Below are 50,597 nucleotides of genomic sequence, written 5' to 3' on the forward strand. Positions count from 1 at the left end.
GTCGAGGTTGCCGGTCGGCTCGTCGGCGAGCAGCACGTCGGGACTGGTGACGATGGCGCGGGCGATGGCGACGCGCTGCTGCTGGCCGCCCGAAAGCTCGGCGGGCGTATGATCCCACCAATCGGCGAGGCCGACCTTGTCGAGCGCGGCCATGCCCGCCTTGTGACGCGCCGCCTTGTCCTCGCCGCGATAGAGGAGCGGCAGCTCGACATTTTCGAGCGCGCTGGTGCGGGCGAGGAGATTGAAGCCCTGGAAGACGAAACCGAGATAGCGGCGGCGGAGCAGCGCCCGCTGGTGCCGATCGAGCCGTTCGACATGGAAACCCTTGAACAGGAACTGCCCGGTGGTCGGGATGTCGAGGCAGCCGAGGATGTTCATCGTCGTCGATTTGCCGGATCCGGACGCGCCCATGATGGCAGCGAAATCGCCGCGCTCGATATCGAGGTCGATGCCCTTCAACGCCTGGAAAGCAGTCGGACCGCTGCCGTAGGTCTTGGTGACCCCGCGAAGGGAGATCAGGGTATCGCTCATTCCTCGGCCGCCGCCAGCCTTCCCGTGATCACTTCCATGCCGGGCTTCAGGCCCTCGCCGCGCACCGCCGTGCGGCGGCCGTCGGAGGCGCCCGTAGTCACCTCGATCGGCTGCGGCTGGCCATTCTCGCCGACGACATAGACCGTCTGGCGGCTGCCCCGGCCGATCGTCACCTGCTCGTCGCCGCCGCCCCGGCCCCGTCGCCCGCGCCGAGGCACAAGCACGCTGGTGACGCCGCCGTTTTCACCGCGGGAGGCCCGCGCCGCGTCCCGCTCTGGCGAGAAGCGAAGCGCCGCATTGGGGACGAGCAGCTGCGCCCGTTCCTCGGAGGTGACGATGTCCGCGGTCGCCGTCATGCCGGGTCTCAGGGTGAGGTCGGGATTCTGCACCGACAGCACGGCGGTATAGGCGACGACACTTCCGGCCGAGGCGGCTGCCGACGCTTCCGCATTGGCGCCGAGGTCGACCCGAATGATCTCGGCCGGGAAGCGCCGGCCTGGGAAGGCATCGACCGTGAAGGTGGCGCGCTGGCCCGCCTTCACCTGGCCGACATCGGCTTCGTCGACCTTCACCTCCAGCTGCATCTGCGCCAGATCCTCGGCGATGGTGAAGAGGACCGGCGCTTGGAAGGAGGCGGCGACGGTCTGGCCCGGATCGATCTGTCGCGAGAGCACGACGCCGGTCACCGGCGAATAGATGGTCGCCTTGGAAAGGTTGGTCTGGGCCGAGGACAGCGCGGCCCGCGCCTGCGCGACCTGGGCATTGGCGGCACGAACCCCGGCTTGCGCCCGCTGATTCTCGGCGCGGCCGGTGTCGAGTTCGGTCTCAGAGGGCACCTTGCCGCCGGAGAGGCGATGAACCTCCTCCAGCCGGTTGAGGTTGGCGCGCGCCTGCACCGCCGAGGCCTGGGCCTGCGCGACCTGCGCCTGCGTCGAGGCGAGCGCCGCCTGGTTCTGGACGATGGTATCGCGAAGCCGCGAGGTGTCGAGGCGGGCGAGCGGCTGGCCCCGCACGACGCGGTCGTTATTTTCGACATAGACGTCGGTGACGAGGCCGGACTGCTCGGAGCCGACCTCGACCTTGTTGGTCGGCTGGAGATTGCCGGTCGCCGACACGGTGACGGTGAGGCCGCCGCGCTGCACTTCGGCCGTCGCGTAGCCCGCCTCGGCCCCGCCCGCGAAGAGGCGGACAATCAGAAGCAAGAGTATCACGACGCCGACGGCGGCGGCGATCCAGACGGGTCGCTTCCACGACGGCCGCTCCGTCTCCACGCCCAGGAGTTCGTCGAGACCGGCCGAAGAGGCGGCGCCGGTCGCGGCATCAGGCCTGGGGTGTGTCACCTCGTTCATGCGTCTGTTCCGATCTCAGGGGCGGCCAGCGGGTCCCATCCCCCGCCCAACGCCCCATAAAGCTGAATGAGGGCAAGCGCTTGCTCGGCCCGGCTGGAATCGATGCCGTCGCGGGCCGAGAGCAGCGAGCGCTCCGCCTCAAGCAAGGTCTGGAAGTCGGTGAGTCCGGCGCGATACTGGCTGCGGGCGAGGATGGCGGTATTGTTCGCGGCCTCCAGCGCGATGGCGAACTGCGCCTGCCGTTCCTGGGCGGCGTCGAGGGCGACGAGGCCGTTCTCGACATCCTCCAGCGCCACCAGCACCGACTGGCGATAGGTGGCGAGCGCCGCTTCCGCCGCCGCTTCCTGCGAGCGCACCTGGGACCGCAACCGTCCGCCCTCGAACAGGCTCTGGCTGAGCCTCCCGAAGATCCCGCCGGTGATGACGTCGACCAGCCCGCCGATCGAGAGGGCCGAGCTTCCGATGTTCCCGGTCAGCCGGAGGCCCGGATAAAGCTGCGCCTCCGCGACGCCGATCCGCGCCGTCTGAGCCGCCAGCGTGCGTTCAGCGGCACGCACGTCCGGGCGCTGGCGAAGCGTATCGGCTGGGATGCCCAGCGCGATGCTGTCGGGACCCGTAGGAATGGCTTCCGGTTCGGACAGGGTGGCCGTCAGCGTGCCCGGCGCCTGCCCAGTGAGCACAGCGAGCCGGAAGGTCGCGCTGGCGAAATCGCTTTCAATGCCGGGGATCGACGCGGCGGTCTGCGCCCGCTGTGCCTTCGCCTGCTCTTCGTCCAGCGAGGAGACAAGTCCCGCCTGGACGCGCCAGCCGGCGATCTCCAGATTCTCGTCGGCGATGGCGAGCGTGTCGCGCGCCGTCTCCAGGCGCTGCTGGGCGAGCCGCGCCTGGATATAGTTGGATGCGACCTCGCCGATGATCGCGACCTGGACGGCGGCGAGGTCGAATACCGCGCCGTCGGCATCCGCTTCGGCCGCCTCGACGCCGCGCCGGATCCCACCGAACAGGTCGACCTCCCAGGCGGCATCAGCGCCGAGAGAAAAACTGCTGCGGTCACCGCCGTCGCTATCGAAATCCTGCCCCGCTCCGGCCGATGCGCCGACGCTCGGCATCGCGCCGGCACGGGCCTGGACCACGCCCTCGCGCGCCTGACGCAGTCGCGCCGAGGCGACGGCCAGGTCGAGATTTTGCGATACCGCTTGCTGAACCAGTCGGTCGAGCACGGGATCGTTGAAGCGAGTCCACCAGCGGGCGAGCTCCTCGGGCGAACCGGGCGTGGCTTCCACCGAATAATAGCTTGCGGGGACATTCAGCGCCCCGGCGCCCGGCGCGTCATAATCCGGCCCAACCGTGGTGCAGGCTGAAAGCGGGACCGCGAGAAGCGCCGCGATGGATACAAGCTTATTCATCTCTGAGGCCATTCCGTTCGGGGCCATGAACTTCCGCTGAAGCGAGTTTTCTCCCGGATGAACGGATTGCACACTCTTGCCGGGTAGCGAAGCACGATTGCAGGACCTATCAGCATCCGGCCTCGAACATTTGGAAGGATCGCCCTGTGACGACTGGAATTGGAGGCTCGACCGCTATAGCCGAGCTGGAGGCGCTCGTGCCCTGGTCCGACATGGCGCCCTCCATCGGCGCCCTGGAGCGTGAGGGACGGCTCGAAAAGGCGCGGAGGCTTTTGGCCGACAGCGGCGCCGACGCGCTCCTGATCGGCGCGGGGGCAAGCCTGCGTTATTTCGCGGGCGTGCCGTGGGGCGCGAGCGAGCGGCTGGTGGCGATGCTGCTGCCGCTTGTCGGCGATCCCATCGTCATCTGCCCGCGTTTCGAGCTGGGAACGCTGGAGGCGGATCTCGCGGTCGAGGCGGACGTCCGCCTGTGGGAAGAAGATGAGAGTCCGTCGATGCTGCTGGCCGGCGCGCTGCGCGAACGCCGGGTCGCGACGCTGGCGGTCGATCCGGCCATGGCTTTCCTGTTCGTCGACCGCCTGCGCAAGGCCGCGCCGTCGGTCGAGCTGATCGACGGCTCCAGCGTCATAGACGGCTGCCGGATGCTGAAATCGCCGGCCGAGCTGGCGCTGATGGCGCAGGCCAAGGCAATGACCCTAGAAGTGCAGCGCCGCGCCGCCCGCATTCTCGACGAGGGGATCGCGGCCAGCGAAGTCCGCCGCTTCATCGACGAGGCGCACCGAGCGCTGGGGGCCTCCGGCAGCAGCTTCTGCATAGTCCAGTTCGGCCGCTCGACCGCTTTCCCGCACGGCCTTCCCGGCGAAAGCTACCTACACGAAGGCGACATGGTGCTGATCGACACGGGCTGCACGGTCGACGGCTATAATAGCGACATCACCCGCTCCTATGTGTTCGGCGAGGCGAGCGACGAGCAGCGCTCGATCTGGGCCTTGGAGCAGGAGGCGCAGGAAGCGGCCTTCGACGCGGCGCGGCCCGGCGTGGCGTGCGAGGAAGTCGATGCCGCCGCGAGGGCGGTGCTGGAGCGGGCGGGGCTCGGACCGGACTACCGGCTTCCCGGCCTGCCGCACCGCACCGGTCACGGCATCGGCCTGTCGATCCACGAGCCCTCCTATCTTGTGAGAGGCGACAAGACGCCCCTCGCCCCCGGAATGTGTTTCTCCAACGAGCCGATGATCGTCATGCCGGACCGCTTCGGCATCAGGCTGGAGGATCATTTCCACGTCACCGAGGAAGGCGCCGCCTGGTTCACCCACCCCTCGCCTTCGATCGACGCGCCGTTCGGGTGATCGCGGGGATGGAGATCGTCGCGGCGGACATCGGTGGCACCCATGCCCGCTTCGCCCTCGCCACCATTGGCGGGGACAAGGCGGTGCGGCTGGGGGAGCCTTTTACCGCGCGAACGGCTGAGCATGGCGGGCTGGAAAGCGCCTGGGCCTCCTTCGCCGCGCATCTCGGCCGCCCGCTTCCCACCGCCGCCAGTATCGCCGTGGCGGGGAATGCCCGGGAGGACGTGCTCTATCTCACCAACGGTGCCTGGGCGATCCGGCCGGCGGGGCTGGCAGCGGCGCTGGGACTGGAGCGGCTGCTCCTCCTCAACGATTTCGGTGCGGTGGCTCATGCCGTGGCTCAGCTCGGCGAGGACGCGCTCGCCCATCTGTGCGGGCCCGATATCCTGCTTCCGGACCAAGGCGTCATCACCGTCGTCGGGCCGGGCACCGGCCTCGGCGCGGCTCAGCTTCTGCGTGTCGACGGCCATCATCATGTCATCGAGACGGAAAGCGGCCATATCGGCTTCGCGCCGCTCGACGAGGTGGAAACGCGCATCCGCGAGCGCCTTGGCGAACGCTATGGCCGGGTTTCGGTCGAGCGGATCGTCTCCGGGCCGGCCCTCGACGACATCTACGCCGCTTTGGGCGGCACACCGCCCGCGGAGGACCGCGCGCTCTGGACGGCGGCCCTCGAGGGCACCGATCCGCTCGCCATGGAGGCTCTGGAGCGCTTCTGCCTCAGCCTCGGCTCCGTCGCTGGCGACCTGGCGCTCGCCCATGGAGCGGTCGGCGTGGTGATCGGCGGCGGCCTGGGACTGAGGCTACGAGCCCACCTCCCCCTCTCCGGCTTTCACGAGCGTTTCCTCGCCAAGGGCCGCTTCCGCCCCCGAATGGAGGCGATGCCCGTCAAACTCATCACGCACCCGCAGCCGGGCCTCCTCGGCGCCGCCGTGGCCTTCGCCGCGAAATATCAGGCGTAATCGAAACCGATGTCGGCGGCCGGAGCCGACTGGGTGATCCGGCCGACCGAGACATAGGTGACGCCCGTCCCCGCGATGGCGCGGATGGTGTCGAGGCGCACGCCGCCCGAGGCTTCGGTGGGGACGCGCCCCCTGACCAGTTCCACGGCCGCGCGCAGAAGGTCCGGCGTCATATTGTCGAGCAGCAGCCGGTCCGCGCCGGCCACGAGCGCCGGCTCGATCTGATCGAGCCGATCGACCTCGACCTGGATCGGCAGCGACAACCCCGCCGCCTTCGCCCTTCGCACCGCCTCGGCGACGCCGCCCGCGACGGCGATGTGGTTGTCCTTGATGAGCACGCCGTCGTCGAGGCGCATCCGGTGGTTCTCCGCGCCGCCCATGCGGGTCGCATATTTCTCCAGCGCCCGGAGCCTGGGGATGGTCTTGCGCGTGTCGAGGAGGATGCAGCCGGTGCCGGCGATCGCATCGACATAGGCGCGAGTCATGGTGGCGATGCCGGTCAGGTGCTGGATGGTATTGAGGGCGGAGCGTTCGGCGGTCAGCAGGGCCCGCGCATTGCCGAAAAGCCGCATCAGCGTCGTCCCGGCCGCCACCTGGGCGCCGTCCTCGACAGGTTGCTGAATATGAACCTCGGGATCGAGGGCGCGGAAGAACATCGCCGCGAGCGGAAGGCCGGCAACCGTGACGTCGTCGCGGCTCGCCATCACCGCCTCGAGCCGCGCCTCGGCGGGTATCGTGGCGGCGGAGGTGACGTCTCCGCCCTCGCCGAGATCCTCGGCGAGCGTTTGGCGGACGAAGGCGTCGAGATCGACGCCGCTCAGGAATGATTGCGACATGGCGGCGCCCTATCAGCTACAGGGAATCCGGCAAACGGGAACTTGGCTCACGGCTTTCCGTTGCCTTGGCATCGGCAAGGGGAGCAACCATGATAGACCTCGTCATCGATCAGCGACGCAAGGATCTCGGCGGATTCGAGGTCGGGCGCGTGCTGCCCTATGCGAAGCGGCGGATGGTGGGGCCCTTCGTCTTCTTCGATCATATGGGCCCGGTCGACATGGCGCCCGGCATCCCCCGCTCGGTCGACGTGCGCCCGCATCCGCATATCGGCCTTTCGACCATCACCTATCTTTTCGACGGCGAGATCATGCACCGCGACAGCCTCGCCACCGAGCAGGCGATCCGGCCGGGTGAGGTCAACTGGATGACGGCGGGCCGCGGCATCACCCACTCGGAGCGCTTCGAGAGGGCGAGGGCCGAGGGCGGCCATATGAACGGCATCCAGGCGTGGGTCGCGTTGCCGGAGGACCAGGAGGAGCGCGAGCCCGGCTTCTGGCACCATGGCGAGGGCGATCTGCCGGTGATCGAGGAGGACGGCCTCTGGGCGCGGCTGATCGCCGGAAGCGCCTTCGGCCTATCGGCGAAGGTCAAGACCCACTCGCCGATGTTCTATCTCCATTGCGAGATGGCGCCCGGCGCGAGGCTCGGCCTCGTCGACAATTATCCCGAGCGCGCCGCCTATGTCGCCGCCGGGGCGATCGAGGCGGAAGGGCAGCGCTTCAGCGAAGGGCAGATGCTGGTCTTCGCGCCCGGCCACCCGGTCGAAATCCGCGCCGACGGTCCCGCCAAGGTCATGCTGCTCGGCGGCGAGCCGATTGGTCCGCGCTTCATCGAATGGAACTTCGTCTCTTCCTCCAGGGACCGCATCGAGCAGGCCAAGGCCGACTGGCGGGCCGGGCGGATGAAGCTGCCCGATCTCGACAATCAGGAATTCATCCCGCTCCCCGAAGACCCACCTCCCCCGCCGAACCCGATGTCGTGACGAGCTGGTGTTTTCTGATCTTCCCTGCCGCCGTCCGAGGGAAGTCGGCGACAAATTCGAAGCTCCTCGGCACCTTGTAGGCGGCGAGGCGGGTGCGGCAAAAGGCGTGTAGCTCTGCATGCAGCTCTTCAGGCGCCGGCTTCGTTCCATCGGCGGGGAGGATGAAGGCGCGCGCGACTTCGCCCCATTTCGAGTCCGGCGCGGGCACCACGGCCGCCTCGGCGACGGCGGGATGCGCGGCGAGCACATTCTCGACCTCGATCGGATAGACATTCTCGCCGCCCGAGATGAACATCTCCTTCCGGCGGCCGGCGATGTAGGTGAAGCCATCGGCGTCGCGGCGGGCAAGGTCGCCCGAGCGGAGCCAGCCGTCGGCGGTGAAAGCCGCACGCGTCGCTTGCTCGTCGTTCCAGTAACCCGGCGTGATGCCGGGGCCCGAGAAGAGCAGGTCGCCGACGGTCCCGTCCGGCACGTCGCACCCTTCCTCGTCGACTATGCGGGCGGAGCAGAGAAGCTGCGGCCTGCCGACCGATCCGATCCGATCCCAGGCGTCGGCGGGATCCATCAGGAACGCGGTCGGCCCTGTTTCCGTCATGCCCATGCCGTTGCACACCCTGACGCCGAGCGACCGGTAACGCTCGACCACCGCGTCGGGGAGCGGCGCGCCGCCGCAGCCCCAGTGGCGGACATGATCGAGCGGCGTTGTGGCGAAGCGAGGATGGTCGAGCAGCGCCTGGTAAACGGTCGGCACCGCGAAGAAAGTATCGATCCGTCGCGCCTCCAGCAGTCGCACCACCGCCTCCTCCTCGAACCCTTCGAGGATGACGACGCGGCCACCCGCGAACAGGGTCGGCAGGCTGTGGAGATTGATGCCGGCGGTATGGAAGAGTGGCAGGAAGGTGAGCGTCGTGTCGGTGGATCGGATGTCGATGGCCGAGCCGATATTGACATGGTTCGCCAGGGCCATGCGGAAATTGTAGATGACGCCCTTCGGCCGTCCGGTCGTGCCGGACGTGTAGATCAGATACCAGATGCCGTCGGCCGGCCAGCGGGCGCGCAAGGATCTGGCCGGGGCCGCGTCGAGCAAGGTCTCATAATCGCCGTCCAACGCCAACGACGGCACCGCCAGCTCTCGGGCGACCCCTTCGTCCTCCCGCCCGACAAACAAGAGCCTGGGTGCGCAATCCTCGACCAACTGGTTGAGCTCCGAAGGCGGCATCCGCCAATTGAGCGGGACCAGTATCGCGCCCAATTTGGCGCAGCCGAGCAGCAGCTCGAAAAAGGCGATGCGGTTGCGGCAGACAATGGCGACGCGATCCCCCTCCGCCACGCCCCGGCTCGCCATCAGTGAAGCGGCCTGCCCGGCGCGCCGATCCAGCTTCGCATAAGTCAGGCAGCGCCCGGTCGCGATCTCCTCCAGCGCGACCTTGTCCGGCGTCAGCTCGGCCCGCTTGGCGATGAGATCGGGCAAATCGGCGAACATCAGCGCTTCCTCAGGCCCTCCGCCACCAGTCCGATGGCGATGTCGGCGACTTCGGCCGGCGAGAGGTCTTCTTCCCAGATGCCGTAGCGCATGCCGAGGAACACGCTCATGCCGATCAGCGCCCAGGCGCGCGGCTCGTCCTCGCCGGCCACGATCTCGCCCCGCGACGCGGCGGCGGCGAGGTTGCGGCGATAGCCTTCGACGAAGGTGCGGTAGTGCTCGCGATAGACATCCTCGGCGATGAACTGCGCTTCCTCGATGATGCGGTAAAGCTCGCGATGCTGGCGGACGAAGGCGATGAACGCGGTAAGGCCGATGCGCTCCGCCGCGATCCGGTCCGGCGCATCCTTGACCGCCTCGGCGACATGGGCGCGAGTGGCGCGGCTCATGTCCCGTACCAGGGCGCGAAACACCTCCTCCTTGCTTTCGAAATAGGTGTAGAAGGTGCCGAGGGCGACGCCGGCGCGGGCCGTGATGCCGGTGATCGCCGCTTCGTGATAGCCGCGCTCGCCAAATTCCCGCGCCGCCGCCTTCAGCAAGCGGCGGAGCGTCTTGCGCCCCCGTTCGGTCCGCGGCGTCCTGTCGGCGGGCGCGGTCTGGATCAGATCGGACATGGCCCCTCCCGCGCCGAACTTGAACCGACTCTCACCTTCGCGCAAGCCGGCTCATCGAGTATCAAAGTTGAACATTGACTCATGTTTCATATACGGGCAGAAGGACGCCCTGAAGGCAGGAGACTCCGAACAGGAGCGAGGGCGCCTGGGAGGGGAAATCGTTGCCGCACCATTTCGCACCGGACGGCGCTCGAATCGCCTATGACAATATCGGCACGGGGCGGCCTTTGCTGCTGCTCCACGGCCTGATGGCGCATCGCGGCTTCTTCGCCCGCCAGCATGAGTTGGCCGATGCCTTCCGCCTTATCTCCATCGACCTTCGGGGCCATGGCGAATCGCGCGCGGTGGGCGATGCGCCGACGATCGAGCAGCTGGCCGCGGACGTTTCCGGCCTCGCCCAGTCGCTCGACCTCCAGGACGCTATCGGCGTCGGTTGGTCCCTGGGAGCTTCCGTCCTCTGGCATGTGCTGACCGGTCCCGCGGCGCACCGCTTCGCGGGCTCCGTCGTCGTCGACATGACTCCGCGCGTGATGAACGACGCGCATTGGCGGCTCGGCCTTTCAAAGGAAGCGTGCGAGGCGAGGCGACAGGCGATCGAGACGGATTTCCCGACCTTCGCGACCGCGGCCGGCCAGGCCATCTTCGCACCGTCGAACGCGGACGAGCTTGCGGACAGCGTCCGCTGGGCCGGCGAGGAGTTCGCAAAGAACGATGCCGCCGCAATCAGCACGCTGTGGACATCCCTCGTCGACCAGGATTTCCGGAGTCGCCTCGCCCGCATCGCCCAGCCGACGCTCATCATCCACGGCGCCGAAAGCCACCTCTATGGCGCGGACACCGCCGATTATGTCGCGGCCGCGCTGCCCAACGCCCGTGCCATATCCTTCGACCGCTCCGGCCACAGCCCGCATTTCGAGCAGGCCGAGCTTTTCAACACCGCCGTTCGGGACTTCGCGGCCAGTCTGCCGCGCGTCCACGAACGCCCCAATGCAGCTTGAACAGGAGAGACGTCATGGCCCGCAAAACGCATTGTCTCGGCGCCCTCAGGATCGGCACCGCCTTCGCCGCCCTGACCGCCACCGCCCCGCTCGTCGCGCAAGTCGCCGACGCGCCGCCGGTCGAGGCGGCTGAAATTTCGGATGTCGACGAAGGCAACGCCATCGTCGTCACCGCTCGCCGCCGCGAGGAAAACCTCCTCGACGTGCCGATCGCCGTCACCGCCTATAGCGGCGAGCAGCTGGAGATGCAGGGCGCGCTCGACATCACCGACATCAGCGACACGACGCCCAACGTTACGCTCGAAGCCTCGCGGGGCACCAACTCGACCTTGACCGCCTTCATCCGCGGCGTCGGCCAGCAGGACCCGGTCGCCGGTTTCGAGGCGGGTGTCGGCATTTACCTCGACGACATCTATCTCAACCGCCCGCAAGCGGCGCTGCTCGACATTTACGACGTCGAACGGATCGAAGTGCTGCGCGGGCCGCAGGGCACGCTCTACGGCCGCAACACGATCGGCGGCGCCGTCAAATATGTGACCAGGCGCCTGCCGGACGAGCCCAGCGCCCGCATCCGCGCCACGCTCGGCACTTATAAGCACGCCGATCTCGTCGTCGGCCTCAGCACGCCGATCACCGACTCCTTCCGCGTCGGCGGGACCGTGGCTCGCCTCAGCCGCGATGGGTTCGGCGAGAACCTCACCACCGGCCTCGACAATTACAATCGCGACATCTGGGCCGGCCGCCTCGCCGCCGAGCTCGACGCCGGCGACGCGGTCGAGTTTCGAATCGCGGGCGACTATACCGAGGATCGCAGCGATCCGAGGGGCGGCCACCGGCTGATCCCAGGCCTCGTCTCCGGCACGCCGGTGCTCAAGGACGTGTTCGATTCGCGCGGCGGCCTGCTCGATCCGGAGCAGAAGGTGAAGGCGGGGGGCGTCAGCGCCCATCTCGATATCGAGATGTCGGATGCGTTGACTCTCCGCAGCATCAGCGCCTGGCGCGCCGATGAAAGCGGTTCTCCGATCGACTTCGATGCCCTCCCCGCCGTCGATCTCGACGTGCCCGCCGTTTACAAGAACGAGCAGCTCTCGCAGGAAATCCAGCTCGTCTACGACGACGGCACCCTCGCCGGCATCCTCGGCGGCTATTATCTCGACGCCAATGCCGAGACGATCTTCGACGTGCGGCTGCCGAACACCGTCACCGCCCTCACCTTCGGTGACGTCGATACCAAGACCTTCGCCGTCTTCGCCGACGCCACCTACGACCTCAGCGACCGACTCAGTGTCTCGCTCGGTGGCCGCTATACCTGGGACGAGCGCACGTCCGACATTCTCCGCCAGGTGTTCATCGGCGGCGGCTCGCCCTTCTTCGGCGGCGGCGGCACGCTGATCGCCCTTCAGTCCGACTTCACCGGCGCCGCCGATTTCGAGGAGTTCACGCCCCGCGCCTCGATCAGCTTCAAGCCGACGCCGGACCACAATCTCTACGCCAGCTACTCGAAAGGCTTCAAAGGCGGCGGCTTCGACCCGCGCGGCGTCAGCGTCGCGGCGCCCGACGCGGACGGGGACGGAGTCGTGGAGGACGAAGAGATTTTCGACTTCATGTCGTTCGAACCCGAGACGGTCGACAGCTACGAGATCGGCTGGAAGGCGAGCCTCCTCGACCGCCGCCTCAATATCAGCCTCGCCGCCTTCCACGCCGACTATAAGGACGTGCAGGTGCCGGGATCGGTCGGCACGGTGATCAACGGGCAGCAGACCTTCATCGGCGTCACCACCAATGCCGGCAAGGCGCGCTTCCAGGGGATCGAGTTCGAAGGCGCGGCCAGGCTGGCGGAGGACTTCGCGGCGGCCGGCGACTCCCTTGGCTTCAACTGGGCGCTCGGCTACATCAACGCCGACTACAAGCAGTTCATCGACGCGCGCGGCATCGACGTCGCCGACGAGCGGGAAATCCAGAACACGCCCGAATGGACGGCGAGCGGCACGCTCAACTACGGCACGCCGGTGGGCGCGGGCATGCTGAACTTCATCAGCACCCTCTCCTACCGCAGCAAGGTCCACCAGTTCGAGCTGCCGACACCGATGCTCGACCAGGCCGGCTACGCGCTCTGGGACGCCAGCATCGTCTGGACCTCCGACGACGACAAATGGTCGGTCGGCCTCCACGGCAAGAACCTGACGGACAAGGAATATATCGTCTCGGGCTACAACTTCCTGCGGCAGAATCCCGATACGGGCGAATTCATCCTCCCCGACGGATCGCCTGGCTTTAGCCCGACCCTGGGTGCCGAAGGCGTTCTCACCGCCTATTACGGGGCCCCGCGGCAGGTATATCTGACCGTCGGTCTGAACTTTTAAGAGGAAAGCATAATGGCGCGGAGCGGGACGATGATGGCGGCGAACGGACGCCGCGTGCTCGCCATCCTGCTCCTCGCCTACATCTTCAACTTCCTCGACCGTCAGATCGTCAGCATCCTGGCGGAGCCGATCAAGAAGGATCTGGGCTTAAGCGACGGCCAGCTCGGCCTGATGGGCGGGCTCGCCTTCGCACTCTTCTACACGGGGCTCGGCATCCCCATCGCGTGGCTTGCCGACCGCAAGAGCCGGGTCACGATCATCTCTGTGAGCCTGGCGCTGTGGAGCGGCTTTACCGCGCTGTGCGGCTTCGCCGGCAATTTCTGGCAACTCTTCCTGGCGCGCATGGGCGTAGGTATCGGCGAAGCGGGCGGCGTCGCCCCCTCCTACGCCCTCATCTCCGACAGCTTCCCGCCGCACCAGCGCGGACGCGCGCTGGCCATCTTCTCCTTCGGCATTCCGATCGGCTCGGCGCTAGGCATCTTTTTCGGCGGCTGGATCGCCAGCCACATCGACTGGCGCGCCGCCTTCATCATCGTCGGCCTGGCCGGCCTCATACTGGCGCCGCTGGTCAAGTTCGGAGTCCCCGAAGCGCCACGCGGCGCCCTCGACGGAGTACGGATCGAAGACGCCGCCAGCCTCGCCGAGGTCGGCCGCACGCTGTCGCACAAGCTAAGCTTCTGGCTGCTGTCGTTCGGGTCAGCTTGCAGCTCGGTGATCGGCTACGGATTCGCTTTCTGGCTGCCCTCTTTCCTCGCGCGAAGCCACGGGCTCGACCTCATCGACCGCTCCCTCTTCTACGGCGCGATCGCTCTCGTCGGCGGCCTCGCTGGCGTCTGGATGGGCGGATGGCTCGGCGACCGCGCTGGCGCCTCCGATCCCGGCGGCTATGCGCGGATACCGGCTTTTTGCTTCCTCCTCGCCGTGCCGCTCTACGCCGTCGGCCTGTTCGCGCCGTCGCTGGCGGTCGCCTTCGTGCTGCTGCTGATCCCGACGGCCCTGTCGCTCGCCTGGCTCGGGCCGGGGATCGCCGCGATCCAGCAGGTGGTTCCGCCCCATATGCGCGCCACCGCCTCGGCCATATTCCTCTTCGTCAACAACCTCATCGGTATCGGCTTCGGCACCTGGTTCCTGGGCTTCATGTCCGATCGGATGATGGCGGCTTATGGCGAGGATTCGCTTCGCCACTCGATGCTCTATGGCCTCGTCTTCTACCTCGCCGCCGCGACTCTCTACCTCATCGCGGCCCGGCGGCTGAGCAGCGACTGGCACAGGAGCTAGGCGGAGCCCTCAGTTCGCCTTGGGAACAGCCTCGTGGCGAAAAAGCGAGGCGATCGCATCGTTTATCTGCTTGGACGTGAAGGGCTTGGTCAGCACGGGAACGTCGTGGGGCCGGCGAGCAATCGACTTGGCGTCGGCATAGCCGGTGACGATGATACCGGGCATGCCCGGCCGAAGCTTCCTTGCGCCCTCGATCACGTCGATGCCCGACACCAGCGGCATCGCATAGTCGCAGATGACGAGGTCGAACGCGCCGAGGTCGCGCTCCAGGATGCCCAGCAGTTCCGGCCCGTCGCACGCTTCGGTGACCTGGTGTCCGAGATCGTGAAGGATGCCGGCAGTCGCCATCCGGACGCCGCCATGATCGTCGACGAGGAGAATGTTCAGCGGCCGCTCCGCGACGGCGTCGCCTCCGTCCGCCGATGAGCGCGGCGCCGGCGTCCGGCCCTTGCCCTGGGGCGCGCGCGGCAGCCAGATCTCGACCCGCGTGCCCTCGCCCAGCTTGCTCTGGATATCGATCGCCCCGCCCGATTGCTTGGCGAAGCCATAGACCATCGAAAGACCGAGGCCGGTGCCTTTGCCGACATCCTTGGTGGTGAAGAAGGGTTCGAGCACCTGCTCCAGTATTTCGGGCGCGATGCCGCAGCCGCTGTCGGTGACCGCGAGCAGCACATAGGGACCCGCCGGCAGGCCCAGATCGTTGTCGCTTCCGATCTTGCGATTTTCGCCGGAGATGGTGATCTCGCCGCCCTCGGGCATAGCGTCGCGGGCGTTTATGATGAGGTTCATTAGCGCCAGCTCAAGCTGCGCTTCGTCCGCATAGGCGCACCACAGGTCGTCGTCGGTCCGCCATTCGAGCTGGACGAGGCCGCCCAGCGTGTGGGCGAGGAGGTCGTCGACGCTGCTGGAGAGCCTGGCGATGTCGATGCGGGCGGGCTCCAGCTGCTGGCGCCGGGCGAAGGCAAGAAGCCGCCGCACCAGCTCGGATCCCTGCTCGGCGGCATGACGGGTCATCGTCATGATCTTCTGCTGGTCCGCGTCCATCTCGACGCGGCGCTCGATCAGCCCCAGGCCGCCCAGGACCGCGGCGAGGAGGTTGTTGAAATCGTGGGCGATGCCGCCTGTCAGCTTGCCGATCGCATCCATCTTGCGCGCCTGGACGAGCTGGTTCTCCAGATCCTTGCGATCGGTCACGTCGAGCAAGGTGCCGGCATATTCGGTCGGCCTGCCCTTGGTGTCGCGGAGCAGCACGGCCTGATCGAGGAAATGCTTGTAGCGGCCGTCGGCGCACTTCCAGCGATACTCGATCGACATCGACCCGCCGAACGAGCGCGAGGCGAGCGCGGCCAGCACCCGCTCCCGATCCTCTTCATGGACCCGCTCGATCCACAAATTGGGGTTCTTCCTGAGGGCACCGAACTCGTATCCGGTGACGGCGGCGAAATTCCCGCTGACGAAGCGGGGGACGCGAGGGCGGCCGTCGACCGGCTCCAGATAGAGGACGATCGGCAGCGACTGGATGATCGCCGCCTGCCGCTGCTCGGCGAGACGCAGCTCCTGCTCGGCCCGCAGGCGTTCGGCATTGGCGCGAAGGTTGGCGTCGAGCAGTTGCTGCTCCGCCTGGGCCTTGCGCCTTATCTCGCGCGTCATCGTGAAGAGGTCGACGAACACCGCGACCTTGGACTTGAGGACCACGGGCTCGACTGGCTTGAACACATAGTCGACCGCGCCCATCGAATAGCCGCGGATCAGATGCTCGGTTTCCTTGTTGACGGCCGAGAGGAAGACGATTGGGATGCGCTTCGTCTGCTCGCGGTTGCGGATGATCTGGGCGGTTTCGTAGCCGTCCATTCCCGGCATGTAGACGTCGAGCAGGATGACCGCGAATTCGCCCTTCAAGAGATGGCGAAGCGCCTCCTCGCCCGAGGACGCCGTGACGATGTCGGCGACATCCTCCAGCACCGTCTGGATGGCGAGCAGGTTGCGCTCGTCATCGTCGACGACCAGCACGCGCGCCCGCTCGTTCTCGCCCGCTTCGGGGGGAACGGCATGAAGATCGGCCTTGGCGGCAGCCGCGGCGTTGCTGGTCTTCCGGACGGGCTGGGCCATGGTCACCGTTTATTCCGCCGCCCTCTGCGCCGAGCTCGTGGCGGCCGCCCGGTCACGGGCACGACCCACCCAGACGCGCAACAGCGCGAGCAAAAGCTCGATGTCCACCGGCTTGGCGATATAGTCGGATGCGCCGGCATCGAGACACTTCTGCCGGTCGCCCTTCATCGCCTTGGCAGTCACGGCGACGAGAGGAAGATCGGCGAGCGCGGGCCGCTGGCGGATCTGACGCATCGTCTCGTAGCCGTCCATTTCGGGCATCATGATGTCGATGAGGGCGACATCGATCCTTTCATTCTCATCGAGGATGGCGATCCCCTCCTTGCCGCGCTCCGCGTGGAGCACTTCCGCGTCATAGCTCTCAAGGACGCTTGTGAGGGAGTAGATGTTCCGTATGTCGTCATCGACGATCAGAATCCGGGCGCCGGCGAGTTCAGGGATTCCCTGCATCGCCGGGCTGCCTTCCTGATCCCGTACCGGCCGCTTCCCACGCCTCAAAATAGGCCCGAGGCGCGCCTGCAGCGCGTCGATACCGTCCACGATCTCGATCGTTCTGCGGCCGCTCTGCGGCTCGAGCGCCGCCCGCATCCGTTCGGCGTCGGTCTTGGCGAGCACGATCATCGGCGTGCCGTCCCGGCCGACCTGAAGCGCCTTCAGCTCGAACAGGGCCTGATCCGTCTTGTCGGCGGCGACGACGACGCCGTCGAAGGAACCCAGCTCCGTCCTGGCCTTGGCGACGGTCGGCGCGATCTCCACCTGCCGATGCGTGCCCGCGACCGCCGTCTTGATCTTCTTGCGGTCCGCGGCGGTGCCGCCGACGATCAGCAACCGGCGCTCATCGCGACGGACCTGTTCCGCCAGAGCGCCGAAGACGCGCGACAACTCGTCATGCCCGGCCGGCTTGGCGGTGACCCCAAGCGCGCCCATGTCGAGCACGGCGGACGCTTCGTCAGCGCCGGAAACGACGTGGATCGGGATATGGCTGGTCTGCGGGTCGTGCTTCAAGAGGTCGAGCAGGACAAAACCGTCGATGTCGGACAGGCCGAGGTCGAGCGTGATCGCGTCCGGCTGGAGCTTGCGCGCCATGGCGAGCGTGCCCGCGCCAGCGGTCGAGACGACACCCTTGAGCCCCGCCTCGCGCGCCAGATCGAGGAGAATGGAAGCGAAGGTCGGATCGTCCTCGACGATCAGCACGAAGGGATCGTCGGCGAGGCTCTCGCGGTCGTCCACCACCTCGATATCGGCGGCCGGGCTGCCGGCGAGCGCTTCGGCCTCCTCGTTGTCCCGCGGCGCCGACGCGATGGCCGCTGTCGCGCTGGGTGCCGCCTCGAGCGGAATGAAGAGGGTGAAGACCGAACCGTGACCCGGCCGCGACTGGACCCGAAGCTCGCCGCCCAGCAGGCGCGCGATCTCGCGGCTGATCGAAAGACCGAGACCCGTGCCGCCATATTTGCGGCTGGTGGTGCCGTCGGCCTGCTGGAAAGCCTCGAAGATCAGCTTCTGCTTGTCTTCCGGAATGCCGATGCCGGTATCGCTGACGGCGACCGCGATCACGCCGTTTGCAGACCGCAGCACCGGATGATTGGGGCTCCATCCCTTCTCCACGCAGCGCACGCTCAAAGTCACGCTGCCTTGCGAGGTGAATTTGAAGGCGTTGGAAAGGAGGTTCAGCACCACCTGCTGCAGCCTCTTCTCGTCGGTGCGGATCGCGGCCGGCAGCCTGGTATCGAAATCGACCTCGAAATCGAGCCCCTTGTCGGCCGCGAGCTGGCGGAACGTCCGCTCCATATGCTGTCTGAGAGTGCTCATCGGCATCTCGCCGACCTCGATCGAAACGGTGCCGGATTCGATCTTGGACAGGTCGAGAATGTCGTTGATGAGGTTGAGGAGGTCCGATCCCGCCGAATGGATCGTCCGCGCGAACTCGGTCTGCTTCTCGTTGAGGTTGCCCTGCGGATTGTCGGAGAGGAGCTTCGAGAGGATCAGCAGCGAATTCAATGGCGTGCGAAGCTCGTGACTCATGTTCGCGAGGAATTCGGATTTGTATTTGGAGGTGAGCGCAAGCTGCTCGGCCTTCTCCTCGACCGCGCGCCGCGCCATCTCGATCTCGATATTCTTCGCCTCGACCTGCTTCTTCTCATTTTCGAGAAGCTGCGCCTTCTCCTGGAGCTCCTCGTTCGTGTTGTGGAGTTCTTCCTGCTTCGTGGTGAGCTCGGTCTGGCGCGCCTGAAGCTCCTGCGTCAGCAGCTGCGACTGCTTCAGCAGGCCCTCGGTGCGCATCGTCGCGGCGATCGTGTTCAGGACGATGCCGACCGATTCCATGAGCTGGTCGAGGAAGTTCTGGTGGGTCTCGTTGAATTCGTTGAACGAGGCCAGCTCGATCACCGCCTTCACATCGTCTTCGAACAGCGCGGGCAGGATGTTGACGTTGGCGGGCTTGGCGTGGCCGAGGCCGGAGCCGATGCGGATGAAGTCGCCCGGCACCTGCTTCAGAAGCATCGCCCGCTTGTCCGCCGCCGCCTGTCCGACCAGCCCCTCGCGCAGCTTGAAGCTCGGCTTCAGCTGATCCTTGGTCTCGGCGCCGTAGCTGGCGACGAGGTCGAGCACCGTGTCGTCCTCCTCGCGCCGGGCAACGTAGAACACGCCGTACTGGGCGTTCACCAAGGGCGCCAATTCGGACATGATGAGGTTCGAGACCGTCGCGAGGTCGCGTTCGCCCTGGAGCATCCGCGAGAAGCGGGCGAGGTTGGTCTTGAGCCAGTCCTGCTCCGCATTCTTGAGCGTCTGATCCTTCAAATTGCGGATCATCTCGTTGATGTTGTCCTTGAGCGCGGCCATCTCGCCCGACGCCTCCACCGCGATCGAGCGGGTGAGGTCGCCCTTGGTCACCGCGGTCGCCACGTCGGCGATCGAGCGGACCTGGTTCGTCAGATTCTCGGCGAGCTGGTTGACGTTGTCGGTAAGGTCGCGCCACAGGCCGGCGGCGCCGGGCACGCGCGCCTGGCCGCCGAGCTTTCCTTCGACACCCACCTCGCGGGCCATGTTGGTCACCTGATCGCCGAAGGTCGACAGCGTCTCGATCATGAAGTTAATCGTCTCGGCCAGCGCGGCGATCTCGCCCTTGGCGTCCACGGTCAACTTGCGCTTCAAATTGCCCTGCGCCACCGCGGTCACGACGTCAGCGATGCCGCGGACCTGGTTGGTGAGGTTGGTCGCCATCAGGTTCACGTTGTCGGTCAGGTCCTTCCACGTGCCGCCGACGCCCGGCACCTTGGCCTGGCCACCGAGCTTGCCCTCGGTGCCAACCTCGCGCGCCACGCGCGTCACTTCGGATGCGAAGGAGTTGAGCTGGTCCACCATGACGTTGATGGTGTTCTTGAGCTCGAGGATTTCACCCTTCACATCGACCGTGATCTTCTTGGACAAGTCGCCGCGCGCCACGGCGGTGGTGACCTCGGCGATGTTGCGGACCTGGCCGGTCAGGTTGTCGGCCATCAGGTTCACATTGTCGGTCAAATCCTTCCAGGTACCGGCGACGCCGCGCACCTGCGCCTGGCCGCCGAGCTTGCCCTCCGTGCCGACCTCGCGTGCCACGCGCGTCACTTCCGACGCGAACGAATTGAGCTGATCCACCATCGTGTTGATGGTGTTCTTGAGCTCCAGGATCTCGCCCTTCACGTCGACGGTGATCTTCTTGGACAGATCGCCCAGCGCCACCGCCGTCGTCACCTCGGCGATGTTGCGGACCTGGCCAGTGAGGTTCGCCGCGAGCTCGTTCACATTGTCGGTAAGGTCCTTCCAGGTTCCGCCGACGCCCTCGACCTTCGCCTGACCGCCCAATTTACCGTCCGAACCCACCTCGCGCGCCACACGCGTCACTTCCGAGGCGAAGCTGTTGAGCTGATCCACCATCGTGTTGATGGTGTTCTTGAGCTCCAGAATCTCGCCCTTCACCTCCACGGTGATCTTCTTGGACAAGTCGCCCGACGCCACCGCCGTCGTCACCTCGGCGATATTGCGGACCTGGCCGGTAAGATTGCCAGCCATGGCGTTCACATTGTCGGTGAGGTCCTTCCAGGTGCCGGCGACGCCTTCGACCTGCGCCTGGCCGCCGAGCTTGCCGTCCGTGCCCACCTCGCGCGCCACACGCGTCACCTCGGACGCGAAGCCGTTGAGCTGGTCGACCATCGTATTGATCGTGTTCTTGAGCTCCAGGATCTCGCCCTTCACCTCCACGGTGATCTTCTTCGACAGATCGCCGCGCGCCACGGCGGTCGTAACCTCGGCGATATTGCGGACCTGGCCCGTCAGGTTTTCGGCCATCAGGTTCACATTGTCGGTGAGATCCGCCCAGGTGCCTGCGACCCCGGGCACCGTCGCCTGGCCGCCGAGTTTGCCGTCCGTGCCCACTTCGCGCGCCACGCGCGTCACTTCCGAGGCGAAGCCGTTGAGCTGGTCCACCATGGTATTGATGGTGTTCTTGAGCTCAAGGATCTCGCCCTTCACCTCCACCGTGATCTTCTTGGAAAGGTCGCCCGAAGCGACCGCCGTCGTCACCTCGGCGATGTTGCGGACCTGGCCGGTCAGGTTTTCGGCCATGAGGTTCACATTGTCCGTGAGGTCGGCCCAGGTGCCGGCCACGCCGGGCACCGTCGCCTGGCCGCCGAGCTTGCCCTCGGTGCCGACCTCGCGCGCCACACGCGTCACTTCCGAGGCGAAGCTGTTGAGCTGATCCACCATCGTATTGATGGTGTTCTTCAGCTCCAGAATCTCGCCCTTCACGTCGACGGTGATCTTCTTGGAAAGATCGCCCGACGCCACCGCCGTCGTGACCTCGGCGATGTTGCGGACCTGGCCGGTGAGATTGCCGGCCATGAGGTTCACATTGTCGGTAAGGTCCTTCCAGGTGCCGGCGACGCCTTCGACCCGCGCCTGGCCGCCCAATTTGCCGTCCGAACCCACCTCGCGCGCCACGCGCGTCACTTCCGAAGCGAAGCTGTTGAGCTGGTCCACCATCGTGTTGATGGTGTTCTTGAGCTCCAGAATCTCGCCCTTCACCTCGACGGTGATCTTCTTGGAAAGATCGCCCGACGCCACGGCGGTCGTGACCTCGGCGATGTTGCGGACCTGGCCGGTCAGGTTGGTGGCCATCGCGTTCACATTGTCGGTAAGGTCCTTCCAGGTGCCGGCGACGCCCTGGACCTTGGCCTGGCCGCCGAGCTTGCCCTCGGTGCCGACCTCGCGCGCCACACGCGTCACCTCGGCGGCGAAGGAGGCAAGCTGCTCAACCATCCGGTTCACGACCTCGCCGATTCGCAGGAACTCGCCGCGCAGCGGGCGCCCGTCGACCTCGACCGCCATGGACTGGCTGAGGTCGCCCTTCGCGACCGCGCCGATGACGCGCGCGACCTCGGTGGTCGGCTGGACCATGTCTTCGATGAGCTCGTTGATCGCGCGGAGCTTCGCGTCCCACCCGCCGCTCGCGCCGCGCACGCGCGCGCGCTGACCGATTTTGCCTTCCTTGCCGACGACGACCGAGAGCCGCTCGAATTCCTTGGTCATCTGCTCGTTGAGGCCGACCACCTCGTTGAAAAGTGTCGCGATTTCGCTGTCGAGCCCGGAAACGTCCTCGGGAAGGCGGACACTGAAATCGCCGCGTCTGAGCTTTTTGAGCGCCGTGACGAGCTGACGACGATCGAGAAAATCGCGCGGGTTTTCGACGTTCACTTAACGCTCCTTACAAGCCTCTCTCCACCCCGAATCCGATATTGTGCGCCCCCGACCGGCCGGCACCATAGCAGAACACTTCAATAGTCTCCCTGCAAATTCATACCCTTCGGTCCGCATCCCTTGGCAGGGGTTGTCATGGCCGAGTCTAGGCTTAGAAGGCCCTGCAAGGCGAGCGCCGACAACCCGGCGTGGGCCTATGCGACGAGGAACAGCACAGCACGATGGCGTCAAGACAGGAAGTCACCAGCTTCATCCGAGCGACCTTTCGCTCGGTATGGTCGCTGGAACTGCTCCTGTTCCTCAAGAATCACGACAATCGCGGCTGGTCGCGCTTCGACCTGGTGACCGCCCTGCGCGGAAGCGACGTCATTGTGTCGCAAAGCATAGATTCGCTCGTCGCCGCCGGCCTCGTCAGCACGGATAAGGACGGCGTCGCCCGATACAGCCCCGTCTCGCAGGACCTGGGCCGTCTGGTCGAGGGCTCGGAGCGTATGTACGCCAAGAGCCCCGACGCGGTGAGAAGGATGATCATTGCCTCCGCGAACGAAGGGATTACCGCTTTCGCCGACGCTTTCAGGCTGAGAAAGGAGTAGGGGGCGTGCAGGAGCTTTTCCCAACGGCGGTCTATCTGCTCTGCTTCGCGACGAGCAGCGCCTGTGCCTATCTGCTCGCCCGCAACTACAGGAAGACGCTGGCGCGACTGCTCCTGTGGAGCGCGCTCTGCTTCGTTTTCCTCGCCGTCAACAACCTGCTCGTGGTTCTCGATCTGCTCGTCATCAGGACGATCGATTTTAAATTCTGGCGATTGTGGACCTCGCTCGGCGCGGTCTGCATCCTGTTGTTCGGCTTCATCTGGGATCTGGAGGAGTGAAGCGATGATGTTGTTTCACTTCCTCTCCGGCGCGCTGACAATGGGCTTCCTCGTCGCAGGCCTGTTTTTCCTGCGCTTCTGGAAGCGGACGCATGACGGCCTGTTCGTCGCCTTCGCCCTCGCCTTCTGGCTGCTCGGCCTTACCCAGGCGCTGCTCGCTTTGTCGAACATCCCGGTCGAGGAGAGGAGCTGGCTCTACCTCCTGCGACTGGCGGCCTTCGCGCTGATCCTGGTCTCGATCGGCCTCAAGAATCGTCGCGGCTGATCGATCCCGAAACCGACCGGAAAACAGAAGACACTGAATTATAACAGAAAATGGCGGAGAGGGTGGGATTCGAACCCACGGTACCCTCGCGGGCACAACGGTTTTCGAGACCGCCCCAATCGACCACTCTGGCACCTCTCCGCGAGACGTAGAAGGCCCCGGGCGGATGCCGGGGCGGGTCGACAAGGGGCGCGCTCTAGCCCAAGGATCGACGCTTGCCAAGCCTGCCCTAAGTGAAGTCGAAGCGTGTCCAAGGGCTTGCCCCTAGCCTGTCGCGGGACCGCCTTGCGACCAGCGGAAGTCGCCTTTCCTTGCCTCTTTTTCGTCAGGCCCTACATTGAAGGGGTGATGCCCCGACACGAGTCCCTTCTCACCGACCTCGCCGCCGCCATCAAGGCGCCGCCGGTCACGCATGCCGATTTCGCTATCGGCGAGGTTGTTCGGCACCGCCTGTTCGATTTCCGCGGCGTGATCTTCGATGTCGATCCGATCTTCGCCAATAGCGAGGAATGGTACGAGGCGATCCCCGAGGATCTGCGTCCTGACAGGGACCAGCCTTTCTACCATCTGCTCGCCGAGAATGCGGAATCAAGCTACGTCGCCTATGTCAGCCAGCAGAACCTGCTGCCCGACGACGAGGGCGGGCCCGTCCACCACCCCGCCATATCCGGCATCTTCCGCGCCTTTTCCGACGGCCGTTACGAGCTGAGACGCGAGCACCGGCATTAGTCGTTCGCGGGACGGCTTTGGCGTTGACAGCCTCGCCCGCCTCCAGTAGCAGCCCGGTTTCCCGCGTGGGGCCTCGGTCTCGCGGCCATCTCCATGCGGCCAATATGCAAGGTAATTGGATAAAGCCATGTTCGCAGTCGTGCGCACGGGCGGCAAGCAGTATCGCGTCGCCGCCGGAGACAAGATCGTAGTCGAGAAGCTGGCGGGCGACGCCGGCGACACCGTCACGCTGGACGACGTCCTGCTGGCGGGCGAAGGCTCGGACCTCAAGGACACCAAGAACCTTACGGTTTCGGCCGAGATCGTCGCGCAGGCGAAGGGCGAGAAGGTCATCGTCTTCAAGAAGCGCCGGCGGCACAATTACCGCCGCAAGAAAGGCCATCGCCAGCAGCACACGATCCTGATGATCACCGCGATCGGCGACCAGAAGGCCGCGCCGAAGAAGGCTGCGCCGAAGAAGGAAGAGGCCGCGCCGAAGCCGGAAGCCAAGGAAGCCGCACCCAAGAAGACGCCGGCCAAGAAGGAAGCCGCGGCCGAGAAGCCGAAGGCGGCATCGAAGCCGGATACGGCAGCGAAGCCCAAGAAGGATACGAGCGAGAAGAAGGCTTCACCCAAGGCCGAGACCAAGGCGCCTGCCAAGGCCGCCGCCACCAAAAAGGCGTCGACCAAGAAGCCGGCTCCCGCTAAGAAGTCCTAAAGAGATACGAAGGTAGCATTACGTCATGGCACATAAAAAGGCAGGTGGTAGCTCACGCAACGGCCGCGACAGCGCGGGCCGTCGTCTTGGCGTGAAGAAGTTCGGCGGCGAAGCGGTCGTCGGCGGCAACATCATCGTGCGCCAGCGCGGCACCAAATATTATCCGGGCGCGAACGTCGGCATGGGCAAGGATCATACCCTCTTTGCGCTTACCGACGGCCGAGTCGCGTTCCGCGACGGCAAGCTTGGCCGCAAATTCGTGTGTGTAGACCCGATTATGGCGCAAGCAGCGGAATAAAGGACGATCGATAACGGGTCGTCCTTCAAGGGGCGGCCCCAGGTTCAGATAACGGAACCGATACGAGGGAGAGGGGCAGCCCCCTTCTCCCTTTTTTGTTTCTCCCTCGAAACTGTCGCCGGCCTGTCACCCGATCGGGGCATGGGCCGGCGCGAGACGGAAGAGAGGAAGAGACAATGTTCGCGAGAACCGAGAGATTGCTGCTGCGGCCCGGCTGGGCCGAGGATGCGCCGGCCCTGGCCCGCGCCATCGCCGAGGAAGCGATCGTCCGCAACCTGGCGAGCGCCCCTTGGCCCTATGACCTGGCCCACGCGCGCGCCTTCCTCGATACGGAGCGACGGCCCGACGAGGCAAGCTTCCTCATCTTCCGCCGCACCAACGGCGCGCCGCGCCTGATCGGCTCGGCCGGCCTCGCCCGCAATCCCGAGGGCGAGGTCGAGCTCGGCTACTGGATCTCGCGGCCGCACTGGGGCCTCGGCTACGCGACGGAAGCGGGCCGCGCCATCGTCGCCATCGCTCGCCACGGGCTCAGGCTGAAGAAAGTCAGCGCGGGACATTTTCTCGACAATCCGGCTTCGGGCCGGGTCCTCGAGAAGCTCGGCTTCCGTCCGACGGGAACCGTCGCACCGCGCTATAGCTGCGGGCGCGGCGCCGAGGCGCCGTGCAAACTGTTCGAGCTCGACCTGTGTCGGGAGCGAACCGGCGGCATAGCGCTCAACCCGTGCCTGGAAATGGCCGCCTGAACTAAGCTGCGGCGACCCGCGCTGAGAGAGATTTCTCTTCCGTCTCGATCAGCGCGCGGTCGTCGTGGTTCCAAGGGTGGAAGCCCGGCATGAAGAAGCTCGCCCAGGCGCCCAGTATCTTGCGGATCATCCCCGGCCGCACGTAAGCGAACCAGAACAGCCGCGCCCAGGCCCTCGGCCCGGTGATGCCATCCTGTCGCAGCAGTTCGAGCGACCCCAGGGTGCGGTCGACGACGAAATTGCGGGTGACGAGCAGCATTACCTTCGCCTTCACCTTCCACCGCTTGAATCGCGGCCAGTCCTTCGTCGCGTGCAGCCACGTGTCGTAGGCGACGCCCTTATGCTCGATCTCCTCGGTCGCGTGCCAGCGCCACATCGCCGCGGTTTCCGCGTCGGCGCTCGCAAGGTGGCGGGAATCCTTTAGCAGCTCGTGGGCGAGTATGGCGGTGAAATGCTCCAGCGCCATCGTCGCGGCCAGGCTGGCGATGGGCGCCCGCGCCCGCACCAGCGACAACCGCCATTCGACCCGCTCCTCCAGCTTCGTCAGATCGTATCCCGCCCCATGCGCGCGCTTGTTGAACTGCACATGCTCGCGGCTGTGCATCACTTCCTGGGTGGTGAACGCCTTGATCTCGGCGGCGAGCGTGGGGCTCGCGCCCTCGCGGAACAGCCGCACGCTCTCGACGAAAAAAGCCTCGCCCTTGGGAAAGGTTGCCGACAGCGCATTGTAGAGCGACGTCGCCACCGGATCGCCGCCATTCCACCAGCGGTCCGTGGCCTCGCCCCGCCCGAAGCGCCGGTCGCGCGGCGTGATCGTCAGATCAAAGGGTGTCGCTTCGCGCCCCATGCTGTATCTCCTTCGGCGATGAGAGATGACCGCTACTTACACAAATGTCAATAACGCGTGAACGCCTTGCCCCCGAGGAGAGCCGCTCCGCCGCGCTGGAGGCGGCGCGGCGGCTGCTGATCAAGTCCGGTCCGCAAGCGGTAACCCTGAAGGCGGTGGGCGCGGAGATCGGCAAGACGCACGCCAACCTCCTCCACCATTTCGGGTCTGCGGCGGGGCTGCAATCGGCGCTCGCCCATCATATCGGGGCGCGGGTGACCGCCGGAATCGCCGAGGCGGTGCTCCGCGCGCGCCAGGGCGAGGCCGATCCCGGCGAGATCGTCGATCGCACCTTCGACGCCTTCGACCGCGAGGGCGCCGGCGCGCTCGCGGCCTGGATGATCCTGTCAGGCAACCGCGACGCGCTGAATCCCATCCTCGACTCGATCCACGATCTCGTCGACCAGCTCGGACACGGCCATGAAGATCGGCCGGTGCACGAGACCACGCTCTGGCTGGTTCTCGCCGCACTCGGCGACTCTCTTCTTGGTGAGGCCATGGCGGAGGCGCTGGGTCTTTCGCGCGACAAGGCACGAGAGCTCGCCCGCCGTCAGCTCATCGCCAATATTCAACCGATCGAAGGAGGCACGCCATGATCAGCGGTTGCGAGGCCTTTCACGCACGACCCTGATCCGAAGACGCGCGGGCGCCTTTGATTTCCCCGCCCGGCCCTCTATGTCGCGGCGATGCATTTCCTCGACCAGGCCAAGATCTTCATCCGCTCCGGTGCCGGCGGGCCGGGCGCGGTCAGCTTCCGCCGCGAGAAGTATATCGAATATGGCGGGCCCGACGGCGGCAACGGCGGCAAGGGCGGCGACATCGTGTTCGAGGCGGTCGAGGGCCTCAATACCCTGATCGACTTTCGCTACACCCAGCATTTCCGGGCGCCGCGCGGCAAGGGCGGATCGGGCCAGAACAGGACCGGCGCCGGCGGCGAGGATCTCGTCATCAAGGTCCCGGTCGGCACGCAATTGCTATCGGACGACAAGGAGCATGTGCTGGCCGATTTCACCAAGGCCGGACAGAGCACCGTCTTCCTGCGCGGCGGCGACGGCGGGCGCGGCAATGCCAGCTACAAGACTTCCACCAACCGCGCGCCCCGCCAGCACGGCACCGGCTGGCCGGGCGAGGAAATGTGGGTCTGGCTGCGCCTGAAGCTGCTCGCCGACGCCGGGCTCGTCGGCCTCCCCAACGCCGGCAAGTCGACCTTCATCAACGCCGTCACCAACACCAAGGCGAAGGTCGGCGCCTATCCCTTCACCACGCTCCACCCTCAGCTGGGCGTCGTGACCCACCGGGGCCGCGAGTTCGTCATGGCCGATATTCCCGGCCTGATCGAGGGCGCGGCGGAAGGCGCTGGCGTCGGCGACCGGTTTCTTGGTCATATCGAGCGGTGCCGCGTGCTTCTCCATCTGGTCGATGCCAACGCAGAGGATGTAGCCGAAGCCTATCGCACGGTTCGAGGTGAACTCGACGCCTATGGCGCCGGCCTCGCTGACAAGCCGGAAGTGGTCGCGCTCAACAAGGCCGACACCCTCGATGACGAGTTGCTCGATGCCCTGTCGGCTGAACTGAAGGCGGAATGCGGGCGAACGCCGCTGCGCCTCTCCGGCGCCACCGGCGAAGGCGCCGAGGCGGTCCTGGACGCGATCATCGCCTATCTCGACGCCGAGGCCGAACCCGAAGCGGCGCAAACGGGCGACTGGTCGCCGCTATGAGCTCGCATCGTAGCCGCACCCTCGCCGTCACCGGCGGGACGGGATTCGTCGGGCAGCATCTGCTGAAGATGGCGCTGGCGTCAGGTTACGACGTCCGCGCGCTGACGCGGGGGTGGAAGCCCCCCGAAGAGGCTATCGCCTGGGTCGACGGTGCGCTCGACCGGCCGGAAAGCCTGGAGAAGCTGGCGACGGGCGCGGACGCGATCATCCATATCGCCGGCCTCATCAACGGCGATCGCAAGGCCTTCGAGACCGTCAATGTCGGCGGCACGGCGGCGATGATAGACGCGGCGCGCAAGGCGGGCTTACGCCGGTTCATCCACATCTCCTCCCTCGCCGCGCGCGAGCCCGAACTCTCCGCCTACGGGGCGTCCAAGGCGAAATCGGAAAAGCTGGTCGCCGCCTCCGGCCTCGAATGGACGATCATCCGCCCGCCCGCCGTCTACGGCCCGGGCGACAGGGAGACTCTGGAACTGTTCAAGATGGCGCGGCGCGGCCTCGTCGCCCTCCCCCCGCGCGGCCGCTTCTCGGTCATCCATGTCGAGGATCTGTGCCGCCTCATCCTCGCGGTGATCGACGAGCCCGAGACGGTGGCCGAAACCTACGAGCCCGACGACGGGTCCGATAATGGCTGGGACCACCGCCATTTCGCACGCTCGCTCGGCCGCGTCTTCGACAAGCGGGCGACCACGCTGCACATGCCGAAATTCCTGCTGCGCGCCGCCGCGAGCCTCGACCGTCTCTTCCGCCGCAAGCGCGCCAAGCTCACTCCAGACCGGGTCGGCTATTTCTGCCACCCCGACTGGGTGGTGACGCCCGAGCATCGCCCGCCAACGGCGCTTTGGCGACCCGACATTCGCACGCCGAAAGGCCTCAAGGCGACGGCCGACTGGTATCGCGCCGAAGGCTGGCTTCGCTAGCGCCTATAGGCTGTGTCGGCCATATTGGATGATGAAGGCGATGAAGCTAGCGACCAGTCCGACCAGGAAGATGCGGTAGGCATAGCCCAATAGCCGGTATTTCTTGCGGGCGAGCACCACGCCGTTCTGGTAGATGTCGCGCGCCATGGTGAGGTAGATGCCCTCGTCGGTCTTCAGCCGTTCGGTAATCTGCTCGAGATAGTCGTCCTCCTCGAGCTGGGTGAAGGAGCCGAAGAAGAGCAGGTTGAGCCCGCCTCGCCGCTTGTAATGCGTCGCCGGCAGCACTGCGAGCACCGCGCATACCGCCGAGAAGAAGGCGGAGGCGCCCAGGATCAGCAGCGGGATCGGCACCACCGCGCCGCGCGCCTGGCCGATGGTGATGGTGAAGATGACGAACGTCGCCGCCATCAGAATGCTCGCCTTCTGGTCGGCCATCGCCGACAACTGCACATGAATCATCTGCGTCGTCCGCACCAGATGGACGGCGTTCGGGGGAAATCGCGAGGATTCGGGCGGTTGATCGTCCATGGTAGCGGTCCCGATTACTCGACGACAATCGCACGCCCTTAGTCAATTGCCAAGCAACGGCCCCCATTCGGCCCTAATCGCTTGGCAGGGGATGGCAACGGACATAAAGGGCCATCCATGACCGACAGAGAAGAAACCTTCGCCAAGGTGAGCGAGCTGATCGCGCCGTTCAACAAGAAGGGCGTGAAACTCGCCGAGACGACGACCTTCGCCGGCGATCTCGAATGGGACAGCCTCACCGTCATGGATTTCGTCGCCGCGATCGAGGACGAGTTCGATATTCTCATCACCATGAACATGCAGGCCGAGATCGAGACCGTCGGACAACTCGTCGATGCCGTCGAGGAGCTCAGGAACGAGGAATGAGCACCCAGCCCCTTCCCCTGGGGGAGCCGGTGGCGACCGACCTCTTCTCCAAGTTCGATCCCCTGATCGCCGAGCGCCAGGCCCTGCTCGACACCGGCGTGCGCGACCCCTTCGCCATCGTCATGGACGAGGTCCTCTCCCCCACCCTGGCGGTCATCCAGGGCCAGGAGACGATCCTGCTCGGCACCTACAATTACATGGGGATGACCTTCGATCCCGATGTGATCGCGGCCGGCAAGAAGGCGCTGGACGAGTTTGGATCGGGCACGACCGGCAGCCGCGTCCTCAACGGCACCTATCAGGGCCACAAGGAGTGCGAAGAGGCGCTGAAGGAATTCTACGGCACCCGCCATGCCATGGTCTTTTCGACCGGCTACCAGGCGAACCTGGGCCTGATGTCGACCATTGCCGGCAAGGACGACTACATCATCCTCGACGCCGACAGCCACGCCTCCATCTATGACGGCTGCGCGCTCGGCAATGCCAACATCGTCCGCTTCCGCCACAACAGCGTCGAGGATCTGGACAAGCGCCTTGGCCGCCTGCCCGAGGCCGGCGGGCGGCTGGTCGTGCTGGAAGGCGTCTATTCGATGCTGGGCGACATCGCGCCCTTGAAGGAAATGGTCGCGGTCGCCAGGAAGCATGGCGCCATGATCGCCGTCGACGAGGCCCACGGTATGGGTTTCTTCGGCCCCAACGGCCGCGGCGTTTTCGAGGAAGCGGGTGTCGAGTCGGACGTCGATTTCGTGGTCGGCACCTTCTCCAAATCGGTTGGCACGGTGGGTGGCTTCGTCGTCTCGAACCATCCCAAGTTCGAGGTGCTGCGCCTCGTCTGCCGGCCCTACGTCTTCACCGCCTCGCTGCCACCCTCGGTGGTCGCGACCGCGGCGACCTCGATCCGCAAGCTGATGCATGCCGGCGCCAAGCGCGCCCACCTCTGGGAGAACAGCAAGCGCCTCCATCAGGGTCTGCGCGACCTCGGCTTCACCCTCGCGACGCCTGAGGCCGAATCCGCTATCATCGCCGTGCTCCTGCCGGATCAGGACAAGACCGTGCGCATGTGGCAGGCGCTGATCGAGCAGGGCGTATACGTCAACATGGCCCGCCCGCCCGCGACCCCGGCCGGCATGTACCTGCTGCGCTGCTCGCTCTGCGCCGAGCATTCCAGCGAGCAGGTCGGCCAGATCCTCGGCATGTTCGCCGCCGCCGGACGCGCGACCGGCTGTATTGCCTAGCCCGATCAAGCGGCTTTCAACGCACCGGGCCTTCCTTTAGGATGGCGTACGATATGGCGGAGGATGATATCGACGTCGCGCCGGAGGAAGGGACCGGCACCTGGCGGCGGGGATGGGCCAGCGCGGGCGCCATCGTCGCGACCATAGCCCTCATCCTCCTCGTCGTCATGGTCACCCTTTCCAATCGCGCCCGCGACGAGGCGCTGCAATGGGAGCGGCACACTTATGACGTGATGCTCCTCACCCGCACCGTCGATGCCACCGTCGCCCGCTCGGAGGCCGCCCTCGGCCGCTATGTCCTCGACGAGGAGCGTGACACCGGCACGATCTATTACAACGAATGGCGTCGCGCCGGGCGGCAGATCGCGCAGTTGAAGCGGCTGGCCCGGAGCCCGGATCAGCGGGAACTGGTGGAGCAGCTGGAGCGGCTCTACCGGGCACGTGGCGACGAGCTCGCTGCCGCTGCCGCCGCCGCCGCCCGCAAGCTGGAGAGTGGCGGCGTTCCCCTCTTTTACCAGGCCGGCATGACCGCGACCGGCCCCGCGCTGCGCGCCAAACTGGACGAGATCGCCAGCGCCGAGCGGCAGAACCTCAGCGATCGCATGGCCGAGACCCAGATGTTCGACGAAGAGGCGGACAAGTTCACCGAATGGCTGGGTTGGCTCGGCGTCCTCATCGGCATCGGCGCGATCGTGCTGGGTCTTCTCGCCTATCGGGCGCTCACCGAGCGACTTATCGCGCGGCGCGAGGCGGACACCGAATCCAACCGTGCCATGTCGCTCGAGCGGGCCGTGCAGGATCGAACGCGCGAGTTGCGCGACGCCAACGATCGCCTGCGCGCCGAGGCGGCCGAGCGCGCCGCCGCCGAGGCCCAGCTCCGGCAGGTCCAGAAAATGGAGGCGGTGGGCCAGCTGACCGGCGGCATCGCGCACGATTTCAACAACATGCTCGCCGTCATCGTGGGCGGGCTCGACCTCGCCCGCCGCAAGCTCGGCGGCGCCCGGCGCGAGGTCGAGTTCCATCTCGACAACGCCATGGAAGGCGCGACCCGCGCCGCCGCCCTTACCCGCCGCCTGCTCGCCTTCGCCCGGTCCGAGGCGCTGGAGCCGCAGGGAACGGAACCGGCGGCTTTGGTCGAGAACATGCTCGACCTAATCGACCGCTCGATCGGCGAGCGGGTGACCGTGCAGACGCGTTTCGCCGAACAGCCGTGGCGCGTCTGGGCCGACCCCAACCTGCTCGAAAACGCGATCCTAAACCTCTGCGTCAACGCCCGCGACGCCATGGAGGGCGAGGGTCGGCTCGGCATCTTGATCGACAATGTCGCCCTCGGGCAGGGCGAGGTCGGCGACCTGGACGCCGGCGACTATATCCGCATCAGCGTTTCCGACACCGGCCACGGCATTCCCTCCGAGTATCTCGACCGCGTGTTCGAGCCCTTCTTCACCACCAAGCCCGTCGGCAAAGGCACGGGGCTCGGCCTCAGCCAGATATTCGGTTTCGCGCGCCAGTCGGGCGGCGACGTCACCATCGATTCGACCGAGAATGCCGGCACCACGGTGTCCGTCTACCTGCCTCGTTCGGAACGGGCGGAGGAACAGGCGGCCGCCGGCCCGGCCGCCCCGGCCATGGGTCCGGAGGAACGCGCCACTGTCCCCGCCGGCACCCCGATACTGGTGGTCGAGGACGACCCGCGGGTCAGCCGCTCGACGGTCGGCGCGCTGGAGGAACTCGGCTACACCGCCCTCGCCTGCGCCGGCGGACGCGAAGCGCTCGACATATTGGCGAAGCACCGTGAGATCGAGCTCGTCATCACCGACGTGATGATGCCGGAAATGAGCGGTCCGGAGCTCGTCCGCGTCGTCGCCGAGCGCTATCCCGAAGTCGCCGTGCTGTTCGTGACCGGCTTCGTCGGCGAGGCCGGCGACGGCGACGAGCTGACCGGCCACGACCTCCTGCGCAAGCCGTTCACCGTGTCCGCTTTGTCAGACGCCGTCTCTGCCGCGCTGTCCCGGCGGGTCAGCGGATCGCACCCCGCTTCAGCAACCGCGGCAGCAGAGTGACCGCGCCAAGCAGCGGCCAGCGCCGCTGCCAGGGTTTCAGGACGATATCCGTTCCGGCGTGCCGATTGATCTTCCAGGCGAGATAGTCCGCGCCGCCGGCAAAGGTGAAGCTAGCCTTGGCGAGCCGCAGCACCGACAGCGCCTTGCCGGCCCGCCGTCGCTTCGCCCACAGCCGCTCCGCCCGCCGCCGCGACCCCGCGCCGACCGGTTTCAGCGACAATTCCGTATCGCGGAGTGAACCAATTCCGGCCGCCTCGACCGCGGGGCCGGTAAAGCGCCGATATCGCTCCGGGTCCGCCTCCACCACCGAGGCCGCCCTCGTCCGCCGCTCGGCCCTGAGTTCGGCGGAATAGGTCAAGGCGAAAGCGCGCCGCCACAGCATCAGCGGCTCGACCGTCCCGCCTCCCATTACCGGCACGGCTTCCCCGAGCAAGGTTGGCGCCGCCCGGGCGATCGCGGCGGTCACGGCATGCGCCGCGCCCCCCTTCGCCGCCCAGGCTAGTCGCGACGGTTGGGCGAAGCGGGCCCAGACCGACACGGACAGGGAATCCGGCCCGTTGAGCCGATCGAAATCCGCTTCGCTCAGAACCGCATATTTGGCCACGAGCCCCTGATGCTCGAACGGAAACACGTTGGGTGGCACCAGCCGGTTCGCCCGCGCCAGCCAGCCCTTTCCATAGGCCGCGTCGTAGCTGGAGACGATCAGGTAGAAATCGAGCATCTGCCCGTCCAGGTCGGCGGTGCGCAGGCACGACCCGTAGAACAGCACCGCCCGCGCCGCCCCCGGATAAAGCGCCGCGATCGCCGCCGCCATCGCCCCGACGCGCGGATCGACCGGCTCCGCCAGCTCGGCGGCGACGAGATCTCTGAGGATGTCGAGTCCGGCATTCATAGCCCTCCCCTATACGCCCGCCCGCGCCGGCGGGAGCCCCTATGGCGGCACTCATTCCCCTTCATGGCGCCGCCGTCCGCGCGCCATGTCCGCCGACACCCTTACCCCGAACGCCTGCAGCCGCTTGACCAGCGCCGCCCGCACCTTCTCGTTGCTCGCTACTGTCGGTGCCCGCCCCGCCTTCTTGACCCCGGCGAGGCCCCGCTTGTGCTCGCGCAGCAGGTGCATGGCCCGGTCGAACTCCTGGCCCGTCCCGGCGACTTCCTTGTCGCCGCGAAATTCCACTCGCGCCATCGCCACCAATCGCTGCTTCAGCACCTCGGCCTCCAGCCGCGCATAGCCTTGCTCCAGCGCTTCCTGCCAGCCTTCGGCGAAAGCGGCATCGGTGCGCCGATGCTCGTAGTCGGTGGAGGTGCACACGCCCGCCTCGTCGGCCGAGGCGGTAGCGTCGCAGGTCGCCGCGAAATGGGCCAGAAACAGCGTCTTGCGCTCCCGCGTGAACCGGTTCCGCCGCGCCCGTTGCGCCTGCCAGCGCCGCTCGCCGCGTGGCGCCACCAGCCTCGGCCGCCCGCTCGCCTCCACCGCGGCGTCCCAGGCGTCGCGAAACACCGCGCACCGCTCCCGCGCATTGTAGAGGGTCGAAACGCAAAACCCCGCCGCCCGCGCCGCCGCCGCGACGCTCGCGCCTTTATCGAGCGCCTTCACCACCACCGCCTGCTCCGCCGACCCGAACCGACGTGACGCGTCGGAGCCATTCCCGGACATGATCTGGTCTCTCCCCACCTCCACTCTCCACAAGAAAAGTCGCCCCGCCGATCCCACCCGGTTCTGACGCATTGGCTGAGTCATAGTTCTGGTGCCATACATGCGCGTATTTGTCAAGTTATTATAACCTATTTGGTTCACTGACTACTTTGTGTCATTGGTGCTAGTCGCAGCGATGACCGACAAGTGCCCTTCGCGGTCATTAGGCGGAGACGAACATCCCCTCCACCGCTCTTCACAGGTTGTGCGAAGCGCTTCTCTCCCGTGATCTCGAGCGACCCTGTCTGGACGAGCTATCAAGCAGAGGCGCATTGGGTGGCAATGCTTGAGCTTGTTGCAACTGCCCAAAAAAGGAGGATACGGGAGCAGGCCGGTGGAGCGATGAACACACGGATCTCACATGGCACCTGACATGAGCACGACGCCTCGCCGCAGCACCACTGGTCTGCGCCAATTTCTGAATATTGAGCGGCAGCGCGATTGGATAGAAAGCAAAACGGACTTCCGAGACGCCGACGAGCGCTCGGAGTCCCTTGAGCTGCGGTTCAAGTACGCCGCGCGCTTTCAAAAGCTGCTGCGTCGCCCGCAGGCGCAAGACGTCCTGGAGATTCTCGGGCGCTACGGCCAAAGCTGCATCCCCATGCCGCGCAGGACCGAGCGTCACTACTGGTCGGTTTCGTGTCTGCCGTCGACCTCCGACAAGCCGCTGGTCCGCGTCAATGCGAGTTGGATGGAGCTGTTCACGCTCTATGCGGATGGCGAGGGCATCCGTTCCAGATTCATCGTGCATCTTTCGGATTTCACGACGGACCATTCACCCGTGCAAGGTCATGTGGACGAACCCTTTCTCGAGCGCTGCGTCGAGACACCGGAAGACGTCGGTTATTTCTTCCCGCGTGGCGCGGACATTTTCGGCATCAATGTGCGGGGCTCCGCCTCGATCCGCAAGTTCCTCGCATCCCGCCGCGTGTTGCGCGCTATTCGGACATTCAATGTGACGCACATGAACCGAGGTCGGAACGCTTACCAGGCGAGCCATTGCTACAGTGTGGCGGATTACATGCTGGAGGGTTGAGGGGTTCTGGGGTGTGCGCCGCCGGTCGAGATTGCCGGGCTGCTTCGCCGCGGATCATTACAGGCCAGCGTCACTGGCAGCTCTTACCTGCATCTGACCGAAGGCGGCCTGACGGCTTTCGGCCACCAGGAGACAGCAACGGCACACCGGATCAAAGTACCCCTTTGATCCGAAGTCTTATGCCGCCAGTCGCAAAAACGGCACCGGCGCCGTCGGCGTCAGCACGATCGGCCGGTCGGCGCGCGCCTCGAACAGCTCGCCGTCGAGGATCACGCTCGAATGGTCGCTCTCGATGCGGATTTCGTCGCCGCGCTCCAGATGCACGCCGGAAACGCGGCTTCGCCACAGGCGTCCGCGGATCGCCGCGACCAGCGCGCGGAAGAGAACGCCGCGCGTACCCTCGATCGCCATCATCTGCATGGCGCCCAGCGGCTGGCCGGCCCCGGGCATCCGGCCGTTCAAAAGCAGTCGCTGCAAGGTCGTCACCATCAGCAGCGCGAACTGGCCCTGCCACTCGCCATGCTTCAGCACCGACACCTTCACCGGCGCCGGCATGGGTGGGAGGAAGCCGGCGCGGACGCCGAACAGGATCGCGATGATCGCCGCGATGGCCGTCAGCATGTGGCTGAGGCTGTTGGGGAGGCCCAGCGGATAAATCTTGTGGCGGCAATAGAGGATCGTATCGGCAAGTCCGGCGCCGCCCAGGAACATGCCGAGCACCGGCCGCGCGCCGACCGTGCCGTCGGAGAGCTGGATCAACTCCCGGCTGACGATGTGCGGCACCATATCGGTCCGGGCCAGCTCCAGCACCCGCTTCAGCGCCTCCAGCGGATCGCCGCTCGCGCCGAGATCGAGCGCGATGAGATTGGTCTTACCATTGGGCAACACCGCGACCGGGGGCGGCCCGTTCTTGTAATGGGGCCCGCCGAAATGGCCGCCGTGATGCAACTCTGTGAGAGCGGCTTGGACGGTGCCGTCGCCACCGTTGATCACCAATACCTCGGGCTTTACCCGCGCGATCGTCTTCAGCGCCGTGCCGATCTGGTCGACATGCTCCACCTCGTAGTGGAAAATGTCCTTATGCTCGGCGCAAAAGCTCCTCACCTCGGGCAGCATCGACCGGTTGCCGGTCGAGCGTGGGTTGGAAAGGAGCGCGACGCGGGCCATGGCCTAGTTGCGGCGGATCGGCTTTACCGACAGGCCCTGCCGGTAATTGAGGACGACGTCGATCGGCTTGACGCTGTTGCCGACCGAGATCGCGACCTCGCCCGGCTTGGGCTTGAGGTTGAGCAGCGAGATGTCGGGATTGCGCGAGAATCCGCCGCCGTCGTTCCAGTCGGAACCGTTGCCCTTGGTGTCGTGGCGCACGGCGATGGCATAGGTGCCCGCCTTGGGCACGGCGACGCAGACCCTCATCGCGCCGGAGCCGGTGACCGGCAGGTCGATGCGGCGCAGCCACTTGCCCTTGGCGAGGAAATCCGAGTTGGCGGGATAAAGCTGGACGCGCACGCGCCCGTCGCGATTCTTGAAGCCGTTGACGTTGACGAGCACGGCCGGCTCGCCGGCGTCCGTCTTGCAGGATGCCGCATCTGGGCCGAGCGCCGCCTGGGCCGCGGCGGGAGCCACGAAGAACAGTGCGCCGATGGCGATGGAAGACATCAGTTTGAACATGACCAGTCCGCTCCTGACAGCTATAGCCGTGCCGCGGGGCGGACACGGCTTGGTTGTCTCAAGCCCCCACGGACCGCTAGATCGTCTATCCTTGCGGCCAAAATGTGGTCATGGGGCGTCTAAAAGTTGAGCATGGGCACGCTGACCGACCGATATCTCGCGAGATTGATCGCCGTCCCGCTGTTGGCGACCCTGGTGCTGTCGGCGATGTTGCTGCTTCTGGAGAAGATGCTGCGGCTGTTCGACTTCGTCGTCAGTGAGGGCGGACCGGTCGGTGTCGTCTGGCGGATGCTCGCCAATACCATCCCGGAATATCTGGGTCTCGGCATTCCCATCGGCCTGATGCTCGGCATCCTGCTCGCGTTCCGGCGCCTGGCGCTGTCGTCGGAGCTCGACACTTTACGGGCGGTGGGGCTCAGCTACGGCCGGCTGCTGCGCGTCCCCTATATGTACGCGGCCGCGCTGATGGCGCTCAATCTCGCCATCGTCGGCTTCATCCAGCCCTATGCCGAATATGCCTATGAGGGACTCGAGTTCGAGCTTCGCTCCGGCGCGCTCGGCGCCTCGATCAAGGTCGGCGAATTCAACAAGCTCGGCGAGCGGATGACCCTGCGCGTGGAACGCAGCGAGAGCGAGGGGCGCGATCTCCACGGCGTCTTCGTCCGCGCCGAAAGCCGCGACGGCCGCACTTTGGCGGTAACGGCCGACCAGGGCACGTTCCTCGCCACCGACGATCCCGACACCATCATCCTGCGCCTGACCGAAGGCCGGCTGGTCCACGACGCGCCCGGTTACCGTTCGCCGCGCGTGCTGAGCTTCGCCCGCCACGATCTCCCGATCAACCTGCCCACCATCGAGGCCTTCCGCGGCCGCGGCGACGACAATGACGAGCTCACCATTCCCGAACTGGTCCGCATCGGGGGCAGCGACACCGCCCCGGAGCCGCTGCGCGACCGGACCCGCGCCAATTTCCACTTCCGCATGGTCGAAGTGGTGATGATGGCGCTGTTGCCGCTGGTTGCGGTGGCCCTCGCCGTGCCGCCCAAGCGCAGCACGTCGGGCCTGGGCATCTTCATCTCGATCGTGATGGTCGTTACCTACCACAAGATCAACCAATATGCCGAGCAGATGGGTGCCCAGGGCCGCATCGATCCCGTCATCGCGCTTTGGACGCCGTTCGTGGTCTTCGCCGCCCTTATCGTCTGGATGTACTGGACCCTCGCCCACAAGCCCGGCGGCCAACCCATCGGCGCCCTCGAACGCGCCTTCGCCAAGTTCGCCAAGTTCCTGGGTCGCCTGTTCGGCTTCGGCCGGCGCCGCAGGCTGATGCCCGCCGAATGATCAATATCCAGTTCTTTCCATCGCGGCGGATCGCCTTCTACATGGCGAAGACGTTCGTGCTGCGCAGCGTCGCCGTGCTGGTCGCGCTCGTCCTCATCCTCCAAACGCTCGATCTCCTCGGCGAGTCCGGCAAGATCCTCGCCCAGCCCGGCAACACCGACAGCGACCTCTGGTATTATGTGTCCCTACGCTTCCCCCAGCTGGTCGCGCGCTTCCTCCCCTTCTCGGTGCTCTTGGGCACACTGATCACCCTCGCGACGATGAACCAGAACAGCGAGATCGTCAGCATGAAGGCGGCGGGTATCTCCGCCCACCAGATCATCGCGCCGCTCATCGCCGCCAGCGTGGCTATCGCCGCCTTCGCCTTCCTCTTCCAGGAGCTGGTCGTGACCCGCGCCACGGCCGCGCTCAACGACTGGCAGGCCGTCGAATATGGCCGGCTGGAGAGTGACGACGGCATCGCCACCAACGCTTGGGTGCGCGACGGCGACGACCTCATCCTTGCCGAACAGGTGACCGGGACCGGCGCGGGCACGCGGCTGCACGATGTCAGCCTTTACGACCGTTCCGGCGGTCGCCTGGTCGCGGTCGTCACCGCCGAGCGCGGCCGGCCGGCCCAAGGCGGCTGGTTGCTGGAGGAGGTCGAACGGTTCGACGTCGGCGCGACCCGCGCGGTCCGCGCCCCTTCGACGCTGATCGCTCGCGGTATCGAGCCCGATCAGTTCACCCTTGCCGACGTTCGGGCGGACGAGCAGGATTTCGCGGCGCTACGCGAATCCATCGGCGACCTCGAATCCGCAGGCTTCCCGACCGACGCCCTGAGGGCCGGCCTCTGGCACAAGATTTCGGGCCCCCTCTCCGCCGTCCTCATGCCCCTGCTTGCCGCCGTGGCTGCTTTCGGTCTGGCCCGCTCCGGTCAACTGTTCCTGAGGGCGGTGGCCGGCATGGGTTTGGGCTTTGCCTATTTCGTGGTCGACAACTTCGCCCTCGCGATGGGCAATCTGGGGGCGTATCCGCCGATGCTCGCCGCCTGGGCGCCGTTCGGGCTTTTCCTGCTGATCGGCGAGACGGTGCTGATACGGACGGAGGAATGACGGATATCACCCGGGGGGACGTGGCGCGAGGCGCGGGGCTGGCCGGCCTCGCCCGCGCCGGCGCCATCGTCGAGGCGCTCGCCCAGCCGCTCTACATCTGGCTGTTCGGCCTCGCCACCTATGGCCTCTATGTCGTGCTCTGGGGCGCGATCAACCTCGTTTCCAACATCGTCGACTTGTCGATGACCAGCGCGCTCCAGCGGATCGTTCCCACCGTCGATGCCGAGGCCAAGGCGCACGGCGCGGTCAAGTTCGCGCTGCTCGCTTCGGTTTTGCCGGCCGCTCTCGTCGCCACGCTGGTGGCGCTCAACGCCGACGCGGTCGCCGCCCTGGTCTCCGCCGCGCCGGAGGACCGGGATTCCCTGCCGCAGGCGATCCGCCTGTTCGTCTGGGCGCTCCCCTTGTGGACCTTCATCGAGGTCGCGACCTCGGCCGCCCGCGCCCGCCGCGCCTTCGGTCCGGAGATACGCCTGCGCATATTCTGGGAGCAGATGGCCCGCATCCTCTTCGCGCTGGGCTTCTTCGCCGTTGGCTTCAGCAGCCTCGGCCTGATGATCGCCCATCTCGCCTCGCTGACGCTCACCGCCGCGCTCTCCGTTCCCCTGCTCGGCCGCTATTACGACCTCAGGCTCATCCTCAGTGCGCCGATCGGCCGTCGCATGGCAACGACGCTGCTCTCCTCCGGTCTCGCCCTCCTTCCGGCAAACCTCTCGCGCCGATTGTTGATCGACGCGCCACCTGTGATCCTCAACCTGATGCTGCCCGGCGCGCGCGGCGCCACTGCCGCCGGCCTGTTCGAGATAGCGCGGAAGATATCAACGATCCCGCTCATTGTTCGTCAATCATTTCAGTATGTTATGGCCCCTTTGTCGGCAGCGCAGGCCCATGCCGACCGCTCCGCCATCGGCCCGCTCTACCGTTTCGCCAGCCGCGTCTCGACGGCGCTGGTCGTGCCGCTTGCCGGCCTGCTCGCCTTCGCCGGCGCCGACATATTGAGCCTCTACCGCCCGGAGGCCGCCGCCGCCCTCCCTCTCCTCTACGTCCTCGTAACGGCCCGCGCGGTCGAGGCGATCGTCGGGCCGGCCACGCCGATCGTCGAGATGACCGGCCACCGCATCCTCCCGCTCGTCAACAGCTTCGCCGGCGTCGCTCTCTGGGTGGCTCTCGCGCTTTGGCTGGTACCCGAGTTCGGGCCGCTCGGCATGGCGCTGGCGGTCGGCGCTGCAACGCTCCTCATCGCCTACGCCGCAACGCTGGAGCTTCGGATCAGCGATCGGCTCTCCCCGTTCGACCGAAGGTTAGCCTACGCCCTCGCCATCGCCCTGGCGGGCGTCGGCCTGATGGCACTGGCCGAGAATTTCAGCCGCGGCCCCACCCGCTTCGTCCTCGTCATGGCGCTCTGGACCCTCACCAGCTGGTGCGCGCTGCGCTTCGGCCTCCAACGCGCCGACCGCGAGGCCTTCGGCGGCTTCGCGAGGCGATTGCGGCTGGTGTAGGGACGTAGGGTATCAAACCCTCGCCCTCCCACCGCCCCGAAACTGCCTTATTGCCAATTCATGACAGGGACACATATTGAGCGGCAAAGCGGCCCAGGGGGGCCCGCGCCGCCTTTTCGAGGAAACTTGAAGTGAAGATCGCCCAATCCACGCGTCCGGCCTTCTGGAACCGCTCGCATCATCTCGACAAGATGACGCTCAGGGAGCTGGTGGTCGCTTATGTCCAGTATCCGGCGATCATCGCCTATGTGGCGCTCTCGCTGGTGGCGATCGGCCTGTTCGCCTGGCAGCCGGCGCCGGTCGTGCCGACGCTCGCCGCGGTCGCGGTCTCGGCGCTGGTCTATCCGCTCGTCTGGTATGTGCTCCACCGCTGGGTGCTGCACAGCCGCTGGATGTTCAAGGTGCCCGTCCTCGCCTCGACATGGAAGCGTATCCATTACGACCATCACCAGGATCCCAATCATCTGGAGGTGCTGTTCGGCGCACTCCACACGACGCTGCCGACGATCGCCCTCGCCACCGCGCCGCTCGGCTACGCCATCGGGAGCTATTGGGGCGCGGGCTTCGGCGGCGCCTGCATCGCCTTCGCGACGGGGCTGCTGACGACCTGCTTCTACGAGTTCGTCCACTGCATCCAGCACCTCGCCTACAAGCCCAAGTCGAAGTGGATCGCGGAGATGAAGAAGCGCCACATGGCCCATCATTTCCACGACGAGACCGGCAATTTCGGCATCACCACCTTCTTCTGGGACAAGCTGTTCGGCACCTTCTACGACCGCGCCGAACGCCCGGCGAAGAGCCCGACCGTCTTCAACCTCGGCTACACGCCGGAGGTGGCGGAGAAGTGGCCGCACGTGGCGCGTCTGTCGGGCGGCGTCGCGAAGGGCCATCCGCGGAAGCGCGGCGAAGCATAAACCCGCCTCGGCGGGCACTGCGCTAAGAACGCGCCGCCGACGGCAGCTCACACATCCGTTTCACGTTCAGCGAGCGTTTGCGCGGAATGCGACTTGATCCACGCACGAGCGGTTTCGCGAGGATCCGTGGACGGATATGGCTTACTGGGAGGGCTGGTGATCTCCAGTATGATGCCGTTGGGGTCGCTCAAATAGATCGACCTTTGGGCTCCGTGGTCTTCTTCCTTGAAGTCGATGCCCGCGCAGCTCAGTCGCTCGCGCCACGCATCGAGCGCGGCATCATCACCTACGGAGAACGCATAGTGCGGCAGATCCGAGACGCCGGCGACGCCTTCTTCGCACGGTCCGTCGAAGGCACACAGGGCCAACTGATGCCCGCCGCCCAGCCCGAAGATCATCATCAGCCATTCCATGCCGTCCCAGTCCGGACCGCTGAACGACGCGAGAAGGGGCAAACCCAGCGTCTCGCCGTAGAATGACTGGCTCGCCTCAGGCTCGCGCACCCTCAAAGCGACGTGGTCGAAGCGAAGCAGGCTGTCTGGCATCTTCTGCTACCCCCAGCCGACGATGGAGGTTCATCATACGCCCGCACAGGGGCAAGCGGAAGAAGGTGGCCGCGCGAGCGACACGACGAAGAGCCAGCCGGTTTATAGGCGCGGACCGAGCCGCGGATGCGGGATTATAGGACTCGGTGACAGCCCTCCGCCCAGGCGCTACGAGCGGGGCATGAACAGTCCGTCCGCCTCATCTCCCTCTCCTCAATCCGACCCCATCACCGTTCGCACGGTCGAGCAGGCGGCGGACGTTAAGACGTTCGTCAACCTCGCCTGGGCGATGAACAAGGGCGATCCCTGGTGGGTGCCGCCCTTGAAGACCGAGGTGCACGGGCTGCTCGATCCGCGCACCAACCCGTGGTTTGAGCATGGCGAGGCGCGGCTGTTCCTGGCCGAGCGGCGGGGGCGGCCGGTGGGGCGGATTTCGGCGCAGGTGGACCGGCTGGTGCTCGAGGCGCCGCACGAGCAAGGCGGAGGTCCGGGCACCGGTCATTGGGGGATGTTCGAGGCGGCCGACGCGGAGGTGGCGGAGGCGCTGCTGGCGGCCGCGGAAGGCTGGCTGCGCGAGCGCGGAATGACACGGTCGATGGGGCCGTTCAGCCTTTCCATCTGGGACGAGCCGGGGCTGCTGGTCAAAGGCTTCGATCATTCGCCGACGGTGATGATGGGGCACAACAAGCCGGATTATGAGGCCTGGGTCGAGGCGGCCGGATATCACGGTGTCAAGGATCTCATGACCTATGAGCTCGACGTCACGCAGACGATGCCGCCGCTGGTCCAGCGCATCGTCGCGATGGGCGAACGCAACCAGCGCATCCGGGTGCGAAAGGTCGACAAGTCGCGCTTTGATGAGGAGGTGGCGATCATCCTCGGCATATTGAACGACGCGTGGGGCAATAATTGGGGTTTCATCCCGCTGACCGACGCGGAGATCGCCTACGCGGGCAAGAAGCTGAAGCCGATCGTGTTCGAGGATCTGATCCGCATCGCCGAGCTGGACCCCGGAACGGAGCCCGGGGCAGGCTTCGAGCCGGTGGCGTTCATGATCACCCTGCCCGACCTCAACGAGCTCACGCGCGACTTCGACGGGCGGCTGTTCCCGTTCAACTGGGCGAAGCTGCTCTGGCGGCTCCGCAGCCCGAAGGTGAAGACCATGCGGGTGCCGCTGATGGGGGTGGTGCGGCGGCTCCAGTCGAGCCGGCTCGCCAGCCAGCTCGCCTTCATGATGATCGAATATATCCGCCGCGACGCCATCGCCCATTATGGCGCGGTCCGGGGCGAAATCGGCTGGATTCTCGACGACAATGTGGGCATGCGCTCGATCGCCGAGACGATCGAAAGCCGCGTCAATCGGGTATACCGGATTTACGAAAAGGCGCTCTAAGGCGCCTTAGACTTCCAGCTCGACCCACGTGGGGGCGTGGTCGCTGGCCTTTTCGCGGCCGCGATACTCCTTGTCGACGCCGGCATCGAGGAGGCAGTCGGCGGCCTGGGGGGAGAGGAGGAGGTGGTCGATGCGGAACCCCGCGTCGCGCTGCCAGCAGCCGGCGGTGTAGTCCCAGAAGGTGAAGACGGCGCCTTCGGGGTAGCGGGCGCGGATGGCGTCGGTCCAACCCTGATGCAGGATGCGGCGGTAGGCGGCCTGGCTTTCCGGCTGCATCAGCGCGTCGCTCGCCATCGCGCGGCGCGAAAACACGTCGTCATGGGTGGTCGTGGGGATCACGTTCCAGTCGCCGGCCAGCGCCACCGGCACCTCCTCGGCCAACAGCTCCGCCGCGTGCGAGCGGAGACGATCAAGCCAGGCGAGCTTGTAGTCGAATTTGGGGCCCGGCTGGGGGTTGCCGTTGGGGAGGTAGATGGAGGCGGCGACGATGCCGCCCACCTCGGCCTCGATATAGCGGCTGTGGGTGTCGTCGGGGTCGCCGGGAAGGCCCATGCGCCGGAGCTTCGGCTCCGTGCCCCGTGCGAGAATGGCGACGCCGTTGAAGCCCTTTTGGCCGTGCCAGACCGCGCCGTAACCGGCCGCTTCGATATCGGCGGCGGGGAAAGTCTCGTCGGCGCTCTTCAGCTCCTGGAGGCAGGCGACGTCCGGCTTCTGCTCCTCCAGATATTCGAGGAGCCGCGGCAGCCGGGCGCGGATGCCGTTCACATTGTAGGTGACGATCTTCATGGCGGTGACTTAGCGGGCCTCGTCCGCTTCGTCACACCGAAAAGCTGGTGCCGCAGCCGCAGCCCGACGCGGCGTTGGGATTGGTGACCTGGAAGGCGGCGCCGCCGAGGGACTCGACGAAGTCGACGGCGCTGCCGCGCACGAGGTCGAGGCTGACCTCGTCGACGACCAGAGTGACGCCGTCCTGGAGGGCGGTTGTATCGCCCGCTTCGACCGCGTCGGCGAGCCCGAAGCGGTACTGAAAGCCGGCGCAGCCGCCACCGTCGACGGCAAGGCGCAGAATCGGCGGCTTGCCCTGCCGCTTGGCGATCGCGGCCACCCGCGCCGCGGCGGACGCAGTGAGGGCGATTTCCGGTGTTTCGTTCATGGACCCGAGATAGGCGTGGCGCGCCCGCCGGACAAGAACGCCCTCCTCAGCGCGTGCGGTAGCCGCAGACCACGCCGAACAGGAAGGACATGAACAAGGCGAGTTGTAGATTGCCGCTGGGATCGTTCCATCCCAGCAGGGTCGCGCCGAAGGCGAACAGGCCGATGAACAGTCCGAGAGCGAGGCCCATCATAGGCGGGGTTTCCCCTGAAAATCGCCAGTCGCGTCCCTCATGCCACAACAGGAGTAAACTCCTGGTGAAAAGCTTGTGCGAACGACCGCTTGCCGCCATAGAGCCGCCAACCCCGGAATCAGTGGAGCGCACCCGATGAAGACCCGCGTCTATGTCACGCTGAAGAACGGCGTCCTCGACCCGCAGGGCAAGGCGATCCACCACGCGCTGGAAGGCCTCGGTTTCTCCGGAGTCAACGACGTGCGCGCCGGAAAGCTGATCGAGCTCGACCTGGCCGAAGGCGTCAGCGACGACGATGTCGAGGCGATGTGCCGGAAGCTCCTCGCCAACACCGTGATCGAGAATTTCCGGATCGAGCGCGCCGCCTGAAGGACACAGACCCATGAAGAGCGCCGTCATCGTCTTCCCCGGTTCCAACTGCGACCGTGACCTCGCCGTCGCGATCCGCGAGGTGAGCGGTGAAGCGCCCGCCATGATCTGGCACCGCGAGACCGAGCTTCCCGAGGGCCTGGACCTCATCGCCGTGCCGGGTGGGTTCTCCTATGGGGACTATCTGCGTTCCGGCGCGATGGCGGCCCAGTCGCCGGTGATGCGGGCGGTGAAGGACGCCGCCGATCGGGGCGTTTCGGTGCTCGGCATCTGCAACGGCTTCCAGATCCTCACCGAAACCGGGCTGCTGCCGGGCGCGCTGATGCGAAATGCGGGCATAAACTTCGTCTGCCGCGACGTGCCCCTGAAGGTCGAAAACAGCCAGTCCGCCTTCACCAGCCGCTACCAGGCCGGCGAGGCGATCACCATTCCCGTCGCCCATCATGACGGCAATTACACCGCCGACGAGGCAACACTGGACCGGCTGGAGGGGGAAGGGCGGGTCGTCTTCCGCTACCGCGATACCGTCAATGGCTCGGCGCGCGACATCGCCGGCATCGTCAACGAGGCGGGCAATGTGCTGGGCATGATGCCGCACCCCGAACGGATGATCGAACCCGCTCATGGTGGCACCGACGGACGGCGGCTGCTTGAAGGCCTGATCGAAGCGATCGGCTAAAAGGCCCGCCCCGCCCGTCGCGGCGGGAGGGAGCGGCGAAGCTTATTTCTCGTCGCCCGCCTTGCCGCGCCGGGCCTTGATGCCGAAGCTTTCCAGCGCCCGCTGCCATATCGCCAGCGCGTCGGGATCGAGCTTGTAGCGCGTGCACGCCTCTTCGGGAGTCAGCAGGCCGTCGGTCACATCGGCCATCGCCCGCGCCTTGCGGGCGCTCGCCCCACCGAACAGGGACCTGGGCTCGGTAGCCTCCGGCTTCGCCGGCGCCCGCCTCGGCTTCTTGTCTTCAAACAGGACGATCATGTTCGCCTCACCCATAATGATCCCCCTGAACAATCCTTTCGCGCCCGATACGGTTAACAAAAGGTAAAGATCGGCCAGGGCTGCGACGGACGCGTTGCGGAATGCGACGAAATTGCCGGAGGGATGACTTTCTGACGGCCATGCGGCGTGGACTATGCGAAAAACCCCTCCCGCGAAGGGGAGGAGCAGATGCGAAAATTCACGGCCGCGAAGGGCTTTCGCACGTCATCGGCAGACGTAGTAAAGGTTCATGATGTCGTGCTCGAGCCGGTGGGTCTCGACCTTACCGAAGCCCGCATCCTTCAGCATCGACAGCGCCAGCTCCTCGCCCCAGGCGGCGCCCAGGCCGTCGCCGCCCTGGGCGAGCGATACGGTCATGCAGTGCATGCAGCTGATCGCGTAGATGAAGGAAGCGAGCGGCCGTTCCAAATTATCGGCGACGTCGCTGGCGGAATCGATGTCCTGCATCAGATAGACGCCGTCCGGCCGTAGCAGTCGCCGAATATTGGCGAGCACCACCGCTGGATGCGCCTGATCGTGCACGGCATCGAAGGTGAAGATGAGATCGAACCGCGCCTCCCCCGGCAGATGCGTCGCGTCGGTGGCGACGAACTCGACATTGGCGAGCCCCAACGCAGTGGCTTCCCGATTGGCGATGTCGACGGCCTCGATGCTGAGGTCGTAGCCGGTAAGCGGCTGTTCGGATAAAGCGCCGCCAACCGGTTCAACGCCCGGCCGGACCCGCAACCGATATCGGCGACGTCGATCCCCGCCCGGAGCTGGGCATCAAGACCCGGCACCAGCGGAATGATCGCCTCCTCCAGCACGGCGACCACCGTCTGCGCGCTTTCCTCGGCCATCACTTCGTGGAAGCGGTCGAACGCCTGATAGGGGACGCCGCCTCCCGTCCTGAAGCAGTCGACGATCCGGTTCTCGACACCGCCCAGAACCGAGACGAACTGGAACATCGCCGCCATGTTGCCCTGCTCCGCGTCACGCCCGAGAAATGAGCCATGGACCTCCGGCAAGCTGTAGCGACGGGTCTTCCGGTCGAGCTCAACGATGCGACCGGTGGTCATCGCGCCCAGCCATTCGCGGACGTAGCGCTCGTTGAGGCCAGCGCGATCGGCCAGTTCCTGGCTCGTCACCGGTCCGGCGGCCTTCAGCGCCTCGAACAGGCCGGTACGGTGGCCGATCGACATCATCAGCCCTAGGGTCGCATGATTGGCCATGGTGACGAGTCGGCCGGAAAATTCCTCCTCGGCCGTGCTCATCGCCCCCGCGGGTTTTTCGAGCGTCGGCATCGGCACGGCGGTATTGCACATCCTGAATGGTCCTTTCCTTTTTGGATAGGCCCGCGCTAGCGACCGGCCGTTGAGCTCACCGTTTGAGCGAGCGTTGGAATCTGGTATTTTCCTCGTTGAAACGGAGTGCCCTCCCAGTGTCCGCACCGGTACCGATGCCATCGGACGAGCGAATTGAAGTCCGCCTGCTTGGCGAGCTGGCGCTGAGGTGTGGCGGCATGCTCGTCGCCCTTCCCGCATCGCGAAAGACGCGAGCGATCTTCGTTTACCTGCTCCTCACCGGGAAGCCCGCACGGCGCGAGCGGCTGTGCGAGATATTCTTCGACATTCCCGACGATCCGCGGGCGGCGCTGCGCTGGTCGCTTTCGAAAATACGCGCCATGCTCGGCCCGTTCGCCGGCGCGCTGGAGGCGGACCGTGCCCGCGTGTCGCTGCGGACCGAGCATATCCGGACCGACCTCGACCGGCTGCGCGAGACGCTGGAAGACGAAAGCGAGCCCGACGCGGCGCTCACCGAAGCGGCGATGGAGCCGCCGCTCGCCGATTTCGACCTTCCCAGTCTCGATATCTACGCCGCCTGGCTGGCCGCCGAGCGCGCCGAGATCGATCGCCTGCGCGCCCTCTATCTCGCCCGCGTGGCCGAAGCGCCCGCCCTTACCGCCGAGAGCCGCCGGCGCTACGCGGCGGAGGCCGAGTCGCTGGGCTTCTGCCCTCTTCCGCTGGAGCCAGGAACCAGCAAGCCATCGCGTCTCCTGCAAGGCGCCCGCCCCACCGTGCTGGATCAGACCGTTCATTATTGCACCGCCCCCGACGGCGTCCGCATCGCCTATGCCTGCACCGACGAAGGCCCTCCGCTCGTCAAGACCGCCAACTGGCTCAACCATCTGGAGCTCGACTGGTCGGGTCCGGTGTGGGGACGACTCGTCACCGAGCTTTCACGCCGGCATCGGTTCGTGCGCTATGACGAACGCGGCAACGGCCTGTCCGACCGTGATGTCGTCGACATCAGCTTCGAGGCCTTCGTTCGCGATCTCGAAACAGTCGTCGACACGCTCGGGCTGGAGCGCTTCCCACTCCTGGGCATCAGCCAGGGCTGCGCCGTCTCGATCGAATATGCCGCTCGCCACCCCGGCCGGGTCAGCCACCTCATCCTGCTCGGCGGATACGCCGCCGGCTGGCGCCATGTCGCCGACGAGGAAGAAGCGGCGCGGCGCGAAGCGGTGATCACGCTCGTCGCCCATGGCTGGGGCGAGGATACCCCGATCTACCGCCAGATTTTCAGCCAGACCTTCATGCCGTCGGGCACGCATGAGGAGATCGACTGGTTCAACGAATTCCAGCGCGCCACCGCCAGCGCCGAGAACGCCGCCCGCTTCCTCCAGGCCTTTTCCACGATCGACGTTCGCCACCGACTGGCGGACGTCAAGGCGCCGACCCTCGTCCTCCACGCCCGGGGCGACCAGAGGGTACCGATCGCACAGGGAATAGAGCTAGCCGCGATGATCCCTGGCGCCAGCCTCGTCACCCTCGACACCGACAACCATGTCCCCCTCGGGCGCGAGCCGGCGACGACGCGCATTCTCGAATCCATCGACGCTTTCCTGGGACCGCTGCCGAGGCCGACCCCGATACAGCCGGCCGGCGTCGCGCCCTGAAGGTCGAGACAGCGCCCGTTCAGGGCGGAACCGCTACGCGGCCTCCGCCTTGAATAAAGATCACGTTGCTCTAACCCGGGACTTCCATGCGCGCATTGCCTTTATTCCTGCTGCTCGGCCTGTCGCTCGCGGCACCGCTCTCCGCCCAGGCCCGAGACGAGCCGCTGGGCGAGATCCTCGAGTCGATCGAGGACGCAATCCGACCAGCGCCGTCGCCCGCGCCTCTTCCGGTTCCACACGCGCCGGTGCCGCCGGACGGCATCGGCACGACACCGCTGCCTCCCTCCCGGATCGATACGCCTTTCGGTCCGCCCACCGAGGCTCCCGACGAGGCCGAGGCGGTCATCGCCGCGGATGACCTGCCGGACGAGACGGCAGCCGATCCCGAGCCCGAGTTTACGGAGGCCGAGCGCCAGGCCCAGTGGGAAGCGGCCGAGCGCGCCCGGCTTGAGGC

General features: G+C 66.3%; 48 protein-coding genes, 1 tRNA gene and 3 pseudogenes. 29 read left to right on the plus strand and 23 right to left on the minus strand.

The features are described 5' to 3' along the window. The 3 genes from VIR62_RS06440 to VIR62_RS06450 all read right to left on the minus strand — a co-directional run. A partial coding sequence (locus VIR62_RS06440) for an ABC transporter ATP-binding protein (RefSeq protein WP_431869692.1) occupies positions 1-531 on the minus strand: 531 nt, incomplete at its 3' end. Then, on the minus strand, positions 528-1,880 hold the full coding sequence (locus VIR62_RS06445; RefSeq protein ID WP_431869693.1) for an efflux RND transporter periplasmic adaptor subunit: 1,353 nt from the start codon (positions 1,878-1,880) through the stop codon (positions 528-530). The genes VIR62_RS06445 and VIR62_RS06440, both read right to left, overlap by 4 nt. Continuing rightward, positions 1,877-3,286 carry an efflux transporter outer membrane subunit gene (locus VIR62_RS06450; RefSeq protein WP_431869695.1) on the minus strand — a complete coding sequence of 470 codons (1,410 nt, stop codon included), beginning with the start codon at positions 3,284-3,286 and terminating at the stop codon, positions 1,877-1,879. The genes VIR62_RS06445 and VIR62_RS06450 overlap by 4 nt, the downstream gene beginning before the upstream one ends. 146 nt (positions 3,287-3,432) lie before the next feature. Here VIR62_RS06450 and VIR62_RS06455 point away from each other — a divergent pair, with 146 nt between their 5' ends. Together VIR62_RS06455 and VIR62_RS06460 are read left to right on the plus strand one after the other, a co-directional pair. Further along, positions 3,433-4,632, plus strand: a complete 1,200-nt coding sequence (locus VIR62_RS06455) for a M24 family metallopeptidase (protein ID WP_431869696.1) — start codon at positions 3,433-3,435, stop codon at positions 4,630-4,632. A gap of 8 nt (positions 4,633-4,640) precedes the next feature. Next, the gene (locus VIR62_RS06460) at positions 4,641-5,594 is read left to right on the plus strand and encodes a glucokinase (protein WP_431869769.1); all 954 of its coding nucleotides are present in this window, start codon (positions 4,641-4,643) and stop codon (positions 5,592-5,594) included. Here the strand turns inward: VIR62_RS06460 and nadC are convergent. Beyond that, complete coding sequence (gene nadC / locus VIR62_RS06465) at positions 5,585-6,430, minus strand: carboxylating nicotinate-nucleotide diphosphorylase (RefSeq protein WP_431869698.1); 846 nt, start codon at positions 6,428-6,430, stop codon at positions 5,585-5,587. The genes VIR62_RS06460 and nadC overlap by 10 nt on opposite strands. 89 nt (positions 6,431-6,519) lie before the next feature. Between nadC and VIR62_RS06470 the strand changes: the two genes are divergently transcribed. Further along, a complete protein-coding gene (locus tag VIR62_RS06470; RefSeq protein ID WP_431869699.1) occupies positions 6,520-7,413 on the plus strand; it encodes a pirin family protein in 894 nt (297 codons plus the stop codon). Here VIR62_RS06470 and VIR62_RS06475 read toward each other — a convergent pair. Together VIR62_RS06475 and VIR62_RS06480 are read right to left on the minus strand one after the other, a co-directional pair. Continuing rightward, positions 7,364-8,896 carry a class I adenylate-forming enzyme family protein gene (locus tag VIR62_RS06475; protein WP_431869701.1) on the minus strand — a complete coding sequence of 511 codons (1,533 nt, stop codon included), beginning with the start codon at positions 8,894-8,896 and terminating at the stop codon, positions 7,364-7,366. The genes VIR62_RS06470 and VIR62_RS06475 overlap by 50 nt on opposite strands. Then, on the minus strand, positions 8,896-9,510 hold the full coding sequence (locus tag VIR62_RS06480; protein WP_431869703.1) for a TetR/AcrR family transcriptional regulator: 615 nt from the start codon (positions 9,508-9,510) through the stop codon (positions 8,896-8,898). The genes VIR62_RS06475 and VIR62_RS06480 overlap by 1 nt, the downstream gene beginning before the upstream one ends. 161 nt (positions 9,511-9,671) lie before the next feature. Here VIR62_RS06480 and VIR62_RS06485 point away from each other — a divergent pair, with 161 nt between their 5' ends. The 3 genes from VIR62_RS06485 to VIR62_RS06495 are packed head-to-tail and all read left to right on the plus strand — an operon-like array spanning position 9,672 to position 14,149. After that, entirely contained in the window at positions 9,672-10,508 is an 837-nt protein-coding gene (locus VIR62_RS06485) for an alpha/beta fold hydrolase (RefSeq protein ID WP_431869705.1), read from the plus strand. Between the two features lie 14 nt (positions 10,509-10,522). Continuing rightward, positions 10,523-12,871, plus strand: a complete 2,349-nt coding sequence (locus tag VIR62_RS06490) for a TonB-dependent receptor (protein ID WP_431869707.1) — start codon at positions 10,523-10,525, stop codon at positions 12,869-12,871. A 12-nt stretch (positions 12,872-12,883) separates the two neighbouring features. Then, a complete protein-coding gene (locus tag VIR62_RS06495) occupies positions 12,884-14,149 on the plus strand; it encodes a spinster family MFS transporter (RefSeq protein ID WP_431869709.1) in 1,266 nt (421 codons plus the stop codon). A 9-nt stretch (positions 14,150-14,158) separates the two neighbouring features. Here the strand turns inward: VIR62_RS06495 and VIR62_RS06500 are convergent, their stop codons facing one another. Next, a complete protein-coding gene (locus tag VIR62_RS06500) occupies positions 14,159-16,258 on the minus strand; it encodes a response regulator (RefSeq protein ID WP_431869771.1) in 2,100 nt (699 codons plus the stop codon). Between the two features lie 9 nt (positions 16,259-16,267). Further along, complete coding sequence (locus VIR62_RS06505) at positions 16,268-21,985, minus strand: HAMP domain-containing protein (protein ID WP_431869711.1); 5,718 nt, start codon at positions 21,983-21,985, stop codon at positions 16,268-16,270. Positions 21,986-22,209: 224 nt separating this feature from the next. Between VIR62_RS06505 and VIR62_RS06510 the strand changes: the two genes are divergently transcribed. From VIR62_RS06510 to VIR62_RS06520, 3 genes are read left to right on the plus strand one after another with little or no spacing between them, the layout of a single operon-like run. Then, entirely contained in the window at positions 22,210-22,581 is a 372-nt protein-coding gene (locus tag VIR62_RS06510) for a hypothetical protein (RefSeq protein ID WP_431869713.1), read from the plus strand. A gap of 5 nt (positions 22,582-22,586) precedes the next feature. Next, positions 22,587-22,859 (plus strand): DUF5985 family protein, encoded by a 273-nt coding sequence (locus VIR62_RS06515; protein ID WP_431869714.1) that lies wholly within the window; start codon positions 22,587-22,589, stop codon positions 22,857-22,859. 4 nt (positions 22,860-22,863) lie between these two features. Next, on the plus strand, positions 22,864-23,124 hold the full coding sequence (locus tag VIR62_RS06520) for a DUF5985 family protein (protein ID WP_431869716.1): 261 nt from the start codon (positions 22,864-22,866) through the stop codon (positions 23,122-23,124). A 51-nt stretch (positions 23,125-23,175) separates the two neighbouring features. Here VIR62_RS06520 and VIR62_RS06525 read toward each other — a convergent pair. Then, positions 23,176-23,265: transfer RNA gene (locus VIR62_RS06525), tRNA-Ser, on the minus strand. Positions 23,266-23,472: 207 nt separating this feature from the next. On the opposite strand from VIR62_RS06525, the gene hspQ reads away from it, so the two are divergent. The 4 genes from hspQ to VIR62_RS06545 all read left to right on the plus strand — a co-directional run bounded on the left by hspQ (position 23,473) and on the right by VIR62_RS06545 (position 25,591). Next, positions 23,473-23,853 carry a heat shock protein HspQ gene (hspQ, locus tag VIR62_RS06530; RefSeq protein ID WP_431869718.1) on the plus strand — a complete coding sequence of 127 codons (381 nt, stop codon included), beginning with the start codon at positions 23,473-23,475 and terminating at the stop codon, positions 23,851-23,853. Positions 23,854-23,980: 127 nt separating this feature from the next. Further along, on the plus strand, positions 23,981-24,550 hold the full coding sequence (rplU, locus tag VIR62_RS06535) for a 50S ribosomal protein L21 (RefSeq protein WP_431869720.1): 570 nt from the start codon (positions 23,981-23,983) through the stop codon (positions 24,548-24,550). Between the two features lie 25 nt (positions 24,551-24,575). Next, positions 24,576-24,848 (plus strand): 50S ribosomal protein L27, encoded by a 273-nt coding sequence (gene rpmA, locus VIR62_RS06540; protein ID WP_109270063.1) that lies wholly within the window; start codon positions 24,576-24,578, stop codon positions 24,846-24,848. A 176-nt stretch (positions 24,849-25,024) separates the two neighbouring features. After that, positions 25,025-25,591 (plus strand): GNAT family N-acetyltransferase, encoded by a 567-nt coding sequence (locus VIR62_RS06545; protein ID WP_431869722.1) that lies wholly within the window; start codon positions 25,025-25,027, stop codon positions 25,589-25,591. Position 25,592: 1 nt separating this feature from the next. On the opposite strand, the gene VIR62_RS06550 is transcribed toward VIR62_RS06545, so the two are convergent. Further along, entirely contained in the window at positions 25,593-26,438 is an 846-nt protein-coding gene (locus VIR62_RS06550) for a metal-dependent hydrolase (RefSeq protein WP_431869724.1), read from the minus strand. 44 nt (positions 26,439-26,482) lie between these two features. Here VIR62_RS06550 and VIR62_RS06555 point away from each other — a divergent pair, with 44 nt between their 5' ends. The 3 genes from VIR62_RS06555 to VIR62_RS06565 all read left to right on the plus strand — a co-directional run bounded on the left by VIR62_RS06555 (position 26,483) and on the right by VIR62_RS06565 (position 29,115). Next, the gene (locus VIR62_RS06555) at positions 26,483-27,073 is read left to right on the plus strand and encodes a TetR family transcriptional regulator (RefSeq protein ID WP_431869726.1); all 591 of its coding nucleotides are present in this window, start codon (positions 26,483-26,485) and stop codon (positions 27,071-27,073) included. Positions 27,074-27,163: 90 nt separating this feature from the next. Beyond that, positions 27,164-28,195: a GTPase ObgE gene (gene obgE / locus VIR62_RS06560; RefSeq protein ID WP_431869728.1), complete on the plus strand. Its 1,032-nt coding sequence runs from the start codon at positions 27,164-27,166 to the stop codon at positions 28,193-28,195. After that, positions 28,192-29,115: an NAD-dependent epimerase/dehydratase family protein gene (locus tag VIR62_RS06565; RefSeq protein WP_431869730.1), complete on the plus strand. Its 924-nt coding sequence runs from the start codon at positions 28,192-28,194 to the stop codon at positions 29,113-29,115. The genes obgE and VIR62_RS06565 overlap by 4 nt, the downstream gene beginning before the upstream one ends. A gap of 3 nt (positions 29,116-29,118) precedes the next feature. Here the strand turns inward: VIR62_RS06565 and VIR62_RS06570 are convergent, their stop codons facing one another. Continuing rightward, positions 29,119-29,643, minus strand: coding sequence for a Pycsar system effector family protein (locus tag VIR62_RS06570; protein ID WP_431869732.1), 525 nt, complete (start codon positions 29,641-29,643; stop codon positions 29,119-29,121). A gap of 117 nt (positions 29,644-29,760) precedes the next feature. Between VIR62_RS06570 and VIR62_RS06575 the strand changes: the two genes are divergently transcribed. The 3 genes from VIR62_RS06575 to VIR62_RS06585 are packed head-to-tail and all read left to right on the plus strand — an operon-like array spanning position 29,761 to position 33,307. After that, the gene (locus VIR62_RS06575; protein WP_431869734.1) at positions 29,761-30,009 is read left to right on the plus strand and encodes an acyl carrier protein; all 249 of its coding nucleotides are present in this window, start codon (positions 29,761-29,763) and stop codon (positions 30,007-30,009) included. Beyond that, the gene (gene spt, locus VIR62_RS06580) at positions 30,006-31,244 is read left to right on the plus strand and encodes a serine palmitoyltransferase (protein ID WP_431869736.1); all 1,239 of its coding nucleotides are present in this window, start codon (positions 30,006-30,008) and stop codon (positions 31,242-31,244) included. Before VIR62_RS06575 ends, spt begins: the two co-directional genes overlap by 4 nt. A 53-nt stretch (positions 31,245-31,297) precedes the next feature. Continuing rightward, the gene (locus VIR62_RS06585) at positions 31,298-33,307 is read left to right on the plus strand and encodes an ATP-binding protein (protein WP_431869738.1); all 2,010 of its coding nucleotides are present in this window, start codon (positions 31,298-31,300) and stop codon (positions 33,305-33,307) included. Here the strand turns inward: VIR62_RS06585 and VIR62_RS06590 are convergent. Then, positions 33,264-34,199 carry a hypothetical protein gene (locus VIR62_RS06590; RefSeq protein ID WP_431869740.1) on the minus strand — a complete coding sequence of 312 codons (936 nt, stop codon included), beginning with the start codon at positions 34,197-34,199 and terminating at the stop codon, positions 33,264-33,266. The genes VIR62_RS06585 and VIR62_RS06590 overlap by 44 nt on opposite strands. Positions 34,200-34,250: 51 nt before the next feature. Next, positions 34,251-34,964, minus strand: a complete 714-nt coding sequence (locus VIR62_RS06595) for a hypothetical protein (protein ID WP_431869742.1) — start codon at positions 34,962-34,964, stop codon at positions 34,251-34,253. Between the two features lie 412 nt (positions 34,965-35,376). On the opposite strand from VIR62_RS06595, the gene VIR62_RS06600 reads away from it, so the two are divergent. Continuing rightward, a complete protein-coding gene (locus VIR62_RS06600) occupies positions 35,377-36,039 on the plus strand; it encodes a hypothetical protein (RefSeq protein WP_431869744.1) in 663 nt (220 codons plus the stop codon). Between the two features lie 177 nt (positions 36,040-36,216). Here VIR62_RS06600 and VIR62_RS06605 read toward each other — a convergent pair whose 3' ends face one another. Together VIR62_RS06605 and VIR62_RS06610 are read right to left on the minus strand one after the other, a co-directional pair. Beyond that, positions 36,217-37,206 (minus strand): diacylglycerol/lipid kinase family protein, encoded by a 990-nt coding sequence (locus tag VIR62_RS06605; RefSeq protein WP_431869745.1) that lies wholly within the window; start codon positions 37,204-37,206, stop codon positions 36,217-36,219. Positions 37,207-37,209: 3 nt separating this feature from the next. After that, entirely contained in the window at positions 37,210-37,710 is a 501-nt protein-coding gene (locus tag VIR62_RS06610) for a DUF2141 domain-containing protein (RefSeq protein WP_431869746.1), read from the minus strand. Between the two features lie 132 nt (positions 37,711-37,842). On the opposite strand from VIR62_RS06610, the gene lptF reads away from it, so the two are divergent. The 4 genes from lptF to VIR62_RS06630 all read left to right on the plus strand — a co-directional run bounded on the left by lptF (position 37,843) and on the right by VIR62_RS06630 (position 42,555). Beyond that, positions 37,843-39,051, plus strand: coding sequence for an LPS export ABC transporter permease LptF (lptF, locus tag VIR62_RS06615; protein ID WP_431869748.1), 1,209 nt, complete (start codon positions 37,843-37,845; stop codon positions 39,049-39,051). Continuing rightward, positions 39,051-40,145: an LPS export ABC transporter permease LptG gene (lptG, locus tag VIR62_RS06620; RefSeq protein WP_431869773.1), complete on the plus strand. Its 1,095-nt coding sequence runs from the start codon at positions 39,051-39,053 to the stop codon at positions 40,143-40,145. The genes lptF and lptG overlap by 1 nt, the downstream gene beginning before the upstream one ends. Further along, on the plus strand, positions 40,142-41,641 hold the full coding sequence (locus VIR62_RS06625; protein WP_431869750.1) for a lipopolysaccharide biosynthesis protein: 1,500 nt from the start codon (positions 40,142-40,144) through the stop codon (positions 41,639-41,641). Before lptG ends, VIR62_RS06625 begins: the two co-directional genes overlap by 4 nt. Before the next feature lie 191 nt (positions 41,642-41,832). After that, positions 41,833-42,555, plus strand: a complete 723-nt coding sequence (locus tag VIR62_RS06630; protein ID WP_431869775.1) for a sterol desaturase family protein — start codon at positions 41,833-41,835, stop codon at positions 42,553-42,555. Positions 42,556-42,602: 47 nt separating this feature from the next. Here VIR62_RS06630 and VIR62_RS06635 read toward each other — a convergent pair whose 3' ends face one another. Beyond that, positions 42,603-43,100 (minus strand): VOC family protein, encoded by a 498-nt coding sequence (locus VIR62_RS06635; RefSeq protein ID WP_431869752.1) that lies wholly within the window; start codon positions 43,098-43,100, stop codon positions 42,603-42,605. A 181-nt stretch (positions 43,101-43,281) separates the two neighbouring features. Between VIR62_RS06635 and VIR62_RS06640 the strand changes: the two genes are divergently transcribed. Next, a complete protein-coding gene (locus VIR62_RS06640; protein ID WP_431869754.1) occupies positions 43,282-44,493 on the plus strand; it encodes an N-acetyltransferase in 1,212 nt (403 codons plus the stop codon). Between the two features lie 6 nt (positions 44,494-44,499). Here VIR62_RS06640 and xth read toward each other — a convergent pair whose 3' ends face one another. From xth to VIR62_RS06655, 3 genes are read right to left on the minus strand one after another with little or no spacing between them, the layout of a single operon-like run. Continuing rightward, positions 44,500-45,279 carry an exodeoxyribonuclease III gene (xth, locus tag VIR62_RS06645; RefSeq protein ID WP_431869756.1) on the minus strand — a complete coding sequence of 260 codons (780 nt, stop codon included), beginning with the start codon at positions 45,277-45,279 and terminating at the stop codon, positions 44,500-44,502. A gap of 31 nt (positions 45,280-45,310) precedes the next feature. Continuing rightward, a complete protein-coding gene (locus VIR62_RS06650; RefSeq protein WP_431869758.1) occupies positions 45,311-45,646 on the minus strand; it encodes a HesB/IscA family protein in 336 nt (111 codons plus the stop codon). A gap of 46 nt (positions 45,647-45,692) precedes the next feature. Then, on the minus strand, positions 45,693-45,839 hold the full coding sequence (locus VIR62_RS06655; RefSeq protein ID WP_431869760.1) for a hypothetical protein: 147 nt from the start codon (positions 45,837-45,839) through the stop codon (positions 45,693-45,695). Between the two features lie 135 nt (positions 45,840-45,974). On the opposite strand from VIR62_RS06655, the gene purS reads away from it, so the two are divergent. After that, positions 45,975-46,208, plus strand: coding sequence for a phosphoribosylformylglycinamidine synthase subunit PurS (gene purS / locus VIR62_RS06660; protein ID WP_431869761.1), 234 nt, complete (start codon positions 45,975-45,977; stop codon positions 46,206-46,208). A gap of 13 nt (positions 46,209-46,221) precedes the next feature. Next, positions 46,222-46,887: a phosphoribosylformylglycinamidine synthase subunit PurQ gene (gene purQ, locus VIR62_RS06665; RefSeq protein WP_431869763.1), complete on the plus strand. Its 666-nt coding sequence runs from the start codon at positions 46,222-46,224 to the stop codon at positions 46,885-46,887. A 42-nt stretch (positions 46,888-46,929) separates the two neighbouring features. On the opposite strand, the gene VIR62_RS06670 is transcribed toward purQ, so the two are convergent. The 4 genes and pseudogenes from VIR62_RS06670 to VIR62_RS06685 all read right to left on the minus strand — a co-directional run. Continuing rightward, positions 46,930-47,199: a DUF1153 domain-containing protein gene (locus VIR62_RS06670; RefSeq protein ID WP_431869765.1), complete on the minus strand. Its 270-nt coding sequence runs from the start codon at positions 47,197-47,199 to the stop codon at positions 46,930-46,932. Positions 47,200-47,409: 210 nt separating this feature from the next. Next, positions 47,410-47,652, minus strand: coding sequence for a hypothetical protein (locus VIR62_RS06675; RefSeq protein ID WP_431869777.1), 243 nt, complete (start codon positions 47,650-47,652; stop codon positions 47,410-47,412). Between the two features lie 12 nt (positions 47,653-47,664). Further along, a pseudogene (locus VIR62_RS06680) lies at positions 47,665-47,931 on the minus strand (class I SAM-dependent methyltransferase); the annotation flags it as partial. 260 nt (positions 47,932-48,191) lie between these two features. After that, a pseudogene (locus tag VIR62_RS06685) lies at positions 48,192-48,728 on the minus strand (hypothetical protein); the annotation flags it as partial. Between VIR62_RS06685 and VIR62_RS06690 the strand changes: the two are divergent. Together VIR62_RS06690 and VIR62_RS06695 are read left to right on the plus strand one after the other, a co-directional pair. Next, positions 48,626-50,143, plus strand: a complete 1,518-nt coding sequence (locus tag VIR62_RS06690; RefSeq protein WP_431869767.1) for an alpha/beta fold hydrolase — start codon at positions 48,626-48,628, stop codon at positions 50,141-50,143. The pseudogene VIR62_RS06685 and the gene VIR62_RS06690 overlap by 103 nt on opposite strands. Positions 50,144-50,229: 86 nt before the next feature. Continuing rightward, positions 50,230-50,597, plus strand: a pseudogene (locus VIR62_RS06695) (hypothetical protein); the annotation flags it as partial.

It is taken from the genome of Allosphingosinicella sp., from assembly GCF_036570505.1.
Classification (GTDB): Bacteria; Pseudomonadota; Alphaproteobacteria; order Sphingomonadales; family Sphingomonadaceae; genus Allosphingosinicella.

Bases quoted from the DNA above. Each gene is read 5' to 3' on its own strand.
- VIR62_RS06545 (WP_431869722.1), top strand. From the start codon at position 25,025: ATGTTCGCGAGAACCGAGAGATTGCTGCTGCGGCCCGGCTGGGCCGAG.
- obgE (WP_431869728.1), top strand. From the start codon at position 27,164: ATGCATTTCCTCGACCAGGCCAAGATCTTCATCCGCTCCGGTGCCGGC.
- rplU (WP_431869720.1), top strand. From the start codon at position 23,981: ATGTTCGCAGTCGTGCGCACGGGCGGCAAGCAGTATCGCGTCGCCGCC.
- VIR62_RS06610 (WP_431869746.1), bottom strand. From the start codon at position 37,710: ATGTTCAAACTGATGTCTTCCATCGCCATCGGCGCACTGTTCTTCGTG.
- VIR62_RS06640 (WP_431869754.1), top strand. From the start codon at position 43,282: ATGAACAGTCCGTCCGCCTCATCTCCCTCTCCTCAATCCGACCCCATC.
- VIR62_RS06550 (WP_431869724.1), bottom strand. From the start codon at position 26,438: ATGGGGCGCGAAGCGACACCCTTTGATCTGACGATCACGCCGCGCGAC.
- spt (WP_431869736.1), top strand. From the start codon at position 30,006: ATGAGCACCCAGCCCCTTCCCCTGGGGGAGCCGGTGGCGACCGACCTC.
- VIR62_RS06650 (WP_431869758.1), bottom strand. From the start codon at position 45,646: ATGAACGAAACACCGGAAATCGCCCTCACTGCGTCCGCCGCGGCGCGG.
- xth (WP_431869756.1), bottom strand. From the start codon at position 45,279: ATGAAGATCGTCACCTACAATGTGAACGGCATCCGCGCCCGGCTGCCG.
- VIR62_RS06445 (WP_431869693.1), bottom strand. From the start codon at position 1,880: ATGAACGAGGTGACACACCCCAGGCCTGATGCCGCGACCGGCGCCGCC.
- VIR62_RS06670 (WP_431869765.1), bottom strand. From the start codon at position 47,199: ATGGGTGAGGCGAACATGATCGTCCTGTTTGAAGACAAGAAGCCGAGG.
- purS (WP_431869761.1), top strand. From the start codon at position 45,975: ATGAAGACCCGCGTCTATGTCACGCTGAAGAACGGCGTCCTCGACCCG.
- VIR62_RS06605 (WP_431869745.1), bottom strand. From the start codon at position 37,206: ATGGCCCGCGTCGCGCTCCTTTCCAACCCACGCTCGACCGGCAACCGG.
- VIR62_RS06520 (WP_431869716.1), top strand. From the start codon at position 22,864: ATGATGTTGTTTCACTTCCTCTCCGGCGCGCTGACAATGGGCTTCCTC.
- VIR62_RS06555 (WP_431869726.1), top strand. From the start codon at position 26,483: ATGTCAATAACGCGTGAACGCCTTGCCCCCGAGGAGAGCCGCTCCGCC.
- VIR62_RS06570 (WP_431869732.1), bottom strand. From the start codon at position 29,643: ATGGACGATCAACCGCCCGAATCCTCGCGATTTCCCCCGAACGCCGTC.
- VIR62_RS06675 (WP_431869777.1), bottom strand. From the start codon at position 47,652: ATGCAGGACATCGATTCCGCCAGCGACGTCGCCGATAATTTGGAACGG.
- VIR62_RS06635 (WP_431869752.1), bottom strand. From the start codon at position 43,100: ATGCCAGACAGCCTGCTTCGCTTCGACCACGTCGCTTTGAGGGTGCGC.
- VIR62_RS06480 (WP_431869703.1), bottom strand. From the start codon at position 9,510: ATGTCCGATCTGATCCAGACCGCGCCCGCCGACAGGACGCCGCGGACC.
- nadC (WP_431869698.1), bottom strand. From the start codon at position 6,430: ATGTCGCAATCATTCCTGAGCGGCGTCGATCTCGACGCCTTCGTCCGC.
- VIR62_RS06460 (WP_431869769.1), top strand. From the start codon at position 4,641: ATGGAGATCGTCGCGGCGGACATCGGTGGCACCCATGCCCGCTTCGCC.
- lptF (WP_431869748.1), top strand. From the start codon at position 37,843: ATGGGCACGCTGACCGACCGATATCTCGCGAGATTGATCGCCGTCCCG.
- VIR62_RS06495 (WP_431869709.1), top strand. From the start codon at position 12,884: ATGGCGCGGAGCGGGACGATGATGGCGGCGAACGGACGCCGCGTGCTC.
- VIR62_RS06490 (WP_431869707.1), top strand. From the start codon at position 10,523: ATGGCCCGCAAAACGCATTGTCTCGGCGCCCTCAGGATCGGCACCGCC.
- VIR62_RS06590 (WP_431869740.1), bottom strand. From the start codon at position 34,199: ATGAATGCCGGACTCGACATCCTCAGAGATCTCGTCGCCGCCGAGCTG.
- VIR62_RS06500 (WP_431869771.1), bottom strand. From the start codon at position 16,258: ATGGCCCAGCCCGTCCGGAAGACCAGCAACGCCGCGGCTGCCGCCAAG.
- VIR62_RS06565 (WP_431869730.1), top strand. From the start codon at position 28,192: ATGAGCTCGCATCGTAGCCGCACCCTCGCCGTCACCGGCGGGACGGGA.
- VIR62_RS06600 (WP_431869744.1), top strand. From the start codon at position 35,377: ATGAGCACGACGCCTCGCCGCAGCACCACTGGTCTGCGCCAATTTCTG.
- VIR62_RS06450 (WP_431869695.1), bottom strand. From the start codon at position 3,286: ATGAATAAGCTTGTATCCATCGCGGCGCTTCTCGCGGTCCCGCTTTCA.
- rpmA (WP_109270063.1), top strand. From the start codon at position 24,576: ATGGCACATAAAAAGGCAGGTGGTAGCTCACGCAACGGCCGCGACAGC.
- purQ (WP_431869763.1), top strand. From the start codon at position 46,222: ATGAAGAGCGCCGTCATCGTCTTCCCCGGTTCCAACTGCGACCGTGAC.
- VIR62_RS06510 (WP_431869713.1), top strand. From the start codon at position 22,210: ATGGCGTCAAGACAGGAAGTCACCAGCTTCATCCGAGCGACCTTTCGC.
- VIR62_RS06655 (WP_431869760.1), bottom strand. From the start codon at position 45,839: ATGATGGGCCTCGCTCTCGGACTGTTCATCGGCCTGTTCGCCTTCGGC.
- VIR62_RS06470 (WP_431869699.1), top strand. From the start codon at position 6,520: ATGATAGACCTCGTCATCGATCAGCGACGCAAGGATCTCGGCGGATTC.
- VIR62_RS06625 (WP_431869750.1), top strand. From the start codon at position 40,142: ATGACGGATATCACCCGGGGGGACGTGGCGCGAGGCGCGGGGCTGGCC.
- VIR62_RS06575 (WP_431869734.1), top strand. From the start codon at position 29,761: ATGACCGACAGAGAAGAAACCTTCGCCAAGGTGAGCGAGCTGATCGCG.
- VIR62_RS06475 (WP_431869701.1), bottom strand. From the start codon at position 8,896: ATGTTCGCCGATTTGCCCGATCTCATCGCCAAGCGGGCCGAGCTGACG.
- VIR62_RS06585 (WP_431869738.1), top strand. From the start codon at position 31,298: ATGGCGGAGGATGATATCGACGTCGCGCCGGAGGAAGGGACCGGCACC.
- hspQ (WP_431869718.1), top strand. From the start codon at position 23,473: ATGCCCCGACACGAGTCCCTTCTCACCGACCTCGCCGCCGCCATCAAG.
- VIR62_RS06595 (WP_431869742.1), bottom strand. From the start codon at position 34,964: ATGTCCGGGAATGGCTCCGACGCGTCACGTCGGTTCGGGTCGGCGGAG.
- VIR62_RS06630 (WP_431869775.1), top strand. From the start codon at position 41,833: ATGACGCTCAGGGAGCTGGTGGTCGCTTATGTCCAGTATCCGGCGATC.